Genomic DNA, 57,671 nt, shown 5'->3' with positions numbered 1-57,671 from the left:
TTTAAAGCAATAACTGTTGAAAAGATTGCTGAAAAAGCTGGAGTTAGCAAAGCTACTATTTATAAATGGTGGCCAAATAAAGCTGCCGTTGTTATAGATAGTTTCTTAAATGCCACTAGTGAAAAGCTTCCAATACCTAATACAGGGTCAACTATTGATGATATGTTCATTCAAGTTAATAATTTTGTAGAATTTTTAATGAGTAGAAAGGGAAATGTAATTGCTGAAATAATAGCGGAAGGACAATATGATCCAAACTTAGCTGATATATATCGTAAAGCGTATTTTAAGCCTCGCCGAAATATTTCAACACAAATTTTAGAACGTGGAATTTCAAGAGGAGAATTAAGAAAAGACCTGAATATAGATCTAAGTATTGATTTAATTTGGGGACCTGTATTCTATAGATTATTGATAACTGGAGAAGTACTTGACGAAATTTTTGTAAGAAACTTGATAAACTATGTATTTGAAGGAATCAAACCAAATTTTGAGAAAAGCTAATAGTCGAAAAAGTTTATATAAATAGCTTCTAGTTTAATTTCAATAAAATATTTTGAACACGCCATACAATGAAGCTGGTATGAGAGAAGCCTAAACTTTCTGCTTACAAGAAGAACAAAAACAATGAGCACCATTGTTATACAGATATTGTTTCAAAATGCGCAGCTCCGACCTTTTTCCACAGAAAAAGGGTTCGGAGCTGCGCCTGCTTTCAATAGAGGAAAGCGACGAATAATGGTGCTTAGTAGTAAGTGTTTACCCTTATTAGAGATGGAGTAGCTCTGCTCACGCCACCTTTCTTAAGTTAGAAATCTGCCTTTTCGAGTAATCTTTGTTCGCTCCCGTTCTCCAAATAGTAGGCTTGAATAGCTGTTTCAATCGCTAAACGATTAGCAGGATTCATAAAATCTTTTCCTAATAAGGATTCTATTTTTTCGATTCGGTGATAAAGTGTTTGACGGACAATAAATAGTCGATCGGCAGACTCTTTTTTTGAACCGCTGCACTCCAAATAAACAGCAAGCGTTTTAAGTAATTGACTGTCATTTTTTGCATCGTAAGCAAGGAGTTTTCCAAGGTAATTGTCAATATAATTCTTTAACTCTCCAGATTTTTGAAGAGGGAGCAGCAAGCGGTAAATACCGATTTCTTCAAAAAAATGATTCTTTATTAAGTTGTTTTTCTTTAAGGATAGTACACTCAGTGCTTCCTCATATCCTTTTTTTACAGATGAAATATCCCTTGAAATCGAACTTATCCCGAAATAAGGGTGAGCAGGGAAATAGGCAGAGTCGATGAATAAAAAGGTATTAGCAAGCTGCTCCCATTTATTTTGTTCTGTTTCTGTAGTGAAAATAGGTGGTGTAAACACAATTGCGATAATTTCATGTGGTCTCACAGAAATAATTGGATGAAAGCCTTTTTGTTGAAATAAGGAACGAAGCATCATCGATATTTGTACTTTTGACTCATTCCAGAGTGAACGATTTAAATCCGCGATGCTGTCTATCGCCCAGCAGATGATTCGGTAACCTGTTTGCGGATAGTGTATCGGGAATAGAGAACGAATTTGGTTATTGTTAATGGACTTATCAGACAGCAGCGTTCGAATAAATTCTTCTTCCACATTCTGTTTTCTTTCCTCCATTGTCCGATAGCGAAGTAAAATTTGGGAGATCGCTATCGCTGCTCGATCTAAAACAAGCAAATAAAAATCATTATAGAAAAATTCGTTTATTTCAAGAAAAATATATCCCCATATTTGCTCAAATACTCGTACAGGCACTGTAACAAAGGAGTGGTGCTGTAAAGAAACAAATCGTTTATCTCCTATATTAAAGTTTTCTTCTTGTAAATAGGAATGAATGATGCATTCCGTCTGCTTTTGATTGGATGGATAATAATATGACTCACTATCATGACATAAAAAGAATGCAGGGTGTTGAAAATAGTGATGTAGTTCTTGTAAGATTTTCAACATGCCGTTCGGTTGTAGGGAAAGCTTATTAAAATGATTGGATAAGCGGTCAAGATCAGTTATCCGCTGATGATGCTGATTGATGATGACTGTATGAAGATCTTGTGTAATTTCTACAAATTTAACCGTCTCTTCAAAAATAATAATCGGATAATTTCTTTCGTCCGCCAATTCAAGTACATTTTTTGGAATGCTTGTAATACAAGATCCCATTTCTATACAAAGGCATGCGGTGTCAAGATCTATCAATTTTGAAACATATTCTAGCTGAATTTGTGCATCCAATTGGAGGTTGATGCCTGTTGTTAAAATAAGTTCTCCGCCATTAACAAATCTCTCCATATCCTTTACTTCTAAAATATGAGACCACTTTATCTTTCTCTTTAATCCATTTTTTCCAGCCAATAATTTGGCTTTGTCAAACGTCTTTCTTTTTAACACATCTGAAACAGTTAATTCAAGCTCTTTCATCTAGACATCCTCCTAAATGTAAATCCGTCCGCTTAAACATTTTACACTATGTAAAATGAAAATTATTTAAATTATCTGTAAATTAAATAGTATCCTAGTATATATTCATACGTCAATAAAGGCGTATTTTCACTATTGGAAGGAGATGGTATGAATTGGATGATGTTAAGACGTTATCATTAGTAGAAAAAGATCAAAAAAACATTTGGCATCATATATCTCCGTTCGTAGAAGAAAAGCCAGCGATGATCGCTGTCAAAGGAGAAGGAGCCTGGTTGACGGATTATGATGGCAACCGGTATTTAGACGCTATGTCTGGTTTATGGTGTGTAAATGTAGGGTATGGAAGAGAAGAGTTGGCAAAAGCTGCTTATGAACAAATGAAAGAATTATGCTATATGCCAATGACGCAAAGTCATGTTCCTGCCATTGAACTTGCTGAAAAAATTAATGACTGGCTAGAAGGCGAGTATATGATTTTTTATTCCAACAGCGGATCAGACGCAAATGAAGTGGCTTTTAAAATAATCCGTCAATACCATCAGCAAAACGGTGAACCAAACCGTTATAAGTTTATTTCTCGACATCGTGCCTACCATGGCAATTCCATGGGAGCTTTATCGGCAACCGGACAGGCACTTCGAAAATATAAATACGAACCGCTTGCAAGCGGGTTTCTCCATATAGCACCGCCAGATCCATATCGGTGTCCAACAAATCTCACAAGTGAAGAGTTAAGTATAATGCGTGCAGAGGAACTAGAGCAGAAAATTATTTGGGAACAAAAAGAAACAATTGCCGGTGTAATTATGGAACCGCTGATTACTGGAGGAGGCGTATTAATCCCCGATCCTGTTTATTTACAGAAAGTACAAGAGATATGCAATAAGTATGGAATTTTATTAATTATTGACGAAGTGATATGCGGATTTGGCCGGACAGGGAAAAAATTTGGTCATCAGCATTTTAATGTGAAGCCAGATATTATTACGATGGCAAAAGGGTTAACGAGTGCCTATCTTCCATTATCTGTTACTGCTGTCAAAAAAGAAATTTTCGAAAAATTTAAAGGGAATGAAGAGAATTTGCATTTCCGCCATATTAACACTTTCGGTGGGAATCCTTCTGCCTGCGCCGTTGCTTTAAAAAATCTCGACATATTAGAACGTGAAAATTTAGTAGAACGAGCTGCTTCCAGCGGAGCATATTTATTAAAAGAATTAACACCGCTAGCAGCAAGCCATCCGAATGTTGGCGATGTCCGCGGGTTAGGCATGATCATTGGAATTGAATTAGTCGAGGATAAAGCAACAAAAAAACCTGTTCCTGCGGATTTTATGGGGACAATCGTACAGGCATGTAAAGATGAAGGGTTAATTATCGGTAAAAATGGAGACACGGTAGATGGTTTTGCAAATGTATTAACATTAAGTCCACCTTTATCCTGCACCGGCGATGATTTAAAGTTTATTATTTCTGTGCTGAGAAAAGTACTTGCGGAAAACCAATATATTATTTAGGGCAAATCATTCAAGTTTATTTGCCCTCCTTTTAATTAGGGTATCTAGAAAAAAACATTATTAGAATAATCAGAAAAATAAAATTATTTGTTTACTAACTAGAAATTTCCATATATAATAGACTTATTATTTTTTTAGGCTGTTTTCTCAAAGTTTGTTGTTTCTTACGCAAAAAAATGGGAGAAGAAGTACTTAGCAGATTGAATACACGTAGACTCCTGTGGGAATGCGAGAAAGACGAGACCCCACAGGAGCGTATGCGACGAGGAGGCTCGACGCTCGCCCACGGAAAGCGAAGTGTATTCAGGCTGCGAGTTTAAAAGCAATATTCTATACGAAAACAGCCTTTTTAAAAATTTCATCTAACATACAAAATGTGATTGTTTTCTTGCATTTTTGTCCTTCTTTATCGTGTTTACTTTTACGCACCTCATTTTTACATTACAAAACATACTACTTCTTAATTTTTGTTTAATTATTGTTATCAAGCCAGGCATAGATAACCGCAATATATATGGTAAACATTTTAAACATCTAAAAAAATTTAACCTCATAAGCAAATTATCAAACTCATAAAATAGCAAAATGCATTCATTCTATTTTGAATTTACAGGAAAACTTGCTTGTTATCTAAAAATAGAAGGAGGTTTTTTATGCGTTCAACAAACTTTTCACAGATAGTAAAAGAGAATTTAGCTAAAAATTTCGAGGAAGTAGAGCGTGGATTAACGAATCAGGAAGCATTGGAAGAAGCGAATCGATGTCTTTATTGTTACGATGCTCCTTGCATTACAGCTTGTCCAACTAGTATTAATATTCCATCTTTTATTAAAAAAATTGCTTCAGGCAACATGAAAGGATCTGCCAAAACGATTATGGATTCCAATCCGATGGGGGCGAGCTGTGCACGAGTATGTCCTACGGAAGAATTATGTGAAGGGGCATGTGTACTCAATCACTCTACTAAACCAATTATGATTGGCAATCTGCAGCGTTATGCAACAGATTGGGCGATCCAAAATGATCAGACTTTCTTTGAGGCGAATAAAAGCAATGGCAAAAAGGTTGCAATTGTTGGAGGGGGTCCGGCTGGATTATCAGCTGCAAGAGAACTTGGACGTTTAGGTTATGAAGTGACGATATTTGAAGCAGAAGAAAAGGCAGGAGGATTAAATACGTATGGCATTGTTTCTTTTCGATTGCCAAAGGAGATTTCTTATTGGGAAGTAGAGCAAGTAATGAAACTAAATGTCGACATTCGTACTAATACAAGAGTAGGCAAGGATATCTCTGTCGAGGAGATTTTGAGAAACTATGATTCTATCTTGCTGGCAATTGGCATGTCCCATGTTCCTGATTTAGGAATAGATGGGGAAGATTTAGAAGGGGTTTACGATGCCATTCAATTTGTAAAAGAAACAAAAACAAACCCAATTACAGATGAATTAGTCGGGAAAAAAGTAGCTGTAATTGGTGCCGGAAATACAGCGATTGATGCAGCAACTTGCTCGGTCCGCCTTGGGGCAGAAAATGTGAAAATTTTATATAGACGGAGTATAGAAGAAATGACGGCTTATGATTTTGAATATGAATTCGCAAAACAAGATGGCGTAGAATTTAGGTGGCTGACTGCACCGAAACAGATTATTGGTGATGAAAACGGTCAAGTTAAGGGAATAGAATGCATCAAAATGGTACTAAGTGAACGCGGAGAGGATGGACGCAGCCGGCCGGTTCCGATAGAAGGGTCTGAATTTATGCTTGAGGTAGACCATGTTATAAAAGCGATCGGTCAATCCCGCTATGCAGAGCTTCTCGAGCAATTTCATCTGGAACATGACAAAGGGATAGTCAAGATTAATCCGGACACTTATCAGACATCCAATAACAAAGTATTTGCATGTGGGGACGTTATTTTCGGAAATGGGCAAGGCGAAGCGATGGTTGTATCCGCTGCACAACAAGGAAAAGAAAGTGCATATGCTATTCACCAAGTGTTTTTTGCTGCAAGGGTAGAAACCGCATAAAATGAAACCTGATTCAGTCGGGAGATTACTGCCCGTTAATACGGGATAATAACTCAAAATTAGGAGGCTGATTTATGGCAGATTTACGCATTAATTTAGCAGGTATAAAATCACCCAACCCTTTTTGGCTGGCATCTGCTCCTCCAACCAACACAGGTTATCAAGTGCAGCGTGCCTTTGAGGCAGGCTGGGGAGGAGCGGTATGGAAAACATTAGGTGACCCAATATTGAATGTTTCTTCGAGATTTGCAGCTGTTAGTTTTAATGGTCAAAAAGTAGCCGGCTTTAACAATATCGAATTAATTACAGATCGTCCATTGGATGTGAATTTAAAAGAAATTTACGAAACGAAAAAACGATTTCCTGATCATGCAATTATTGCTTCCTTAATGGTCGAACCAAAGCAGGAGAAATGGCATGAAATTGTGAAAAAAGTCGAGGATGTTGGCGTTGATGGGCTGGAGTTGAACTTTGGCTGTCCACATGGCATGGCGGAAAGAGGGATGGGATCTGCTTCTGGGCAAGTGCCAGAATTAGTAGAAAAGCAGACTTATTGGGTAAAGGAAGTGGCAAAGACCCCCGTTATTGTCAAACTGACACCTAATATAACAGACATTACAGCAACAGCAGAAGCGGCCGTAAATGGCGGTGCAGATGCAGTCAGCATGATTAATACAATCAACAGCTTGGCTGGCGTTGATATTGATACATGGCAAACCATTCCTCATGTAGCAGGAAAAGGGGCGCATGGTGGATATTGTGGGCCAGCGGTAAAACCAATTGCCTTACATATGGTTGGTGAGTGTGCGAGGAATCCACGAATTAATGTGCCGATATCGGGAATTGGAGGAATCTCTTCATGGCGGGATGCGGTTGAATTTTTATTAATGGGGGCAACAGGGGTGCAAGTTTGTACGGCGGCAATGCACCATGGCTTCCGCATCGTAGAAGATATGATCGAGGGGTTAAGCAATTATTTGGATGAAAAAGGACTTTCTTCTGTTATGGATTTAGTTGGAAAGTCTGTTCCGAATTATTCAGACTGGGGAGACCTTGATCTAAATTATCAAATCGTGGCAAAAATTAATAACGATGTATGCATCAATTGCAATAAATGCCATATTGGCTGTGAAGATACGTCCCACCAATGTATTGATATGTTAAAAGATTCTGATGGAAACAGTTATTTACAAGTAAGAGAAGAAGATTGTGTCGGCTGTAATTTATGTTCGATTGTTTGTCCTGTAGATGGAGCCATTGATATGATTCATATTCCGAATGAGCTTCCGCCGATGACTTGGAATGAACGGCAAGCAGCGCTCGGTGCTTTTACAAAAACGTAGAGTATGGTGAATAAGTAAACTCGTATCTTAAGAAAGAAACAAGAAATAATGAAAAATAATCCACCGAATAACTAGAAGAAACTGAATGTCTATTTTAGATGGGATGGAGAGGATTTATATGAAAAAGATCATAAAAAATGGAATAATTGTAACCGCAGCTGATACGTATTGTGCGGATATATGCATTGAAAATGGAATTATTACACAAATTGGCGAAGATTTGCATGCGGTAGATGCGGAAATGATTAATGCAAAAGGTTGTTACGTATTCCCAGGCGGAATTGATCCACATACCCATTTAGATATGCCATTTGGCGGTACAGTGACGAAAGATGATTTTGAAACAGGTACGAAGGCAGCTGCTTTTGGCGGAACAACGACCATTATTGATTTTTGTTTAACTTCTAAAGGGAAACCATTAAAAAGCGCAATCGAAACTTGGCACAGCAAATCGAAACAAAAGGCGGTCATTGATTATAGCTTTCACTTGCAGATTGTAGAAGCAAATGAAGAGGTGCTAAATGAGCTGCCAGACATCATTGAAGAAGAAGGAATAACATCTTTAAAAGTATTTATGGCGTATAAAAATCATTTTCAAGCAGATGATGAAACACTTTTCCGCACTTTAGTTGCTGCCAAGGAGTTAGGGGCACTTGTAATGGTACATGCAGAAAATGGAGATGTAATTGATTATTTAGTGAAGAAGGCACTAAAAGAAGGAAAGACAGATCCGATTTACCATGCTTTAACAAGACCTGCTGAAGTGGAAGGGGAAGCAACAGGAAGAGCAGCTGTTTTAACAGGGTTAGCAAAATCTCAGCTTTATGTCGTGCATGTATCTTGTTCTGCAGCTGCCAAAAAAATCGAAGAAGCAAGAAGCAATGGCATCGATATATGGGGAGAAACATGTCCGCAATATTTAGTATTAGACCAAACTTATTTAGAGAAACCTGATTTTGAAGGAGCGAAGTATGTATGGTCTCCTCCATTACGCGAAAAATGGAATCAGGAAGTGCTGTGGAATTCCTTAAAAACAGGGCAACTGCAAACATTAGGATCGGATCAATGTTCTTTTGACTTTAAAGGGCAAAAGGAATTAGGAAAAGGAGACTTCTCGAAAATTCCGAATGGTGGTCCCATTATCGAGGATAGGGTAAGTATTTTATTTTCTGAAGGTGTGAAAAAAGGAAGAATTTCGCTTAATCAGTTTGTAGATATTATGTCTACGAGGGCCGCGAAACTATTCGGACTTTACCCGAAAAAAGGAACGATTGCCATTGGAGCAGACGCAGATCTTGTTATTTTCGATCCGGAAATCGAACGAACGATTTCTGCAGAATCACATCATATGGCCGTAGACTATAATCCGTTTGAAGGCATGCAAATTACGGGTGAGCCTGTGTCTGTCTTATCTAGAGGAGAGTTTGTCATTCGAGATAAACAATTTGTAGGGAAACCGGGCGCTGGACAATTTATTAAACGGGCAAAATACGGTGAAACTCAAGAGCCAAAGGAAAGCAAAACATTAACGATATAATAGAAACTTCTTTGTCAAGGTTGTTCAAAAAGTCCGGGAAGGGAGAGGCAGCATGTCAGAATATCAGCAGTTCTTGCAAGAGCGTGATCAAATAGACTTTTTGCTCCAACAAGGCTACCGAATTAAAAGTGTTGTAGAAAATTTAAATGGTACAGTCGTAGAATTTGAAAACAATAAGGTAGCTGAGGAAGAAAGCAGAATAGAAACGTTGTATCTAGGCACAGCAAATGCAAGGAAATATTTTTCTGCAAAATTAATCAAACAAGAAGGGGTCACCACTTGTGAGAAAAGGGGACGGAGGTACACTCCTTGAAATGTAATGATAGAAAAAAGCTGCTTCGAAGGGAGAGTTCTATATGGAGGGACAAAAACTGTTAATTAATGGAGAGAGATTAAAAGAGTCACTCGAGAAGTTTGCTGATTTTGGACGTACTAAAAATAATGGAGTCACACGACTGTCATTATCGGAAGAAGATGTGAATGTCCGGGGATTTTTTCGTGCTTGCTGCGAAGAATTAGGGATGTCCGTCAAAGTAGATGATATGGGAAATATGTATGCTACATTGGCAGGCAAGGAAGATAAATCTCCGATTGTCATGGGTTCTCATCTTGATACGGTAAAAAAAGGGGGAAGATTTGACGGGGTATTAGGTGTTGCTGCTGGCTTAGAGGTCGTTCGAACCATCGTGGAAAATAAACTGACTCTTCCCTTTCCGATAACGGTTGTTAATTTTACTAACGAAGAAGGAGCCAGATTTGAACCTTCTATGATGGCATCAGGGGTTCTCTCTAGTAAATTTGATAAGAAAACAATGCTCGAAAAAAAGGATGTCGAAGGAATCACCTTTGAAGAAGCATTAAAAAGCAGTGGATATGCAGGGGAGGAAGCATCTCGATTAAAAGAAGCAACCGCCTTTTTGGAAATGCATATAGAACAAGGACCGATTCTTGAACGAGAATCTTTGGCGATAGGAATTGTAGAATGCGTGGTCGGAATGGTTTGTTATGAAATCGAAATTACTGGTGAGTCTGATCATGCAGGTACAACTCCAATGGACATGAGAAAAGATGCTCTCTTTGCTGCAAACAATGTCATTGCCGAATTACGCAAAAAGCTTGGTGCTCTTGATCAAGAGTTAGTATATACAATGGGAAGAATGAACATAACCCCAAATATTCATACGGTTATTCCAAATAAAGTTGTTTTTACAATTGAAGCAAGACATAAAGACCCAGAGGTTATGAAGCAAGTAGAGGACATCATTCTAAACCTTGCCGCGTTTTCTGAGCTGGAAGGCTGTACGTTAAAAACAGAAAAGTTATGGGATCGCACTACTGTTTGGTTCGATGAACATATCCTAAATATAATGGAGAAATCCGTATCATCATTAGGCTACTCCTATAAAAAAATGGCTAGTGGGGCAGGACATGACGCTCAGTTTATCGCAAGTTTATTCCCAAGTGCGATGATTTTTGTGCCTAGCATAAATGGCAAAAGTCATTGTGAAGAAGAATTAACAACATGGGAAGATTGTGAAAAAGGGGTTAACGTTTTATTAGAAACGGTACTGGAACTCCAAAAAGAATAAAATAGAAAAAATGAATATAAGGAAATCCCTCATGTAAAGCAGTTGTTAGCATTAACTGTTTTACATGAGGGATTTTTTTGTTATAGAAAAGAATCGGCTTCACTTTCGTTTCCTAAATTTTTAACAAATAGCCAAAATCAGTGCATAAGACTAACTAGTAATTGCAAAAACTATCCATAACTTATAAAAAACTGGAAAGGAGATGATTGGATTGTTTCGTAAATCTCCAAAAAATAGGCAGGTTAAAATTCCTAATGAAATAAAGAATATCGAGATTCTTTCTATGAACCTAGATGAGAATGTAAAGGAGCTGCAGTCGATATTTGAAACGAGTTTTGATATTGTGTTTCATTCGTTTGTTTTGGCCAACGATATAAAAGCGATTGTCATTTATATAGAGGGATTAGTGAATACAGAATTATTGGAACAACATGTTTTAACTCCCTTATTAACAAAAATAGCAGAACAACAAGAAACTTTAGAGGATAGCATTGAAGATACATTGCAGGTTGCGAAAAAGAAAGAAATAAAAACAATAAAAGCTTGTGTGGAAAATATTTTGATAGGAAATCCGGTTTTATTAATTCATACACTAAATAAAGGCTATTCATTAGGTTTAACACGCTGGGAACAGCGCTCCATCGAAGAACCTCAAAGTGAAAGTTTGGTAAGAGGTCCAAGAGAGGGGTTTATCGAGTCTTTGGGGGTAAACCTTTCACTTATTCGTCGTAAAGTAAAAAGTCCATTGTTAAAAACAGAATCCATGACAATAGGGAAATACACAAGTACAAATATTGCGATTGCTTATATAAAAGGAATTGCGGAAGAAGGGCTTTTAGAAGAAGTGAAAAGCAGGCTGAATCAGATTGAAATAGATAGTGTACTAGAGAGTGGATATATAGAGGAATTAATTGAGGATAATTCTTATTCACCGTTTCCACAAATTCTTAACACAGAACGTCCTGATGTAGTCGCCGCGCATCTGTTAGAAGGAAGAGTAGCAATTTTGGTTGATGGAACTCCTTTTGTACTAATTGCTCCAATTAGTTTTTTCAGTTTATTGCAATCGTCAGAGGATTACTATCAGCGCTTTTTTATTAGCTCCGTTATCAGGATATTGAGGTTTACCTTTATGATGATATCTTTGTTGCTTCCATCACTTTATATTGCAGTTGTTACGTATCATCAGGAAATGATTCCAACCAATTTATTAATAAGCATTGCAGCAGCGAGAGAGTCTGTGCCATTTCCGGCATTTATCGAAGCGTTTCTTATGGAGATAACATTTGAAGCATTAAGAGAAGCAGGGGTTCGCTTGCCAAAACAAATAGGGTCTGCCGTTAGTATTGTTGGCGCCCTTGTTATTGGTCAAGCTGCCGTTCAAGCTGGATTAGTATCTGCTCCAATGGTAATTGTAGTTGCCCTAACAGGTATTGCATCGTTTATGATTCCCTATTATTCACAAGGAATATCATTGCGGTTGCTTCGTTTTCCTATGATGATCCTTGCTAGCACATTAGGATTGCTCGGCATTATGCTAGGTATTATTGCAATTATTATCCATTTATGTGCTTTACGCTCATTCGGTGTTCCTTATCTTACGCCAATTGCGCCATTAAAAGGAAAAGAATTAAAAGACTCTTTTATTCGGGCTCCATGGTGGAAAATGAATACACGTCCTCATTTAACAGGACATTATAATAAATATCGCCAGAATGGCGGACAAAAGCCAGGACCACAAAGGAAGTAACAACGGAAATGCAACGTGATAGGAAAGGATCACTTAAATGAATATTCATGTACTTAATAAACTGATAAAAACGATTATGCTGCTGTTTATTATCGCTAATTGTTTTATTCTAACAGGCTGCTGGGACAGAAGAGAAGTATTTGATATGGCAGTGGTACTTGGTACTGCTATTGATAAAACAGACGAAAACGAAGTTGAGGTTACTGTGCAAATATTAGTGCCAAAAGGTGTTGGCAGTCAAGCAGGAATTCAATTAGGTGGTGGCAAGGTTGTTGTCGTACGATCAGATAAAGGGAAGAATATAGCCGATGCTACCTCTAATTTAGAGATGAAATTGCCAAGAAACATTTTTTGGGGACATTGCAAAATGTTTATCTTTGGAGAAAGTTTGGTAAAAGAAAACGGGATTAGGAAAGAGCTTGACTTTATTTTACGACATCCACAGCCTAGGGAACGAGCATATGTCTATATAGCAGAAGACAATGCGAAAAAATTTTTAGAAAAGCAGCCTTATATAGAATTATACGTTGGTGAAGGCATGCGCAAAATGATTGAAAAGAAAATTGTCGTAAAAAAGTCAGTAAAAGATGTACAGGAATTGCTTACAAGCGATGCGAAATCCGTCGTCCTTCCATATATGAAACAGATAAAATCTGGGGAAAAGGGTAAAGAAAATCTTATTGCCACTTATGATGCAGCCGTATTCAAAAAAGATAAAATGGTCGGACTGCTAAATAATAATGAAATGAGAGGAGTTTTATTGATTCGCAATGAGTCAAAAATAAACAGTATCACCGTTCCTTTAAAAGGTCAAAACTATGTGTCTGCTCGAGTCGTTAATGTGGGTACAAAATTAGATCCTATTATTAAAAAGAGCGAATGGAAAATGAATATCAATGTAACTATTACATGTGCAGTATCTCAAAATGGAACAAACTTGGATATGATGAACCCTAAAATAGTGAAACAAGCAGAAAAAGAAATAGGAAAAGTAACAAAATCGAGAATAGAAGATGCTCTTCAAGCTGTACAAAAAGATTTACAGGTTGATGTGCTTGGGTTTGCGGATAGTTTTCATCAAAAATATCCAAAAGAATGGCGAAAGGTAGAAAAGAACTGGGATGAGTTTTTACCTGAAATAAAAGTTAAGACGAAAGTAAGTACAAATGTTCTTCGTTCTGGATTAACGACGTTGCCAACTGGATTAGAAAGAGATGAGGTAGAAAAATGAAGTGGATGTCTGTGATAGGGATCATCTGTGTACTGGCGATTATGATAGCGTATGAATGGCCGCGAATAAACAAAACAGAAAAAAAAGAAAAGTGGGCATTTTTGGTATTAACAATGTCTAGTGGAATACTAGCTATCGTTTTGCTGTTTTTTCCAACATTACCCGGTCCTTCTCAATGGGTCCATACTATGTTTAAACCTCTAAGTAAAATACTTAAATAACACTGCATTATTTCATTAAATTATGTGTTATTAAACAATAGATGCAAAAAGCTTATAAAAATTATTACAGTCTAATAGGAGTATTAAAAAAATGAGGTTATAAGAATGAATAAAAAAATAAAAATTTCGGCATTTCAAATGATGTATTTGCTTACTATGACTATATTGTCAACTGCTATTCTTTCTATACCATCGGTTACTGCTAAAACTGCAGGGCGCGATATGTGGATTTCTCCATTTTTCGCAAGTATTAGTGGGTTATTTACGACTTTTATTATATATAGACTTCATAAAAAGTTTCCTGATGAGACTATTTTTCAGTACAGTAAACATATTGTTGGAACTTTTTTATCTAAATGCATAGGTTTTATTCTTTTGCTGTATCTATTATTAGTGACAAGCATCATTGTAAGAGAATATGCTGACTTCATTATGATATCTTTTTTGCACTTAACCCCATTAGTTGTAGTAGTAGGGAGCATGATTATCCTTTGTGCCTTTTCTGTACGATCCGGATTAGAAGTGATTGCAAGAGCAGCCCAAGTATTTTTTCCAATCTATATAATTCCTTTATTAATGCTGCTGCTGCTCATATATGATTTCAAATTAGGTAATATGTTTCCTGTTTTAGAACATGGATTGAAAGCCCCATTAAAAGGAGCCCTGCAGCCATCCCTTTGGTTTAATCAAATTTTTCTTATGGCAATACTGCTTCCATATTTAACAGATAAGCAAAAAGGAAACAAAATGGGATATATAACGATCCTTTTTAATTTAATTTGTATGGTTTTTCTTAATTTTGTTTGTTTATTTGTTTTTGGCGAAGATGTGAATGTGTATAATTATCCAGTTTTTACAGCTTTTCGCTACATTTATATCCCACCTTTTTTTGAACGGTTTGAGTCAGTAGTTATTGTAGTTTGGGTATTAGGTCTATTTATCAAGGTTTCCTTGTTTTATCAATTACTCGTACTAGGAACGGCACAATGGATAGGGATTAAAAATGAAAAGCCCCTTGTTTTTCCCTTTGGATTTTTTATTATTGTGATAGCCATTTGGTTAAGTCCAAATGTGGCTATTTTAACAACCTTTATTGAAGAAACAGTGCCTGTACTTGAAATTCTTTTATATGTCTGTATTCCAGTTTGTTTGTTAGTAATAGCAATGATTCGAGGGAAAAGCAGCAGAAATTAACAGGATGACTACTGAGTTTATTTTGAGTCATCCTGTTATTTCAAAAATAGAAAGAATAAAATTTTTCAAATTAGATGAGTGTCTAGCTCCGGCGCCTGCGCTTTTCTTATCTATAATGCTTGAAATTTATATTTTCCCTCGCCAATAATAAGCGTTTTTTCTTGTAGACTGTTATTTTCGGTTTTAAAAACCAAATCGGTAAATTGGTTGTCAGGACCTTTTTGAAAGGTAAAGGTTTTATCTCCTATAGAAAGGGAGGCTATTGTTTCGGTTGTAGACTTGAGCGATAATCCAAATAAGCTTTGCCAGTGTTTTGCTGCTTCTACCGGGTTGTTTACAGTAAAGACTGCTTCGGCGATGAATGTTTTTCCTGCTGGATGTGATTGGATTACCTTCGTGTTTACTAAGTTTTGATAGCGCTCGTCGTCGGTTCCTTTCCATTGAATCACAAATGGATAAACAAGCCCTTGAAAGCTGCCGGCAATCGTTAACATCTTCCATTCAATTAATTGGCCTTGATTATCTAGACGTTTACCAGCCATGATTGGCGAAATATTTAGTCCAGCAGCTTCTAAGTTTGCGGCAACCGCTTCAATATTATCTGTTCGTAAAGCAACACGACTAAGGGCTTCATGATCTGGTAAAGTCGCAATGGAATCTCTTACCACATCATTTGGATCTGTTATTGTTTCGGCTAGTTCACGGTCTTCGATTCCTAAAAATTCTATATATGTTAAATCAAAATAACTAAGGGCGTTAAACGTTCCCCATTGTTTATGTGATCCGCCTTTAAAAGCAATCAAGCCATTTTTTTGAAAAATTTCAATTGGATAGTCTAAGTCGTTTACATAGTGGACAACATGATCCCACAGTATTTTTGCCATCATTATTCATCTCCTAATTCCGTTGTTCTTTGTACTGCTTTTAGTACGCTTCGCTGTAAACCTGCTGCAAAATCACTGTTATTCAGTTCATACAATGCATGGATGCCGACGCCGGCTGGAGAGTTGTTGATATCTAGTAATTGTCGTGGATGCAATTGTGTTTTCTGCAGCATTGCAACAGCACCTGCTGTATTTTCTAATGCGATTTTCCATGCTTGTTCTCTTGGCAGACCAGCTAAAACTCCCGCATCAGCTAATGATTCAATAAAATAGTAGACATAGTTTGGTCCTGCAACCCCGTATCCAGTAAAAATATCAATCAGTGATTCATCAATATACTCAACCTTCCCGAATCCAGTTAAAAAGGAAGCTGCTTGTTCTTTCGTTGCATATTTATTTAGTGCGACACCGCTGTAGCCTAAACCTGTATCTGTTAATGTATTTGGAATCACGCGGATAATAGAACGGTTTTCGCCAAGGTAGGAAGTAAGTTTCTTAATTGTCACGCCTGCAACAATAGAAATGATGACTGCGTCTGATGAGGATTCTTCTTTAATGTTCTGACAAATAGTTTCTAAATCATCTTGAGGACGAACGGCAATGACAATTAAATCTGCTGAAGCTAGTTTTTCTATTGGCGAGGAGGTTGTGACAATCTGATATTTTTTTTGAAGAAGTTCGCAGCGAGAATCATTTACATCAAAAACACTAATTTGATCGTTTATGTATACATTATTGGTTAATAAGGCGCGAATAATAGCTTCTGCCATTTGACCTCCGCCGATAAAATGAATCGTACTCATACATCACCATTCCTTTTTTATTTAATGTATAATACTGTCCGACAATCCCTTGTTTTGCTTCAGTTTAGACGATAATTTGTTAAACAAGGGATGTCGAATCAGCTTAAAATGCTTTAATTGAAATTTTGTTTGCAAATTGAGATTATTTCCAAGAATCTAATAAGATAAATCCATCATATTTTCCTTCTGATTTAATGTATGATTTAAATGCATCTGATTCATATGCTGCTTTTAAGTCTTTTGCCCATTTTGTATTTTTGTCTGCATCATTGATAGATACAATGATGCGGTGTTGCTTAGGTGTGTTTTCTATTTTTAGAGCATCCGTAATCTTTTGACCAGCATTGGCAATATAGTTGCCGTTTACCACTCCAAAATCAACATCTTGAAGAGAAATTAAAATTTGTGCAGGATCTAATACTTTAAAATCGATTTTATATTTATCTGGAGTTACACTTTTTAAGTTAAAATCAGTTGTACCAGCATCTTTTGCTATTTTCACCCAGCCAAGTTCCTCTAAAATGCGGACAGCACGTTCTTGGTTTACAGGGTCATTAGGAAGAGCAACCGTTGATCCATCTTTCACTTCATCAAGAGATGTATGTTTTTTCGAGTATAATCCTTGAGGTGCACTTGGAACAAATGTAATTCCACTCATATTAGTAGCTAGTTCTTTGTTGATTCCTTCCATGTAAGCAGTACTTTGGAAGATGCTTGCATCAATGGATCCTTCTTTCATCGCCGGATTTACTTGCATGTTTTGACTGAATGTTTTTACGGTTACTTTATACCCTTTGTCTTCTAAAATAGGTATAATCCCTTTACGGAATTGCTCTTCATAGGTGCCGACACCAAAGCCAACCGTGATTTCTTTTTTATCTTCGCCAGCTTTTTTGTCATTACCACAAGCTCCTAAAACAAAGATAAGTCCAATTAGTACGAAAAATAAGATTTTTTTCATTGTTTTGTCTCCTTTTCTAATATAATCAAGATTGTTATTTGAAGTTAGATAACTGTCTAGCTGCAGCGCCTAACCCTTGTGAAAAATAACCCTTTGTCTCTAAAAGTAAAGAGCACTTTTTGAGCCAAATGAACATTTTTCTTCAGGGTTGATCAAGGCACTTCCGCTTTTCCAAAATAGAATCGTGAAATGCATGTAATGCGTCATCTTTTACAGTGAGAGGAATAGCACAATTTGGTGCAAGAATAAAAGGTTCATTTTCCATTTGTTTCAATGCTTTTTCTGCAGAATTTGTGATGTTTTTAACATTAGCTTCTATAAATAGATGATGATCGACACCTCCAACCTTTGTTGTTTTTAAGTCTGCATCTAAGCCAGGATTGCCTTCCGCTTTTGTATCCCAGCTGATACCTTCAATCGAATAATCATTAAATCTTTCTGGCTGAGCGTATGTTCCACAAGTATGGAGAATTCTTTTCCCGCTTTTTGCAGCATCCAATACAATCGAATCATATGGGCGGGAAAATTCGTTAAAGCTTGCTTCATCAAAAATTTCAGGGTTTGCTGTTCCGGTAACAGCATAAAATAGTCCATCTATTCCAACCTTGTATAATTCTTGAACATAATCAGCAATAGTCAAAGAGATAGAGTGTAAAGCATGATGAACAGCTGCTCGATTTTCGATGAATAAGCTTTCTAAACTCACAGGGTTTTTAATTCCAAAAACTGTTTCATATACATAAGCAGATCTTCCTGCTATAAAAAGCAAAACAGTTAAAGGAGAAAAAATGGTTTGCACAAGTGGAGTATCGGGCAAGCCTTGGCGAATCGCTTTAGCTGCTTGTAATTGTTCCACTAACGGTGCGGAAGCGAGCACTTTTTTTGTTTCGATATTCCATACGTCCGCTGCATTAGGAATAGCGGTAGTCAACTGCTTCGGAAAAACGGTTTGATATGTTTGAAAATCATATGAATTTCCCCAGATTTCTGCTAAATAAGTGGCTCTCGGATTAATTTTTACCCAATCCCAATCATATTTTTTCGTAAAATGAATCGTTGTTTCTGCTAAATCTTCTGCATTTTGCTCTTTATCGATAAAATGACGCCATGCACTTACAATCGGACGATCAGCTTTTTCGCCTGATAGTAAAGCATCAAATCTTTCCTTTTTCGTCCATAAGCCCATTTTTTACCTCCTTTTTAATTTGTCTTCAAAAGAGGGAAAGGTGGTTTCCTTCTTCAGGCTATAGACAATCGCTTGCAATTATTGTCTACACGCTGAAGAAGGAAAATTTCCCTCTTTTAAAAGATTAATAAAGTATAAAAATTTTGAAGTTAGATGGCTGTTCAGCTCAAGGGCAGACCAAGGCGCTTGAGCTTTTCTTAGTTTCGTCTTGCTTTTCGGGCTAGATAGTTTCCTAGTGATTGCATTCCTTGTACAAAAATAATAAGGACAATAACGGTAGCTATCATTACAATTGTATCAAAGCGCTGATATCCGTATGAGATGGCTAAATCTCCGACACCGCCTCCTCCAACTGTACCAGCCATTGCGGTCGCTCCAATTAATCCGACAGTAGCTGTTGTTAACGATAAAATCAATGATCCAAACGCTTCCGGCAATAGAAAATGCCAAATTACTTGAAACGGAGTCGCTCCCATTGACTCTGCAGCTTCTAAAATGCCTGGGTCCACCTCTAATAAAGAGTTTTCTACTAATCTCCCAATATATGGGGCGATATAAATGATAAGAGGTACAATTGCTGCTGCTGTCCCAATGGATGTTTGGACAATAAATCGAGTAAAAGGGATAATAGCCACTAATAAAATAATGAATGGAAGAGAGCGGACAATGTTGATGATTGGATTTAATAGACCATATAAAACCTTATTTTCCAATACACCGCCACTTCTTGTAACGACCAATAATATACCAAGTGGAATACCGATTAAACTTCCGATTAACAAGGAGAACCCTACCATATAAAGTGTATCGATAATTGCCTGGATAAATTGATCTGCTGTAATGGTTGTACTAATCATAGTTGATCTACCTCCTCTATGATGATGCCTTTTGATTTTAAGTAAGTAAGAGCATCCGATATAGCGGAAGTCTCCCCAGTGAACTGAATAATCATATATCCTAATGTTGTACCTTGAATTTCTGTCATGTTCGCGAAAAGGATATTTAGCTTTAGCTTGTATTCATGAATCAGTTTATAAATAACTGGTTCTGATGCACATTCTCCAACGAACTCCAATTTGTAGCGGCTGCCGGAACTTCCTTTTGCTTTTTCTTGAACCGTGCTTGGAATATTTGTATTAATAACGGTCTTCACAAAGTTTTGAGTTGTAGGATGCTGCGGTTTGCCGAACACTTCTAAAACCGATCCTTGTTCAATAATTTTTCCTTGCTCCATAACAGCAACTTTATTGCATATTTCCTGAATAACGGCCATTTCATGCGTAATAATCATTATAGTAATGTTATATTCTGCATTTATTCTTTTTAATAACTGCAGAATAGACTGGGTTGTTTGTGGATCTAGTGCTGATGTTGCTTCATCACATAATAATATGGAAGGATTGGAAGCAAGGGCTCTTGCAATGCCAACCCGCTGTTTTTGGCCGCCGGATAATTCATTTGGATAACTATTTGCTTTATCGCTTAAGCCGACAAATTCTAATAATTCTGTTACCCTCTTTATTATTTCTTGTTTGTTTTTTCTTTGAAGCACTAGCGGAATGGCTACATTATCAAATACATTTTTTGATTCTAATAAATTAAAGTGTTGAAAAATCATACCTATTTGTTTTTTTGTGACGCGAAGCTCTTTTTCGCTATAACTGGAGAGGGCTACCCCGTTCACAAAAACATCGCCTTTTGTTGGCTTTTCTAAATAGTTAACTAAACGAATTAAGGTGCTTTTTCCTGCACCACTATATCCAATTACACCGAAAATATCTCCCTTTTCAACTTTTAAACTAATTCCTTTTAACGCATCATTAGAGATGCCTTTTCGGTTATACGTTTTATAAATATTTTTTAACTCAATCATTGGCATTTCTTTTCCCCCTGCTTTGTATAGTCGTATTATAGTGGGCTGATGAAGGTAATGAAAATGGGTCAGCAAATTTTAATTCCTATTAATCATATAGGTATTGAAATACCTTTCTATTCGACAAAGGTGAATAGGTAAAAAGAACTATTTGTGTGTATTTTTGTGAATCAGTTGTTTTTGAATCGTTTGTTCCGTGTCATCAATACTATCTATTGAGATTGATTGCTTCATCTGATATGTTGAACTTTATGTTATCTTCTGGTGGGATGGAGATAAGTTTTAGATGCAGGATATTGAACTAATGTTTTGGAGTGCCTACAAAAAAATATAAGCTAGTCTTAAAAGTTGTGGCTGTTTTCAGAAATCTCTATTTATTTCAAATGAAACGATTCTGGTTTATTGAGCTTTCACTTCTTCCAACCTTTCTATTCTTTCTATTGCAGTAGCTAGGCTGCTTAAAATATGATCTTTCATCGCATTTTCTGCTGCTTCTGGATTTTTTTCGATAATTTTCTGCAAGATTAAGCTATGTTCCTCTGCTGCTTTTGCATCCCAATCTCCATGGGCAGAAACAAGCCGGCAATAACGAAGAGAATGATCTCTAAGGATATTTAGTATTTTTTCAAATGTGGTCAGTTTACTGATTTTCCCTAAATAATCATGAAATTCAAATCCGTAGGAGACAAACTCCTGATTGGAGTGCTGCTGGAAAGAAGTTTTTAATTTTTCTAGTAATTTGGTTAAATTTACAATATCTTGTTCGGTTGCAAGTAATGCTGCACTTTTCGTAATGGCCCCTTCTAACATGCTTCGTATTAAAAAAATCTCTTTCATTTCTTTCTTATTAATGGAAGCAACCTTTAGACGTCCATTCGGCTGTCGTACAAGGAAATCTGCCAATTCCAACCGTTGAATTGCTTCTCGCAATGGAGTTCTGCTGATTTCCAATATCGAAGCTAATTGTTCTTCCCGAACAATCTCATCCGGTTTTAATATACCATCAATAATTTTTTGCTTTAACACCGAATAAGCATGGTCTTTTGTTAGTAGACGATTATTTATATTGTTCATATTTACCTCCTAAACATGAATTAGAATTTCTGTATAATTGTATACAATTCTTTTAAAAAAAGAATTTTCTGATTCTTTATATAATTGGATTATAATAACTTGAATTATGACAGTCAATATGATTTTTACTATGTTCTAAGCTTCAAAAGTAATAATCGGACAAAATATTACAGCTTTTCCTTAAAGAATATACAATAGGGCCAATGTAATGAAAGAAACAAATGTAACACAAAATCTGATTGTAATATTGATAGATTCTATTAATATTTTTGCTTGTTGTTTTATTTATAGTGCCATGTGTATTTATTGTAGGCTGTTTACTATAAGTTTGTTGTTTTTGAATAATAATAAACATGGCTGAAGCACTTAGCATCCTGAATACACGTAGACTCCTGCTTAGAAAAGCGAGAAAGACGAGACCCCACAGGAGCATAGCGACGGCACTGAAAAAGTGTTTTATTAGATATAATTATAGGTGAAACACTTAAATTTACTAGGGTAAAAATGGTATAGAGAGTTTGAAAACGACCATCATTTTGGTTAGGAGAGGCGTCCGTACGACTCCTGCGGGATTAGCGAGACAGGCGAGACCCTGCAGGAGCGTAGCGACGAAGCGGCTCGGCGCTCGCCCCGCGGAAAGCGTGTGGTAAGCCTCGGAAAACCGAACGAAAACCTCTACGTTGCTTGGATTGTCGCTACCTATATTTTATAGCATTCACTTTTTCAGTGGCCTCAGCATAGCGACGAGGAGGCTCGGCACTCGTCCGCGGAAAGCTAAGTGTATTCAGGCTGCGGGTTAAATAACAACAATCTATACGAAAAGAGCCTTAATGTAATAATAGGTAAGTAAAAAAATATGAAAGGGTTAACAAAAATACGATATGTAATTTAAAATGATAATTATTTTACAAAACGTAAATAATCATTAATTGTTATTTACCAATCGAAAAATATTATGTCAGATAATCTGACATAAACTCTTCTTTTTTAACCTATACGTGTTACTATTATCTTAACTTTCAGAAAAAGGAGACTATTACATGAAAAAAACGCATCCTGCACTCGTTATCTTTTTATTCTTTTTAGGCTGGGTATTTATGTATGCAGACCGAAATATTCTATCGCCTGTAATGGGAAGTATTGGGGAGGAGTGGAACTTAGAAAAATCCCAATTAGGATTAATGGCAACCGTCTTCTTTGCGGCATATGCACTCATGCAAATTCCAACAGGCTTTTTAGCAGATAAATTTGGACGAGTGAAAGTACTTGTTATCGGCTTTATTGTTTTTGGGGTTGGTACTTATTTAAGTGGTGCTTCTACTACTTTTGGAATCTTCTTAATGATGAGAGCATTAACTGGATTAGGAGAAGGAACTTACTACGGATCACAATACGGAATTTCTTCTACTATTACACCGAAAAAATATCGTGGACTTGTATCAGCTATTATTAACAGTGGAATGGCATTTGGTATTTCTTTAGGATTTATGGCATCTAGTTATTTTACGTATGAATTAAACAAAGGCTGGCAGTTCCCGTTTTATGTATTTGCAATACCTACTATTATTGTGGGGATATTAATTGCTATCTTTGTTCGTGATAATTCACATAAGCAACAAAAGGAAACAGCATCTGTTCAAGAAAAAGTAGAAATGAAGAAAATATTCACAAAGAATCATATTTTTGTTTATGTGTTAATCTTTTGTTCTTTATATGGATTCTTTGGAATGTTAACTTGGCTTCCATACTATTTACAAACTGCACGAGGCATTGAAGCATCACAAACTGGTATTATATCCTCTTTAGTACCATGGGCTTCCATTCCAGGAGCAATTCTTTTCGGATTTTTATCGGATCGAATTAAAAGTAAAAAACCGCTTATTATTGGGTTGGCTTTAGCTGGAGCAATTTGTCAATTTGCTATTCCATATACAGAAAACTTTAACTTTTTAATCGTTGGATTATGTTTATATGGTCTTCTTGGAAAATTAGCGCTTGATCCTGTTTTAATTTCTTATATGGCAGATATTACACCAACATCTATGTATTCAAGAGTGTACGGATTCTTTAATTTCAGCGGTATGCTTTCATCGATTTTTGCTCCATATATTACTGGATACTTTGCTGATAAAACAGGCAGCCTTGAATTTGGATTTTATTTAGCAGGTGGACTATTAATTATTGGTGCTGTATTATTTTTGTTTACAAGCAATAAAAATAAGGAAGAAAAAACTATTGGCGTGTTAAATAAGGAGGAAACAGTGGTTTGAATAAAGTAATAGTCGGAACAAAATCGATGGTTGTCAGCCCCCATTATTTAGCCTCCCAGGCAGGAGAGCGTATTTTAGCGGAGGGTGGAAATGCATTTGATACGGCTGTAGCAGTAAGTGCTTGTTTAGCAGTTGTTTACCCACATATGACAGGACTTGGAGGAGATTCCTTTTGGTTGACTTACCAAACGGGAGAAGGCAAAGTACGTTCCTATAATGGCAGTGGCAGAACTGGTGCCAACATTACGAGAAAAACGTATGAAGGAAAAGAGTCCATTCCATTTCGAGGGATAGAAAGTGTTATTACTGTTCCAGGTATGGTAGACAGCTGGGATGCAATCATAAAAGAATATGGAAGCAAATCTCTTGCAGAAGTTCTGCAGCCAGCTATTGAATATGCAGAAAAAGGGTTTCCGCTTTCCAATGATCAGCATGAAAATACAGTTAAAAATGTAGACCTATTACAGGCTAATAATGAAACGGCAGCTGTCTTTTTGACGGATGGAAAAATTCCTAACAAATTCTCCAAATTTGTGCAAAAAGATTTAGCAAATACATTAACTCAATTAGCAGCAAAGGGCAGAGATGATTTTTACAAAGGAGATTTGGCAAAACGGATTATTTCCAGTCTTCAAGCAAAAGGCGGCTTGTTAACAGAAGCAGATTTTGCTGCACATAAAGGGGAGTGGAGCAAGCCGCTATCCAGTACATATCGTGATTATACGATGTATCAAGTGCCGCCAAATTCTCAAGGCTTTGTCGGTTTAATGATCTTAAATATATTGGAGAATTTTGATTTTTCATCAATCCCTTATGGTTCTTATGAGTATTATCATCTTCTAGTGGAGGCAGTGAAAAGAAGCTTTCAAGATAGAAACGAGTATTTAACAGATCCTAAATTTAAAGATATTCCATTAGAACGATTGTTAAGTAAAGCCTATGCAAAAGAAATGGCAGATTCTATTTCATTTGACAGTACGAATGATTTTAAGACTCGTCCTGTTGGGAGCGATACGGCTCATGCGGCAGTTGTTGATAAAGATGGTAATGCTGTTTCGTTTATTCAAAGCTTATATTTTGAATTCGGCTCTGGAATTGTTGCTGGGGATACAGGAATTACGATGCAAAATAGAGGGTCGTTCTTTTCCCTAGATCCAAATCATGTGAATACATTAGAGCCACAAAAACGAACTTTTCATACGCTGATGCCGGCAATGGCATTTAAAGACAATAAACCATATGTGTTATACGGAACACAAGGTGGAGAAGGACAGCCGCAAACACAGACATTGATGATCACAAGAATGCTCGATTACGGATTCGATCCTCAAGAATCGATAAGTGAACCGAGGTTTGTTTGGGGAAGGACATGGGGAGTAAAAACAGAAGAATTAAAAATCGAAGGCCGAGTTTCAGATGAGGTGGTGGAAAAACTTCAGGATGCAGGTCATTATGTTAAGGTAGTAGAAGGTTTTGATGGCATAATGGGCCACGCAAGTGCCATTTTAATTGATGAACAAGGCTACTTATACGGCGGTGTAGATCCTAGAAGTGATGGAGCAGCCGTTGGCAGGTAAATAAAAAAACAGTTAAATTATTAAACAGATAGGCAAATTCTTTAAAACAGCATGCTGTTGATAAAAAAGCTCTCTCTTTAAACGCTCGACTGCCGTATATTCGGCAGTCATTTTTTGTGTGAATTATTTTCTGATCAGCCCAAAAACTAAACTCAAGCTACCTTAGGAAAACTATTGCAACAGAGCTTATCCATATTGTTAAGGAAGGAACAACTACTTAAGTTATATTATAATAAAGGGTAGAAGATATTTAGCGGCAATGAAAACGGAGGAACGATATGAAACCTAAAATCAAGGATGTGGCAAAACTGGCAGGTGTATCGCCAACAACCGTTTCGCGCGTCCTGAACAACAGAGGCTATATTGGAGAAAAAACAAAAAAAAATGTGTATAAAGCGATGAAGGAGCTAAATTACTATCCAAATGAACTTGCCAGGTCGTTATTTAATAAAAGAACAAATGTTATTGGCCTCATTATCCCAACAACAGTAAATCCTTTTTTTGGGGAGCTTACCTTTGAGATTGAAAATGTGTGTGCTTCGATCGATTATAAAGTGCTGATTTGCAATAGTTTAAATGATATAGAAAAAGAAGAGAAATATTTAGAGATGCTTATGCGTAATCAGGTAGACGGAATCATAGTCGGAACACACAACCAGGGGATTGTCGATTATCAAAAACAGCATTTAGCAGTAGTAGCCATTGACCGGACATTGGCTGAAAATATACCGATTGTCAGCTCCGATAATTATGAAGGAGGAAAGCTGGCATCTGAACTGCTTGTATCAAAGGGCTGCAGCAGAATTATTCATATTAATGGGCCAGTAGATTTTGCAACACCTGCCATGCTTAGAAGAAAGGCCTATGAAGACGTTATGTTGGCAAATGGGAGAGAACCGATTACTTATGAAATACAAGAAACCTTTAATCCACAAAGCCAATCTAATGTAATGAAAAAAATCTTGGCGGAAATACCAGATGTAGATGGAGTATTTGCCAGCAATGATATTTTTGCTGCATCTTTTATAAGGGAGGCAAAAGCACGAGGAAAAAAAATCCCTCAAGATTTAAAAGTGATAGGGTATGATGGGACAGAAACAGCGCAAAGTTTATTTCCAGACTTAACAACTATTCAACAACCTATTAGACTTCTTGCAGAATCAGCTATAGAAATATTATTAAAGCAGATGGACGGAGAATTCAACGACACCCCACAGCAGATAAATCATCCAGTAAAGCTTCTTTTAGGAGAAACAACTTAAATGAAAAAAAGCTGAGATAGGTAATGCAGATTTTTAGATGAGCAGTAAAATGCAATTCTTGATAATGGAGTTGCATTTTTTTATGAAAGGCTCTGTTAAACTTGCCTGTTTCCGCTTCAGGCATTCGCTTTCCGTGGGCGGTCTGGAAGCCTCCTCGGCGCTCGCCCCGCGGGAAAGCGTGTGGTAAGCCACGGAAAACCGAACGAAAACCTCTGTATGATACAAGCAATTGTATTTTTTCTGGGGAAAAAGAACTGATTTTAAAAATGTGCAACCGGTTGACATAAAAAGGATTGACTTATGAAACCGGTTGACATAAAATAATGTTGAAAGTGCTTTCATTTTAGGTTGGAAGGTTTTTAATCTAAAAAAAAGGAGCAATAAATATGAAAAGTTCAAAAGGTCTCTACTGGAAACTTAGTGCGTATTTCTTCTTTTTCTTTTTTACCTGGTCATCGAGCTATTCCTTATTCTCCATTTGGTTGGGGCAGGAAATAAACTTAAATGGAGCAGAAACTGGCATTATCTTTTCTGTAAACGCTATCTTTGCCTTGTGCATGCAACCGCTTTACGGGTATATTTCGGATAAAATCGGTTTAAAAAAACATATATTATCTAGCATAAGCATTTTACTAGTATTCGTTGGTCCATTTTATATTTATGTATATGGACCATTATTGCAATATAATGTAACACTTGGCGCCATCGTTGGAGGGCTGTATCTTGGAATGTCCTTTTTGGCTGGTATTGGTGCCATCGAATCTTATATAGAAAAAATTAGTCGCAAGTACGATTTTGAATATGGAAAATCAAGAATGTGGGGATCATTAGGATGGGCGGCAGCAACATTTTTTGCTGGTCAGTTATTTAATATCAATCCAGACATTAACTTTTGGGTGGCTTCCCTATCGGCTATTATTTTAGTAGCTATTATTCTATCAGTTAAGGTGGAAATGACAGAACAGGAAATTTTGAAAGCGGATTCTGTAGGGTTGAAGGATGTAGGAAATCTTTTCCTTTTAAAAGATTTTTGGTTTTTAATGTTATATGTAATTGGGGTGACCTGTGTTTATAGTGTCTATGATCAGCAGTTCCCTATCTACTATTCTTCTTTATTTCCATCAGAAGCACTAGGAAACCAAGTGTTTGGATATTTAAATTCTTTTCAAGTATTTTTGGAAGCTGGCATGATGTTCCTTGCTCCATATGTTGTGAATAAAGTAGGGGCAAAAAACAGCTTAATTCTTGCAGGTATGCTGATGGCATTCCGTATTATTGGCTCAGGAATTGTAATTGGCCCAATCGGCATTTCAACCATGAAATTAATTCATGCCTTGGAGCTGCCTATTATGTTGATTGCCATTTTTAAATATTTAGCTGCAAATTTTGATACGCGCCTGTCATCTGTGCTTTATCTCGTAGGCTTCCAGTTTGCTTCTCAGGTAGGAGCTTCCATTCTTTCGCCAATTGCTGGGGGGCTTTACGATAGTATTGGTTTCCGTCATACTTATTTAGTAATGGGGATACTAGTGTTTATTTTTACAACTATATCCATGTTTACGTTATTAAATGAAAGAAAAAATACAAAGAATGCTCTTCGTAAAGAAGCAGTCATAAAAACCATTTAGAAGGAGAATAGCCATATGCTGAAGACGAATAGATTAAAGAAAGCGGAAGAATCTTTAAAAGAAACGATGAAGAAAATGAACAATCAATACAGATTAGGCTATCATATTATGGCGCCTGCAAATTGGATTAATGATCCTAATGGATTAGTGCAGTTTAATGGAGAATATCATGTGTTTTATCAGCATCATCCATATGATGAAAATTGGGGCCCAATGCATTGGGGACATGTTAAGTCAAAGGATCTTGTTCATTGGGAGCATTTGCCGATTGCTTTAGCTCCAGGAGATACATGCGATAAAGATGGCTGCTTTTCAGGAAGTGCAGTGGATAACGATGGGGAATTGACGCTTATTTATACGGGGCATCATTATGTAGATAAGGAAAAGGATGTTTTTTTTCAAAATCAAAATATTGCTGTGAGCAAAGACGGTGTGACTTTTGAAAAGGTTGGAGAAAATCCTGTGATAGCTGAACCGCCTGAAGACAGCTCTCATCATTTCCGTGATCCAAAAGTATGGAAGCATAATGGCGAATGGTATATGATTCTTGGAAATGCTACAAAAGAAGAGGTTGGAAGGGTCATTTTATATAAATCTCCTGATCTGCGAAAATGGGAATATATCGGGGTGCTTGCCCAAAGTGACGGCACCCTTGGGTATATGTGGGAATGTCCGGATTTCTTTGAATTAGATGGTAAGTATGTTTTGCTTTTCTCTCCGCAAGGGATGGAAGCAGAAGAAAATCGCTATCAAAACCTTTTCCAGACTGGTTCTTTAATTGGAGATTATAACTATGAAACGAATGAGTTTGTATACGGTGAATTTACTGAACTAGATCATGGGCATGACTTCTATGCGGTTCAAACATTATTAGACGATAAAGGGCGCCGCATTGCGATTGGTTGGATGGATATGTGGGAATCGGATATGCCTACGAAAAAAGATGGTTGGGCTGGTGCTCTTACACTTCCGAGGGTTTTAACGTTAAGCAAAGAAGGAATCCTTTTGATGAATCCTGTAGAAGAGCTAGTTCAATTGCGTGAGACCGCATATCCTGTATTACAAAACAAATCAGTAGTAGACAGCTGTTTTTATGAAGCAAAAGAAGTATTATTGGAAGTGAAGGCTGTCTTTGATTTAAAGAGCACAGAAGCGGAGGCTATTGAAGTAAATCTTATTGGGAGCGGTAGTGAAGTTTTAACCATTCAATATCATAAAACGACACAAAAGCTTACACTGGATTGTTCTAATTATGGAAAAGAAAAAGATGGCGTAAGAAGCACAAAATTAGCATCCTCAGAAGAGCTTTCCTTACGAATATTTATAGATCGATCATCCATTGAGATATTTGTTAACGATGGAGAAGCGACGATGACAAGCCGAATCTATCCGAAAGAAGAAAGAACGGGAATAGAAATAGTCTCGGAAAATGGAGTGGTTAATGTAAAAGAGTTAGCTGCTTGGAAATTAAAAGATACCTGGAAATAATGCTATCATATTGGAAAAGAGGTATGTCCTTCATTAATAAAATTCTTTATATAGAAGTATCATTTTGATCTATATATTAGAGTTTGAATGGAAGGATAGCCTTCTTTTTTATGTGTAGAATATGTAATATTGTTCTTTATAATGAATAATATTAACGATAGGGACAGAAGTTTTTAAAAATAATGGCTCTGTTAAACGATCATGTTGTTTATAGGAAGGGAATCTGCGAGACTCCTGCGGAAAGGGAGTGGATTCCTGACCTTTTGAAAATCAACAATGGAATTTAACAGAGTCTAATAATAACTAATTTTTGTATATTAAGAACGACTGAAGATAATTATTCGCCTGATTCCAAGCGATGGTTTTTTTAGGAAAAATCGTTCTTTTTAAAGAACGATAAAGTGTAAAAAATAGCTATGGATAAACAGTCGCCAAAAATTAAGAGGAAGATGGTGGATTACTTGTCAGTTATCGTAGAACAAGATAAAGGGAGTATTTCGTTTTTTAGTATACCTGGTGTAAAAAAATCGTATATGAAACCGAGAATTATCGCACTGATTCCTGCCCATAATGAAGAGAAATCTATTCGAGATTGTTTAGCTGGCCTCCATGATCAATTGCTCCCTAAAGAAGTAGAATTGGATGTATATGTTGTTGCAGACAATTGTACGGATCGAACAGAAGAAAAAGCAATTGCTGCTGGTGAAGAGTTTAACTTAAATTTAAAGGTAATTGTAACAGAAAATAATAAGCTTCGAAAAGTTGGAGCATTAAATGCTGGATGGAAGCTGCTTTATGGAGATGTACTCGATTTATATAATAAGCAGTTAACCGAACATCAGGAGTTATATAAACAAAGTATTAAAGCCATTTTAGGGATGGATGCAGACAGCAGGCTTGCCCCAAATTGTTTGAAAAATTTATGGGAAGGCTTAATGAGTGCCCGTAATATTGGCGGAGTAATGGCAAAATATACAATGCGTATGCCAAAAAAGAAAAGCCTTCTGTCTAAAAATGATGTGTATTATGAAGAAAAAATAGCGAGTGGCGAATATGGCGGTCCTATTACAAGGTGGTGGACGCATCAGCAAAAACAAGATATGGCCAGCTGGCTCCTTGATCTTCAATATCATGGAGGAAGCACCTATGTACTTGGCGGTCAGGCGACTCTTTTTAGACCAGAGGCATTGCAGGAGGTAGTGAATCATAATAAATTAGATGGCCCATGGCAGAACGATAGTGATGTAGAAGATATGCTTTTAACATGGCAGCTCCAAAAATCCGGTTGGAAAACGTTAATTAGTCCTGAAGGGCGATGCTTTGTAGATGCGATGAGATCGTATCATACCTTCCGAGAGCAGCGTAATAAATGGAGTTCAGAAACTGTAGATTTGCTCACCAATAAAGATTTAAGTGTACAAACAAGGCATAAAGGGAAAATATGGCGAAACCAAATGAAGCTGTTTTCTGATTTAGTAATACGTGTTATGTTTCTAACCCTTTTGTCTGTAGCCCTTGCAACTGATCAGTATTATTGGTCATGGATTTGGTTAATACCAGTTGGTCTTGCATCGGTATTAAACATGATGCTAGCCATTAAAACACCGATGCACAGAACCGTTGATGTTATTTTTGCCTTTTTGCTTATCAGTCCCGAATTGTATTTATGGGTGAACTTAATGACATTCAGCCAAGTTTGGCTAGGCAAACTTTCAGCAAATAAAAAAGACGGCTGGGCCAACCAATATGCAGCAGAATCAGGGAAAACAAGAAGTAAATTAACACAAGGGATCTTTTTTGCTATTATCCTCAGCTTAGGGGCAGTTTATGCTTGTGTTGAGTATAGAGATTTTTTGACTAGTCCTGCAGTGCAAGAAGCAATTAAACCTTATTTGATGGGCGGTTGGATCACGTTGACCTACTTAACGATTATTAAATCGTTAATGATGGTTTATCAAATTTGGACATTGCGCGGGAGACATGCTGCGTAGAAGAGATTTTTTTACATTAAATATTCTTAATTGCTTTTGACATGAAACCATTCCCATAAAATAAACTCAAGAAGAACACTAGTTGGCGTAACATAAATGAGGCTGAATAAAAAAATGGCGTTACAACTAGTGTTTTAGTTCTTGGATATAGTGGTTTCAAATTAAATATTATTCATAATTAAAAACTCCTTGCTTATGTAGTGAGGAGTTTTTAGTTTGGGATCCCGCTAGCAAATTCGATTTACTAATGGGACTTCTCTAAAATAAAATTTTGATCTAAAAAGAACAAAATATGTTTGAAGAAATCATTTTTTCACCATCAAAAGGAATACGGATTAAAATGGAGGGATAATTGGTACTTTACTGAACAGTATACAATTGAGGATGGAATTAGAGTAGCAAAAACACTTCTAGAACAGTCGAAATCGTCCCACAGCTATGGTTGTAGGAAGTGATTATGTAGCCGCCGGAATCATCTACGAAGCTAAGAATCAAGGAATACGGATACCTGAAGATTTGGCAGTTATAGGACTTTGATAATCAGCCAATATCGAAAGTAGTGGAGCTTACAACGATACATCAACCCATTAAAGAGTTGGGTGAGACAGCAGCAAATTTATTATATAATTTAATTAATAATAAAGATGTTCCAACCATTAATAAATTGGAATTAGAGTTTATTAAAAGGAAGTCAACATAAAAAAGGCCACATTCGAAATGTGGTCTTTTTATACTTAAGCTAGAACCAGTTCTGGTACAGGAGCTTTAAAATGTGTTCTTTTTTTAGTTTCATCTATAAAACTGAATGGCTTTATAGATAGATTTTCAAGTGTATGTAAGTAATTACAAGCTTGTAATGGAACAAATGAGGTCATATTCCATACATCCTTTTCATTAAAACCGATAGCGCGAATATTATGCATTAGTCGATCAATTGTGTAAGAACCCGCGGCTACATATCCTTTCCCTTGAATTATTACCTTCAATTTTTTGTAATGACTGTCTACACATAGAATCTGTGTCAATACGATCTGTCAAGGCAATAATGCTTCTAGATCCAACGAGCTCCTTTCGAATGTTTCTTTGATTTAGGTTTGGTTTTGTAGTAATTCAGTTTAACCAAATTAACCCTACGAAATTATGAGTAAGGGGCTAGTTTCGTTTATGATCACTATAATTAAGGTGTGTTAAAGTTAATTACTAATTTTGATACTTTGTTAATTGGAGCGGAAGGCGTGAGACTCCTGAGGGAAAAGCGAGTCAAAGCGACGAGAGGGCTCCCGGACCGCACGCGGAAAGCGAATGCCTCTTGCTGCAATCAACAGGCAAGTTTAACAGAGACACCCATGCTAATAAAATTCGCACCATAGGAGATGAAAATAAGTAGTGTTCATTCAGCGTGGAGATATAAGGAGTTAGAGCTAAGAATGATATTGGTTTGGAGAAGCGTTCACTCGACTCCTGCGGGATTAGCGAGAAAGGCGAGACCCCGCAGAAGCAAAGTGACGAGGAGGCTCGGCGCTCGCCCCGCGGAAAGCGAGCGATAAGCTTCGGAAAACCCCTTTTAACAGAGCTTATTTTCAGGGTAGCCTTAATTAAAAAACTTTCACAATTCCAAGCAAACCAAATAGGATGATCAAGCTCCCAGACAGTTTGTTAACCAATCCTAAATGAGGCATCATTTTTTCTCGAGACAAGTTAACAGCAAAGCTTAATAGGATCCACCAGCATGCAGAACCGATAAAGACTCCTACAACTAATAAGATAGCAAGAGAAATAGTTCCCTGTGATGACGTTGCACCAAATCCTGAGAAAATAGCAATAAACGAAAGAATCGTCATGGGATTCGTTAAAGTGAGGAGGAATACGGAAAAATACGCATTTAGGATAGTTTTTCTTTCCACTGTTGAATGGAGAGAAGCAGCTTTCGTCCTAGCTGTTTTAGCTCCAAGATATAAAAGGAAGCATCCTCCAACCAGTTGAAACCAAAATTGATAGCCTACTAAAAAATGCGTAATAATCGTCAAACCAAACGCTGCGATCAAGCCATACATGCCGTCAGCTGTTGCTGCCCCAAGTCCGGAAATAAATCCATATAAACGCCCCTGTGTCAATGTTCTTTGAATGCAAAGTGCACCAATTGGACCTACAGGTGCTGCGATTGATACTCCTAAAATTATTCCTTTCAGCAAATAAACAATAGCCATCTTCTCACTCCATTTGAAATGTATGTTTTTGTAAAGGGAGTTTAGTCGTTTCCTTTAATGTGTCCATCACAATCGTTGTTTTTGTTCGGAAAACACCTTCCACACTTTTAAGGTCATGACTTATTACTCGATCTAAATCTTTTGTATTTCTACATCGCACCTTTAATAAATAATCATCTTCACCGGCAATATGATGACATTCCTGCACTTCTGCCAACTGTTGAACAACGGATAAAAAAGCATCTCGAAATTTCGGGTGTTCCAGTGAAACGGCTACAAATGCCGTACACTCACATCCAACTGCCTCTGCATCCACTACTGCTTGATACTGTTTAATTACTCTTTGTTCTACTAAACGATTGACACGTTCTGCTGCAGCTGGAGCTGACAAACCAACTTCGGAAGCTAAGTCCGCCCATTTTATTCTTCCATTCTCTATCAACAGGTTGATGATTTTTAAATCGTATGCATCCATTGGTAATCACCTTTTTTTATTAAGTTATTTTAATAATATCCTAATTTTACTAGGTTATCTAATGTTTTTTATTAAAAAAAGATAAAGGGCATGGTTGTGGGGGAATATGCAAAATTAAGAGATTTGACCTGTCAAGTTTATAGCTTGTTTCATAAGATATACTACAAAGTTTCTAAATGAATATTCATCATGATTTATGAAACTTTAGAAAAATAAGGACGGTAAAGACAGGTGGAGCACAAAGACCATAAAAAGAAGGATGAAAAAAAGAATATAAAAAAGTATTAGAATTGACAAGTACAATAAAAATTATTTTCAAGAAAAAGAAAGAAGTAAAAAAGGATCACGATTGAAAAACTAACTCAGAGGATATTCTGTACAAGTTTGAAACTACAACTGCAGCATAAACTGCTTCAGCATCAAATTAAATCTATCAAGACTAAGAACACCTTATTCCATAATAGGGTGTTTCTTTGTGGTTGCTAATTAATATTTCTTCCCCAAACTTGTGACGAAATAGTTAAAAATAGATAGAATATTCAAAAATATAAAGATAAGATTCTATTATACGCAGAAACAAATATGCTATTCTTATAGTTGGGTAATGATATAGGAAGGGAAGGGTATATTACGATGAAAATAGGCTGGATAGGACTTGGAAATATGGGAATACCGATTGCTTCTAATCTAATAAAAGCTGGATTCAACGTGAAAATTTATAATCGTACTGCAGCTAAAGGGGAAGAGCTTGTGAAGCAAGGAGCGGTGCAAGCAGAAAATCTTCAGGAATTAGTGGAAACAAGTGATGTTATTTTTACCATGGTTTCGGATGATGCGGCAGTGAAAAGTTTGTACTTTGATCAAAATCTTTTTGGATTGGCGGACGCGGGCAAAATTTTTATTGATATGAGCACTGTGTCTCCAAAAACATCAAAGGAACTGTATAATGCCGCAAAAAAATCAGCTGTTTCGTTTTTAGATGCACCTGTTTCAGGAAGTGTGCAGCCAGCAAAGGACGGTACGTTAATCGTATTAGTTGGTGGAGAGGAAGCAACTTACCAACAAGTGAAGCCATTGTTTGAGCCGATGAGTAAAATGTCCCTTTACTTAGGGGATTCTGGTTCTGGCAGCAACGCTAAACTAGCGATTAACTTATTATTAGGCATTACCGTACAAGGCATCGCAGAATCTGTGTTATTTGCACAAAATCAAGGCATTAATACAGAAGATATGCTGACCATTATCTCCGAAAGTGCAGTCGGAACGGCTATTTCTAAAATGAAAACACCAAGCATTTTACATAATGACTTTCCTGCTGCTTTTGCCTTAAAGCATATGGCTAAAGATTTACGACTTGCTAGTGAAACAGATGAATTATTGCCAATTGGTACGTCTGCAAATGAAACATATCAACAGGCGCTCGCAAATAATTTAGGTGATGAAGATGTGATGGCGGTTATTGAACAATTGCGGAAAAAGTGAACTAGTGTGTAAAAGTTTGACTGGTTTACTTTAGTGGTGCAAACAAGAGATATTGTTTAATAGAGAGGTTCTCAAAGACAAAACAACAGTAAAAAACGAAATTTTGTCCTAATAGAGAGGTTCTCAAAGACAAAAAAACAGTAGAAATCGATATTTTGTCTAAAAGAGAGGTTCTCAAAGACAAAACGGCAGTAAAAAACGAAATTTTGTCTAAAAGAGAGGTTCTCAAAGACAAAACGGCAGTAAAAAACGAAATTTTGTCTAAAAGAGAGGTTCTCAAAGACAAAACAACAGTAAAAATCGAAATTTTGTCCTAATAGAGAGGTTCTCAAAGACAAAAAAACAGTAGAAATCGATATTTTGTCTAAAAGAGAGGTTCTCAAAGACAAAACGGCAGTAAAAAACGAAATTTTGTCTAATAGAGAGGTTCTCAAAGACAAAACGGCAGTAAAAAACGAAATATTGTCTAAAAGAGAGGTTCTCAAAGACAAAACAACAGTAAAAAACGAAATATTGTCTAAAAGAGAGGTTCTCAAAGACAAAACAACAGTAAAAAACGAAATATTGTCTAAAAGAGAGGTTCTCAAAGACAAAAAAACAGTAGAAATCGATATTTTGTCTAATAGAATCCCGGAGTAGGACAAATCCTCATGCGAATTTTCCTGTGAATAGTATAATTTCAAAACTTGCGATTAAAGGTACTTTACTTTCTGTTTTCACCAAACAAGTAAACCCAAAACCTCACTGGTTCCGACATCATAAACCATAACGAAAAAGGCCATCCGTTCTACACGGATGGTCAATATACAAGGTAGGTCATTATTTTAAAATGCTCCTGAACCACCGCCGCCTCCACCGCCACCGCCTGTGAAGGAACTAGAGCTGCCATAGCTTCCATGCATTGTTTTTTCCACCGACTTGTTTGCATCATAAAAATTGGTGGAAGCAAGGGTGCCAAAATAATAGAATGTCAGAATATCAAATGCCTGATATTCTGATGTTTGATACGATAGATTCATGTTTGGAAAGGGGATAGATTTCGCTAAAGCTTCATTTTTTCGAGTAATATTTTTATTGTTTATACCAAGCCCGTAAATATATATTCGCATGCGTTCATCGTCTGAAAGCTTTTCCCACTCATTTTTTGTGATAGTAGGAAAATTATTTAGCAATGATTTCCATTGATGCAGAATTTCAAAGCCTTCATAAGTTTTTGGTCGATAAAGCAGGGCGAATAAAAGAGAAGCTACGATTAACACGGTGCTTGCAAATAATAAACCGAACAACTGATACGCTGGGAAAAAATATAAACATGGCAGTAATAGAACGGTTTGGATAGCAAAATACCAATTTACGCGTGCATTTTTTTCATATAAAGCATATTCTTTTAATTCCTCTTTCACTGCTTGATTCCATTTTACTTGGAAATCATGATATTTTTGATGATTTTTCTTTTTATTTATATAGATCTTTAAATCGTCAAAGCGAAATTCGCCTCTATTTCCAACTGTATAAAATAAAAAATCAATTAATAATCTTTCGTGTTTTTTCCTATCATTCTGCTGTTGTAATACTCGGAAGGAGTCTTCATTTCTCTTTTCAATGATGCCCTTTCTTAATAAGTCTAATAATGCTGCACCCATTGCTTCTGCTGGCAATTGACGTTGGTTTGTATAAAAAATAGTGGCAGGAAGACTCATTATTTGTTTTGGAACGGTAAAATAAGCAGGGATATTCCGTAATACTGCATTCTTTTTATTTCGTCCTTTGAAAAAAAGAATATACATCGATCCAAAAAGTATAACAGATAAACTAAGAAGGGCTATCGTTCCAACAGAAGTTACCTTCTCCTGTTTTTCTGCATAATTTGCTGCTTCTGTTATCATCTTATTTTTTTCCGAAAGAATCTTTTCCTTCATCGGCTGGTTCTGAATATTTTGTGCTGCTGAAAACAAACTTTTATCATATGCTACACGAATATCTCCATTTACTTCAGCAGGAACTTCCCCTAGTTGAAATAACACAGATCCATTAGGTATTACTTTTTCAGTGCCAAACGATTCATCATATCCAAACGCAATAACATCCTTCGTAGGTGCAGGAGGATGGATGGTGATAGAAAGATTGTTGTATGTCGATTCATTTCTGTTATCAAAAAATGGCCAGTAAAACTGGGCGACATCTGGATAAACATCTACTCCGTTTTTAATCGTATAAAAAAGATTTACCACAATGGATTCATCCGAACCTTTACGATAAATGCGATATAAATTATCTTCTTTCTCTACTTTTAACGGTTTTCCGTTTTCTTTTGCCTCAAAATTTGTAATAGAAGTCCCTTTTTTGGGGAAAATTTCTCTCGTTATGCCATTAAATTCTCCATCGAAAGAATAGGTTTGTATTTCTTACACTTGTACATTTCCGTCTTTTTGTAAATTTGCTTCAATTTTAAGAGAGCTAATAGAATATTCCACGGCCATAGCGGTCTTTGGGAAAAGGAAATAAATCATAAGTAGTGTAATCGGTACGAAGATGAATTTTTTCATTTGTTAACACCTCCTGTACATTTTATACGAAAAGATGCAGGAAAAAGTTTCAAATATATCCAAATTGCTGCCATCCATTTATATACAGCATGATTTGATAAAACCCTTATTCAATCACTGTTATTACTGTATTTGTAGTGTAATTCATTTGTTTTGACTAGCTCTTAGCATGTTGCTACTATGAAACCGAGGTGAACAAAAATGGAGACGACTTTTCAAGCTGTAGTTGTAGATAAAAAAGAAGATGATTTTTCTGTAAAGGTAAAAGATATAAGCTTAAATGATTTATCGAATGGAGAGGTTGTCATCAAAGTCTATCATTCTGGCATCAACTATAAGGATGGACTTGCTGCTACTCCAAATGGAAAAATAGTAAGGTCTTATCCCCATATTCCTGGCATTGATTTGGCAGGAGTTGTTGTTTCTTCTGAAGATGAACGATATAAAGAAGGAGATAAAGTGATTGCAACAAGTTATGATATCGGCGTTTCTCATTCTGGGGGCTATAGTGAATATGCCCGGGTTCCGGCTGATTGGATTGTGCCGCTTCCAGATGGACTTTCTTTAAAAGAAGCGATGACTATTGGTACAGCAGGTTTTACAGCTGCTCTTTCAGTTCAACGATTAGAGGATAATGGATTAACTCCTGATAATGGAAAAGTTCTTGTAACAGGTGCTACTGGGGGGGTTGGCAGTTTTGGAGTAGCTATGCTATCGAATCTAGGGTTTAATGTAGTAGCAAGCTCAGGGAAAAATGAAGAAGAGTATTTAACAAAGCTTGGGGCAAAGGAAGTTATCTCCAGAGAAGATGTGTATAACGGAACGATAAAAGCACTTGATAAGCAGCTTTGGGCAGGCGCCATTGATCCTGTTGGCGGTGAATCTTTAGCTGCTATTATCAGTAAAATAAAATACAAAGGATCTGTTGCTGTTAGTGGATTAACTGGTGGCGGAGAGGTTCCTACAAGTGTATTTCCGTTTATTCTTCGTGGAGTTAACTTACTTGGTATTGACTCCGTGTATTGTCCAACGGGAGAACGCATTAACATATGGGATCGATTGGCGACAGATTTAAAACCTAAAAATTTATCCGACTTTGTCTACCAAGAAGTAACACTAAGTGAATTGCCAGAAACACTGCCGGCTATTTTAGCAGGCAAAGTAAAAGGGAGAACGATTGTGAATATATAAAGATTCCTTATGATATACATGCGAAAGGACACTAACCCTCATATACTAGTGTCCTTTTATCTTAATTATTCTATTTTAAATTTCTTTATTAGTGATTGTAGTTCTTCTGATAAAGAAGCAAGCATGTTTGCAGAAGCAGTGATTTCTTCCATCGATGCTAATTGTTCTTCTGCAGAGGCTGCTATTTCTTGTGTCGAGGAAGTGCTTTTCCTAGAAATGGCTGCAATTTGGTCGAAACCGTCAGATACTTGCTGCGAACCGACTGACATCTGTTCTACCGTCGCGTTCATATCGTCAAGGTAATGAGCAATTTTCTCGGTTGAATGGAAAAGTACTTGGAAACCTTCCTCTGTTTGTTTCGTAATATCAATACCTGATTGTACTTCTTTAGTCATTTGTCCAAATGTCTCAATGCTAACGTTTATTTCTTGAACGATTAAATGGATTAATGTCCCAATTTCTTTGGCGGAATTAGAAGACTGTTCTGATAATTTACGGACTTCTTCTGCTACAATTGCAAACCCTTTTCCTGATTCACCTGCTCTTGCTGCTTCAATCGCTGCATTTAATGCTAATAAATTTGTTTGATCAGCAATAGCATTCATCGTTTCTAGTATTTTCGTAATCTCAGATGATTTCTTCCCTAATTCCTTTACAACGGTTTCTGCACTTTTTACGGAAGATTCAATGGAATTCATTTGTGTTACAGTTTGTTGTACAAGTGTTCCGCCTTTTTCTGCAATTTTTGTAGAATGAACGGCTTCCTGTGTAATATTGGATGTCGTCGCAGCAACATTTTGTAAGCCAGTATTCATTTCTTGTATTTGTGATACATTTCTTTCGACTTCTTCGGACTGTGTTTCTTGTCCATTAGCATATGCTTCTATTGCTTGTGTAATATGTTCAGTTGCCTTACTCGTTTGCGCTGCACTCGCAGTCAGCTCTTCTGAAGATGCAGCTACATTATCAACAGAAGCAGTTATTGTCGTTATTAATGTACGCAGGGAAGCAGACATTTCATTAAAACTCTCGCCAAGCTGTCCAATTTCATCTTTCCTGCGTATTGTGATTTCTTCCGTTAAATCTCCCTCGCTAATTACTTTAGAAGAATCTACAAGCTTTCGCAATGGACGTGTGATGGAAATAATAATAAAGTAAACAATTACACCGCTTATCAGTATAGAAAATAGTAAAATCAATGCTGTTCGATTAAAGACGTCTGCAGCAGCATCTTCTACTTCTGTTAGATTCATCGTCCCGGCAATCTTCCAACCAGTTAGCTTATTCGTGTTAAAGAAAAGTTTTTTATCTACTCCCTGATATTGATAAGACAAATCGCCAACCCCATCTTTATCTGCAAACATCTTGGCAATCAAAGGGTGATTAGAAAAAGTACCTAATTTTTCGATAGGATGTGCAATAAATATTTTATTGGGATCCATTATATAAGCGTATCCTTCTTTCCCGATTTTAATTTGTTTTGTCATTTTTATAAGTTCATCTAGGTTAATATTTATGCCAACAACCCCTGATTTATCTTCCAGTTGCTGTGCAATTGTTATCACTAAGTTTCCAGTTGAAGTAGCAGTATACGGTGAAGTAATTACTAGGTTTCCATTACTGCTGGTTGCTTGTTTATACCAGTCTCTTTGTCTAGGATCATAATTTTTATCCATTTCTCTTGCTGGCGCATTAATAAACTGCCCTGTTGCACTTCCAATATAAATCGTTTCAATATCTTTATGTAAGTTGGAATATTGGTTTAGTACACGATTTGTCAGCTCAACTTTTTCTTGGGTAAAATTAGTTTTATTTAATGCTTTTGCCATATAATCCATATCTGTCTTTCTTTCATCTACTTCCCGTGAAATCAATTGATCAAGTACATCTACATTACTTTTAGCGCTATTTAAAATAGTACTTTCTAAACTGCTTTTTGCTGATTGATAGGCGCTATAACCAACAATTAAACTAGGAATAACTAATACTAATAAAAATGAAATAATTAATTTTTTTGAGATGGATGGTTTTATTATCCAATTTTTGGTTTTACGCATAAAGAATACCTCCCCGGTGACAGCTAAGTTTCTTTATAATATCGACAGAATATTTAAAAACTTTAGGTCGATAATACTATTATCATTGTGCTAATTAAATTTAATGCTCTTTTTGTATAGATTGTTGTTATTTAACCCGCAGCCTGAATACACTTCGCTCCTGTGGGGTCTCGTCTTTCTCGCATTCCCACAGGAGTCTACGTGTATTCAGTCTGCTGAATACTTCTTCTCCCCATTTTTTCACGTGAAAAACAAAAAACTTTGAGAAAACAGCCAAGCCGTAAATCATACAAATGTTGAGTTAATGGCGGATACGAAGTAAATAATTACAGATAATAGGAAGGATTAGCTCCCATATAAGGAAAAATCAAAGAGAAGAGGTAATAGTGTGCAAACAACTGGGAATCTTGAAAAAGCTGCTTTAATTATTGTAGATGTTCAAAATGATTTTTGTCATAAAGAAGGCAGTTTAGCTAAACAGGGATTGGATGTCAGCATGGTGGATAAGATGCTCCCCTCTTTAAAAAAGCTCATTATTGAATTAAAAGATTTGCATGTCCCAATTATCTATGTTCAAACCATTCATGAAGATTGTACAGATTCAGTTACTTGGAAAAAACGATTGAAAGATAAAAGTCAGGCAGATGTATGCAGAAAAGATACATGGGGAGCAGGTTTTTATGAGATTGCTCCTGATCAAAAAGATATCGTAGTAGTAAAACATCGATATAGTGCGTTTATTCATACACGATTAGATTCTGTGCTCCGTTCAATGAAAATTGAAACATTATTGATGGCTGGCGTCAGTACAAATGTATGTGTGGAATCGACTGCTCGGGATGGGTTTATGCTTGATTACGATATTATTTTTTTATCCGATTGTACGGCAGCTTTTTCAAAAGAAGCTCATGATATGACGTTGCAAAATATCGATCAATTTTTTGGAATGGTAGCGAGTTCGGAGGATGTAATCATCCATGCAAAACAAAATAATTAACTTTACATTTGGGAATATTTTGTACTTATTAAGAATATGCCTATAAGATGATGTTCAAAAAGGCACCAAATGATAAGCGGCGAATCTCTTCGTTGGCTTGCTTTTCCGCTACTCACGTATTTACAGGGGATCTTCAACTAAAAACGCTCACGTCCTGTTAGCAACGTTGAAGTCACCACATCCTGTGGAAGTCCGCTGTGTTGCTCAAAGCTACGCCGCCTCGACCTTCTTGCTTCTAATTTGTTACCTTTTTGAATACGCACTATAAGTATGGAGTAAAAACGAGGGGAAGTATCCCCTCTGTTAAAAAGGTGATGATCATGAAAAAAGGAGATCTTTCCAACTTTATATCCGCACACAGGATGGGCCAAGCAGAAGAAAATAAATCTCATTCTATCTTCTTGCTTCTATCTGTTTGTGCAGGAGCCTTTCTCTCTCATTTTTCTGCTGGATTTGTGAATATTGCACTTACCGATATTTCCATTTATTATTCTTCTTCTTTTTCATTGACACAATGGATTGTGAATGGATACTTACTCTCTATCATGCTTTTTTTGCCTTTTATGGGGAAATTGGCTGATCGATACGGGAAAAAGAGAATACATAATGTTGGATATCTTGTGTTTGCCGTTGGTGCAAGTGCTTCTGCCCTTTCTCCTTCGATTTCGGTACTTATTTTATGCCGAATCATACAAGGCATCGGTGCTTCTATGCTGCAAGCTGTAAATATGGCGATTGTTACCGATTCCTATCCGGACAAACATCGGGGAAAAGCGTTGGGGATTATTAGTACGTCTGTTGGCATCGGTGCATTATTAGGTCCGTCTGTCGGTGGTTTTATCATTAATGCTTTTACTTGGCAAATGCTTTTCTGGACAATTGTTCCTATCAGTGTGATTGCTTTTTTGGTGGCACAGCGTTTTATTCCGACAGATCGAAAGCAGCAAACATCCTCCTTTGATTATTTAGGAAGTGTATTATTTGGTATAAGCATTGTTTCTTTTGTTATTGTGTTAAACAGCATTGGGGAAGGGATCGTTTATTCATACTTGATCTTTATTTTTATCCTCAGTATAGGTAGTTTTTTCGGTTTTATTTATTGGAGTAAACGGGTGGAGCATCCGTTTATTCATCCGCGGATTTTTTCTTCTGGCATGGTGCGGGCAGGAGGAATTATTTTAATCATCAGCTATTGTGCTACTTTTGCTTCAATGGTCATATTACCATTTTATTTAAGGGGAATACTTGGCTATTCTGCTGATCAATCAGGCTTGTTATTAATGTGTTATCCGCTATTGTTAGCTTTATTTGGACCGGTTAGCGGTTCCTTATCAGATCGGTATGGAAGCATAAAAGTTGTGTTGGTTGGATTAAGTCTTTTATGTGCAAGTATGATAGGTTTAAGTTTATTATCTGAAACAACAACCTTGCCAACGCTCATTTTTCTTTTCAGTTTACTTGGTTTTTCAATGGGAATCTTAACCTCTCCTAATTATAGTATCATGATGTTTTATGTTCCAATCCAGTTCTTAGGGATGATGAGCAGTACGATTGCTCTATTAAGAAACATTGGAATGGTGCTTGGTACTGCTATTAGTATTACATTTATGAATAGCTGGTTGAATGTATCTATGGAAGAATGGATGAGCAGTCCGCATCATGCAGGCTTTGAACAAGTAATGTCCGGCTTTCATTATTTGTTTTTGTTATTGTGTGGATTAACGTTGCTAGTTGTTTTGTATTTTATCCGAAGCATTTGGAAAGCAGCTTCCATCGAAAAGGAAAGAAATTAGCAAAGGCTGTTTTCTAAAAGTTTGTTGTTTTTGAAAAAAATAATAAACATGGCTGAAGCACTGAGCAGCCTGAATACACGTAGACTCCTGCGGGAAAAGCGAGAAAGACGAGACTTAAGCAGAGCATGGCGACGAGGAGGCTCGGCACTCGTCCGCGGAAAGCGAAGTGTATTCAGGCTGTGGGTTAAATAACAACAATCTATACGAAAAGAGCGTTAGCAAAAAAGCAGTGCTCTAAAAAATTTAGGGCACTGCTTCTAAAGCTCTATCTTGAGTCATGAGAACAATTTTCTATAAAGCTGATCAAGGAGATTACACTTTTCTTATAATTTAAATCTTCCCACCAGTCCGGTAAGTTCTTCTGCCATTCTTGCCAGTTCTTCAGCTGAAGCAGTAATTTCCTGCATAGAAGCTAATTGTTCCTCTGTTGATGCAGCTACATCATCTGTATCAGCTGCATTTTGTTTGGAAAGAGTTACAATTTCATTCGCTATAGAATCTACTTCTTTTACACTTTTTGTAATATCGGAAAGCGTTTCAGTTACTTGTTCAATTTTAGGCGTAACATTTTTTGTGCTGTTTAAAATTTCAGAAAAAGTTTGTGCGGTTTCTTTTGAAATTTCTACCCCATTTTGGACCGTACTCATTGCCTCATGAAGAACGGTTACAGACTCTTGTGTTTCTTTTTGAATCGCTAGAATTAATTCCGCAATGCTTTTAGCGGATGTTTGGGATTGTTCGGCTAATTTGCGGACTTCATCTGCAACGATGGAAAATCCTTTGCCATGCTCCCCGGCTCTAGCAGCTTCAATCGCTGCATTTAATGCTAATAAATTTGTTTGCTCTGCAATGCTGCTAATAATGGTTAATATATTCCCTATTTCTTTTGACCGTTCAGAAAGAGAGGTGATCACTGTATTGATGCGAGTGACAGAATCTTGGATAAATTCCATTTGGGATAAATTGTTTTGAACAGAAACGGTTCCTTCTTCTGCTTTATGTGTAGCTGTTTGTGATAGTTCAGATACAAATTTCGTATCCTGTGAAATTTTTAAAATATTTTCTAAAATATATGCAACGTTTTGAGTATTCGTTTGAATGCTGGAAGTAGTAAATTCATTTCCGCTTGCAATTTGCTGTATGGACGATGCAATTGTTTCGGAAGCTTTGCTTGATTGTTCTGCACTTGCATTTAATTGTTCAGCAGATGCAGCAACATGATCTGAGTTTGCAGAAATATTTTGAATCATATCTGTAAGATTATGTTTCATTTGATTAAACGATTCATTTAATTCAAACAGTTCGTCTTTTGATTTTATCGTAATTTCTTCAATATTTAAGTTTCCTTCTGCTACTTTTTTTGTCGCATCTTTTAGTTTATTTAACGTATTTGATAAGAATAAAGAATAAGTTAAACCGATAATAATAGCTAATGCCGTAGCTGATACGCTAAAAATAATCATATACGTGATGCGAGTTTGAGAATCCTTTTTCGTCTTAGTTAATACAGGGTTTAATCTCTCGTCTTTTAACCAAGTTTTAAAAGATTCTATTTGATCTGTTAAATTATTGGAAAGTGCATCCATTTGTTTTAAGTCGTTTTGAAGGTCTCCTTCTTTGTTCGCTGCTCTATCCATACTGGAATTTGCTATTTCGACATATTGATCATTTACCCTCTCTATTTCTGCCAATCGATCTCTTGTTTCCTGGATGGTAGCCAGCTTTTTTCCTTTTTCTACTAATGATTGAATGGTGGCACTTGCTTCATTTAATTGATTTTTATCTTCCGAATTGTGATTCAGCATATATCCTTGATAATAACTTGTCTGCAAGGCGATATTTGTATGAATTTGTTCCGTTATAGAACGCGTTTCTATGACGGTGTTAATAACATAATTATATGCTTCATCCGTTTTCTTAGCATTCGTATAAGAATTAAAGGCAGCTATACCAAAAAGCAGGGAAATCAATAAGAAGCTCCCAATTAATTTTTGTTTAATACTTAAATTCATCTAATTCCTCTTCTCCTTAAATAGTGTATTCTTCAAGATAATTATATAATCTTTACATTATTTATCGACCGTGCTGATGACAATTTAAGGTTATATATATATTTAGATTGATAAAAAAATAAAAAAACGGAATAAAATTATTTTGTTATAGTAATGGAGAGGTTTATTTGTAGATGGTATACGTGCTGCCGAAATTTCGAAACACGCGTATTCTTTTAGCTGATTATGCGACATATAATAAAACTAGGCGAGTAGTTTAATCAAGTAGAAATATGAAACATATATTAAGGAAAAGGGGAGTTTAGGATGACAAATTCAGATGTAGTTCTTTTGCATTTTAAAAAAGGCTAGATTCTGAGTAAACAAGTTAATAAGGATGTTTTCGTATAGAATGTTGTTTTTAAACTCGCAGCCTGAATACACTTCGCTTTCCGTGGGCGAGCGACAAGCCTCCTCGTCGCATACGCTCCTGTGGGGTCTCGTCTTTCTCGCATTCCCACAGGAGTCTACGTGTATTCAGTCTGCTGAGCACTGCTTCTCCCATTTTTCATATGAAAATCAACAAACTTTGAGAAAACAGCCTTTAATAAAGACCTTAAAGCTATCGCTTATATACTTGTAAGGTTCGTTGTATTCTCTATGTGTTATTTCAAATAAGAGCGGCGTTCAAGTAGCGATATGGGACAAGTAGGACATTATCTAGTAGTAGAATGGTTTGCTCCGCTCGCGCCTCTTTTATTGTGGGAGTCCGCAATTGCTTATTCACTTTTACATAAGGGAATGTGAGGGGAACTCATGATCGTTTCTATAAAAGGGAAACGTATAGGGTAATTGATAAAAACGCTTTACTTATATACAAATTTTAGGTAATGTTAACGTAGATTAAATATTATACAAAAGGTGGGCATCAGGGAATATGGTTTATAAAGATATTGTTGAAAAATGGACTGGTTTTTCAGAATTAGAACCTAAATTAAAAGCAAAATTAGTAGAGTTGCAACAATCTGAAAAATTATTGGAAGATAGTTTTTATAAACATTTAGAATTTGGCACTGGTGGAATGCGTGGTGAATTGGGGCCTGGAATTAATCGAATGAATATTTATACTATTCGCAAAGCCGCCGAAGGGCTTGGTAAGTATATTGTAGAACAAGGAGAAGAAGCGATGAATCGCGGGGTTGCGATTGCATACGATTCTCGTCATCAGTCACCTGAATTTGCATTAGAAGTAGCTAAAGTGGTTGGGAAACTTGGGGTAAAATCATACTTATTTGAAGAATTGCGCCCAACACCTTTATTATCCTTTGCTGTCCGCTATTTAAACACGTTTGCAGGAGTAGTGATTACAGCAAGCCACAATCCTCCTGAATACAACGGCTTCAAAGCATATGGAGAAGATGGTGGTCAACTTCCTCCAGAAGCGGCCGATACGATAATTAAGTATGTAAATGCCGTAGAAAATGAATTAACGATTGAAGTGTTAGAAGAGAAAGAACTGCTTGAAAAAGGCTTATTAACTTATATTGGTGCAGATGTAGATGCAGCCTATGTGGAAAAGGTAAAAACGATTCAATTAAATGGCGCTTTAGCAGAAGTAAAAGATTTGAAAATTGTCTTTACTCCATTACATGGAACAGCAAATAAACCGGTTCGTGATGGATTAAAAGCATTTGGCTTTGAAAATGTAACCGTTGTTAAAGAACAAGAGCTGCCTGATGCTAATTTTTCAACCGTAAAATCACCAAATCCAGAAGAGCATGCAGCATTTGAAATTGCCATTCAATATGGAAAAGAAATTGATGCAGATATTCTTCTTGGAACAGATCCCGATGCAGATCGCCTTGGAGTGGCAGTAAAGGATTTAAATGGTGAATACACTGTGTTAACAGGAAACCAGTTAGGTGCATTAATGCTTGAATATTTATTATTGGAAAAACAAGCAAAAGGCAAGCTCCCAGAAAACGGTGTGGTCATCAAAACAATCGTTACATCTGAAATTGGCAGAACGATTGCAAAAGCATACGGCATACCAACAATCGATACATTAACAGGCTTTAAATTTATTGGTGAAAAAATAAAAGAATTTGAACAAACAGGAGAGCATACTTTCCTTTTCGGCTATGAAGAAAGCTACGGATATTTGATTGGTGATTTTGTTCGTGATAAGGATGCTGTTCAGTCTGCCATTTTTGCTGCAGAAGTGGCCGCTTACTATAAATCAAAAGGGCTGACTTTATATGAAGGCTTATTAGAAATATTTAAAAAATACGGATTCTATCAAGAAGGTTTAGAATCTCTTACTCTTAAAGGAAAAGACGGTGCAGAACAGATTGCCTACATTATGGATACATTCCGCAAGCAGCCAATCGAAAATGTAAGTGGATTAAAAGTAGTTTCAGTTGAAGACTATTTAACAAGCAAAAAACTAGTAGGTTTAACCGAATCAGTAATCAATCTACCAAAATCAAATGTTATTAAATACCATTTAGAAGATGGATCTTGGTTCTGCCTACGTCCATCAGGTACAGAACCAAAAGCGAAATTCTATTTCAGTGTTACAAGCTCTTCATTAAAAGAAAGCACTGCAAAATTAACAGCCCTTAAAGAAGGCGTAATGAAGAGTGTAAAAGCGGTAGTGGATAGTTATAACAAATAAAATGTAAGATGAGAAAAAAAGATTCCTTGTATAAGGGAATCTTTTTTTCATTTTCTGTGAAAAATTATGCTGTTTCTAAAAAAATAAAAAAATGAATGATTTTGTCAGTATAGGACGAAAAATGGGCAAATGAATTAATAATCACTTAGCGAAAATTAAGAATTCAGCTTGTTAGCAATCTGAAAACTTATTTTTCGCTATTTTTCATAAAAAGAACTTTTTAGTATGATAAAAACACCCGAAAAGAAAGGAGGCATATATGATTAATCAAGTCACATTGGTAGGTAGATTAACCAGAGACCCAGAACTAAGGGTGACGCAGGAAGGAACATCTGTTACAAATGTAACGGTTGCTGTTGGCCGCAATTTTCGCAATCAGGCTGGAGAATATGAAACAGATTTTGTTCAATGTATTTTTTGGAAAAAAACAGCGGAAAATACCGTTCATTATTGCAGGAAAGGCTCATTAATCGGAATCATGGGCAGAATTCAAACACGCAATTATGAAAACCAGGAAGGTAAAAGAATATACGTAACCGAAGTAATTGCGGAATATGTAAAATTTTTAGATCCGAAAAAAACGGAACAGATGATTCCTTAAAAAGGGGAGGATGCGGGTGAATATTGCACCGAATATTAATGATTTGCTCGTGACACTTATTGCGATGCAAGGAAAAAATAATAAAAAAATCGCACAATATGAAACAAGAATAGCTCAATTAGAGCATATCATTCAATCTGAAATTTTGCCGCGCTTATCTGCTCAGACATCCACATAACGATAATCTTCTATATTAATGAAATCCTAAATATTTTATCCATCCTGTTTAAAAAATCTTTTTAAACAAAAATTCCTCTTAAAATAAAATCAATCAAGTCCTCCTATACTCCTTCTTTTTTGCAGCGTAATTAATTTACGCTGTTTTTCTTTTTATATAGGCTCTGTTAAATTTCAGTGTTGATTTATCATGGTCAGGAAATTCACTCGCTTTCCGCGGACGAACTTGCAAGCCTCCTTGCTCGTACCTCACTGCGGTTTCTTTCCATCCCGTTTTTCCGCAGGAGTCTCGCAAATTTCCTTCCAAAATCAACATGATCGCTAAAGAACTACATACCTCCAGTTAAAGAACCATGTACAAGAAATACTTGAGTACCTTTACATAATCTGGTTTTCAGTTAAAATAAGATAGTCATCCTATTTATAATTAGATTAATTACAAGTAAACTATTTTTTATATAATAGAATAGATTCTGTTAAACCATTTATGTAGATTGTAAGGGGGAGTTTCAGGGTGAATTTTTATGCCCAAGTAATACGAGGATTAAAAGCCATCAAGAGTTTTTCTTATGAGCTTGAGAAAACAGAAAAAATAGCAAGTTTAACAAAAAACATTGTTCTTCTTTTTATCGTAACAACTGTACTGTATGGATTAAGCAGTTTTTTCGGTATAGGAAATGAGGTTGTTTCTCGGGAATTAACACAATACAGTGCTAGTGATTTTGAATTAAACAAATTATTATTTGCAATTGGACAAATTAGTTGGGCATGGGTATTTCTTTCTATTCATCTATTTTTAGTACCGTTATATTTTTATGCCTTTACAGATATAGACTATCAAAAGCTACTATATATTCAGTTTATAGCAGTCTTTGTGCTGCTTTTGGAGAAATTACTGTTGCTACCCTTGCAGCTGTATTTTGGTTTGACACCATTATCCTCCATCTTTTCATTAGGGATTATTGCACAAGCTATTACAACCAAAAAAATAGTCTATTATTTTTGTACGGAAATTACCATATTTAAATTATGGATGATGTATATTCAATATAAATATTTAACTGCTCTTTCAGGGAAAAACCGATCATTTATCCTATTGCTTGTCGTTGTTATCTATGTGTTTTTTCTTCTGATAGCGGCATTAACACAATACTGGAAGTTAGAAGAATTAATATAATATAGAGAGGAGGAAAAAAATGAACTGGAAAAAAAGTGCGCTATTCATCGTCATTATCTTATTTATTGGTGCCAATATTACCTTGCTGCTTAAAACGAAACATCCATTTGATCACAGTACATATGTACATGCATGGACTAAAGCTGCGGAAAGAGATTTAGTGCAAAGATTAGGAAAAGAAGGAATAAGTTTACCGCTAGAAAAACAAACTGTTTATTTGGATAAAAGTAAAGGTGACTTCAGTGGATTTTTAGTGAAAAACGGAGAATTTGTCGAATCTAATACACCACTGCTTGCCTATAAGAATAATACGGCAAAAAATTCGACAGACGAGTTGGCGTTGGAGATTCAGCAATTAGAAAAGGAACGGAGCAGTCTGCAAGTACAAGTGGGAGAGCTGTCCCGTTTACTCTCTAGTTTATCCTCTTCTCCTCCAAACTTAGATGAAAATAATGAGAACGAAAATAATGAAAATGACAATAATGAAAATAATAACAATAATAATGAGCATATTGCGACTTCCGTTCAACAGCAAATTTTAGACAAACAACAAGAGCAGGCAAAGGTTGCCGCAGTGATTGAAAAAAAGCAAGCTTTGCTGCAAATGCATCGAGCAGGATTAGCTAATTCACTGGAACGAAGCACGATTTCTGGCTATATTGCTGAAGTGAAAGAAGATTTAGCTAATCCTATTATAACTGTCGTTTCGAAGGATCAGAAGGTAGAAGGTTTGCTTAAGGAAGCGGAACGAACAAAAATCAAAGAAGGAATGGAAGTACTTGTAAAAGATAGTAGCGGGAAAGAGTATACAGGTGCGGTTGATTATGTTTCAGCACTACCAAAGGATCATGCATCTATTAAAAAAGAAAGTCTGTATCCTTTTACTATTAAATTAAATGAACAGCCAAAAGAAATGGTAAGTGGAACACATGTCAATGTGCAGATAATTACAAAAAAAGTACTAAATGCCATCTCTATTCCGAAAAAGAGTGTTTTATCTAAAAAGGGTAGTGACAAAATTTATGTCATCGAAAATGGTTTTTTAGCAAAAAAAGGAGTGCAAACAGGGTTGCAAGTTGACGGTTATCAGCAAATAACCATGGGAGTAAAAAAAGGTGACATCGTCATTATTCCATCGGTAAATAAAAAGATAAGCAACCATCCTTATATAACGCCAATCAAAGTAAAAGAGTGGCGCAATTTAACGATAGAAAATCGAAGAAAAAAAGAGTTGCTTCGCTATGTTTTAAAAGGTTTTTTATAAAAAAGTAGACAGATACTTTTTGTTTCGGTTATGCGATAAAAAGACAGTACGACATTCACTTAAGAATGGAGGTGCTGTCTTTTTGCTACCTTGAAAATAGGGTTCCGCAGGTGGAATACACTTCGCTCGCCCCGTGGAAAGCGAGCGGTAAGCCTCGGAGAACAGAACGGAAACCCTTACTTCCTAATCAGTTACTTATTTTCCTGTTTTTTGAAACTTAGGTTGATGACATTGGTTGCGGGCCTTCTTTTAAAATCAACAATAAAAATGAACAGAGACTTAAAAAATGAAAAATATGTACCAAGAGAGAAACCAAAAATAATGAATTCGCTTTCTTTTCTAGGGGATAAAAAAACTGACCACAAATGCTTGACTCAAACTGGTTCCGTTGGTGAATTGTATCGAGCTCGGTTTTTTTATATAATGTAAGATACACAGAAATAGGAGAGTTAATTGAATGATGGAAAAAAGATGGATGGGAAATATTCTCGTAAATGTAGTAAATACAAATGATGCCATTTATTATATTGATAAACGTTTAAGTGAAAAAAAATCTACTGATTTATATTTTTTAAATGACCATTGCTATAATCTTGCGCAGGAAGATAGTCATTATCGTGATGTAATAAATAATGGCGATCTTTTATTAAATGATGGAATTGGTATTGAGGTTGGTGCTAAGCTATTTGGTTTTCGATTTAAAGAGAATCTAAATGGCACCGATTTTATTCCAGCATTGTTTCAGCATTTAAATAGTAGTCACAGTCAGAAATACCGTATATTTCTTTTAGGTGCGAAACAAGGGATTGCAAAAGATGCGCTTAAGAGGCTGCAGCAACAGTATAAACAACTAGAGTTTGTAGGGGAGCACCATGGCTATTATGATCCCAACCATTCAGGAGCTGTTATTGATGACATTAATAATAAAAAAACGGATATATTATTAGTTGGCTTCGGAATGCCTCTTCAAGAAAAGTGGATTGCAGAAAATCGTTCGAAATTAAATTGTACCCTTATCCTTGCTGTCGGTGCTTTTATTGATTTTTCATCTGGAAATGTAAAACGGGCCCCTGAAATGTTTAGAAAGCTTCGGCTAGAATGGCTGTACCGGATGGTAAAGGAACCAAAAAGATTATGGAAAAGAAATCTTGTTGGTCATGCTGCGTTTTTTTATTATGTATTAAAACAAAAATACAAGAAAAAAACTGTTCCCGATAAAATGGGTTCTTAATGTAAAACGTATAATAATAAGGTGTTGCAGCATTTGTTGTAGCATCTTTTTTGTTATATTGATAAGTATCATGCCGGTTCTTGTTTAAACGAATCACTATAGAATCAGTTGGAATATAATAATTTGGTAAGAAAAGTTTTAAATGCCATGTATTCCTATGATAAAATACAGATATTGGGGGAATGAAACGATCGTAAATTATACGATTCGTTTTTGATAGTTTGATTGTAATGATATACATACTAGATTGATAGCAAAGGAGCAGGTTTATGATATTAGTAGTAGGAGGCGCTGGCTATATTGGCAGCCATTTAGTAAAAGAATTAGTAGAGAAAGAAGAAGTTGTTGTTTTAGATAATTTAACAACAGGTCATGAGGAAGCGGTTGATTCACGTGCTGTATTTATAAAAGGTGATTTAGGAAAAGAGGAAGATTTAGAACCTATTTTTTCTAACTATCCGATTAAAGCTGTGATGCACTTTGCTGCCTATAGCTTAGTAGGGGAGTCTGTTCAAGATCCATATAAATATTATGAAAACAATGTTGCCAATACATTAACTTTATTGAAAGTGATGTTAAAGCATAAAGTGAAAAACTTTATTTTTTCTTCTACTGCAGCTACATACGGCATACCGGAAGAGGATATCATTTTGGAAAACTCTGCAACATTACCAATTAATCCATATGGAAAATCGAAATTAATGGTAGAACAAATTTTAGCAGATTTTCATCAAGCCTACGGATTGAACTATGTTGTATTACGTTATTTTAATGCAGCAGGTGCTCATGCATCAGGTGAAATTGGCGAAAATCATGATCCAGAAACGCATTTAATTCCGATTATCTTACAGCATTTATTAGGTAAAAGAGACTCCATTTCTGTGTTTGGAACAGATTATCCAACAGAAGACGGCACTTGTATCCGTGATTATATTCATGTAACCGATCTTGCGGAAGCACATATTAAAGCATTGGAAGCACTTTTAGATGGTCGCAAGGAAGCAGAAACATATAATTTAGGAAATGGAGTAGGCTACTCTGTAAAAGAAGTGATTGAAACATGTGAAAAAGTAACGGAACAAAAAGCAAAGGTTGTTTTTGCAGAAAGACGTGCTGGAGATCCTGCAAGACTTGTTGCTTCTTCTGATAAAATTTATAAAGAATTAGGATGGAAGGCTGAATGTGATTTAGAAATGATTATTGGAAGTGCGTGGAATTGGCATAAGGGAAGTTAGGCTGGCGGCAAACGCTCGCTTTCGTCGTTGCTCGTCTTGTTCGGATGCCTATTACCCTAAAACGGTAACTCTGCACTTTACAAATTTCGCCTTAGAAAGCCAAGTGTTTTTGAAGAGCCTATACTTGTGGCTTCGAGAGTAGTAATTAGTCTTGAAGCTATAACGTTTTTTGAAGGAAGGTGCTAACATGATGAAGATAAAGAGGATTCACCATATTGCCATAATTTGCAGCGACTATGAAAAATCAAAATATTTTTATGTGGATATACTAGGATTTACTCCTCAATTAGAAGTTTTTCGGGCAGAAAGAGAATCCTATAAACTAGATCTAAAAGTAAATGATGTATATCAAATTGAATTGTTTTCTTTTCCTAACCCAAAAGAAAGACCTAGTTATCCTGAAGCAACAGGCTTACGTCATATTGCCTTTGAAGTAGAAGATATTAATGAAACAATAGGTTATTTAGCAGACCATTGCATTGAGGTGGAAGAAGTAAGAACCGATCCTTATACAAATAAAAAATATACCTTTTTTGCTGATCCAGATGGACTGCCAATTGAAATTTATGAGATGTGAAAAAAATCGTGAAGTATAGAATGATTTATAGTATTTAAATAACATTCGTTGCGATAATCAGAAGAAACAGAAAATTCCAACAAAACACGACATGATATTTTCCGGGAAATGTCGGGGAATGTTTCTAATTAGCAAATGATAATGACTCATCAACAAAAGCTCGATTTATAATGAGCCATCAATGTGGAATGGAAGCAAGTTTCCTTTTGGAGGAACGTAAGAAATACAAATCTCTAAACAAGAAAAAATCCTTTACACTCACATTTGTAGTGAAAATGTGAGTGTAAAGGATTTTTTCTAATGGCTGTTTTCTAAAAGTTTGTTGTTTTTTATAATACATTTGGAAAAGCGTTTCTTAGCAGCCTGCATACACGTAGACTCCTGTGGGAATGCGAGAAAGACGAGACCCCACGGAGCGTATGCGACGAGGAGGCTCGACGCTCGCCCACGGAAAGCGGAGTGTATTCAGGCTGCGAGTTTAAAAGCAACAATCTATACGAAAACAGCTTTCTAAAAGGTTAAGAAAGAATAAATTTATTGAAGCCTGAAGTGTGTCTAGCTTTTATTATTTTATTTCTAACTGTTCTTTCATTTCCTTTTGAACTTTTGTTTTTTCTTCATCAGGAACGATTAAATACCATATATTATTTATCTTTTGACCTGAACCTGTAATGGTTTCTTGATTTATGTTATTTGCAGCCGCTTTATAATGTTGTTGAATTTCTACCATTTCATCAAAAGTAAGATTGGTTTTAATATTTTTACTTAATGCATCAAAAATATCACCAAAATTAGTAAGGGAATTTAAGCTTGCTCCTTCTTTTATCACCGCTTGAATGATTTCTCGTTGTCTTAATTGACGTCCATAATCACCACGTGGGTCATCATAACGCATACGAGAAAACTTTAAGGCTTTGTCGCCATCTAATGTAATAGATCCTTTTGGAAAGTGAATCCCTTCATACGTAAAGTCTAAATCGTTCTGAACTGTCACTCCATCAACAGCATTTACGATATCTTTAAATCCTTCCATATTGATTTGCATATAGTAGTCAATTGGGATATCAAGAAAGTTTTCAACTGTATCCATCGACATAGCGACACCGCCAAATGCGTAGGCATGGTTGATTTTATCGCTTGTACCATGGCCAATGATTTCCGTTCTTGTGTCACGAGGAATACTTAGCATTTTAACAGAATTATTATTAGGGTTAACGGCAAGTACGATCATCGTATCGGAGCGGCCGTTGTCTCCGTCCCGTTCATCCACTCCAAGCATTAAAATGGAAAAAGGCTCTTTTTTATTTAATTGAATGTCTTCTACTCGTTTGCTTGCTGTTCTTTCAACAGGCTGATGCATTGTACCAACAGCATCTGTTAAAGATTTATAGATAGAAAATATATAAGCACCAATAGCAATAATAATTAACAGGAATAGACTGAGTAGTATTCGTAGCCATATTCTTTTTTTCTTTTTTGGCTTAGTGGAAACCATTCGATAAAATCCTCCATATCTTTACATAATTTGATAGACTATAATAAAGAATAGCAAAAAAATAGCATATTGCATAGTTTTGATGAGAAAATAGAATATTTCCTATAAAAGGAAGTTTCATAGAAAAATAAGTATAAAATTTTTAAACTTAGACGAGTGTCTAGCTCCGGCGCCTAGCCCTTGTGAAAAATAACCCTTTGCCCCTAAAAGTAAAAAGCACTTTTCGAGTAAAATGAACATTTTTCTTCAGGGCTGAGCAAGGCGCCTGCGCATTTCTTATTTAGAAGGAGAATATGATGAAAAAAACGGTATTTTTGTGGTTGCCTATTATAATGATTATTACGATAATTTTTGGATTTTCTTCAGAGCCTTATAAAGATCAAGATATTACACCATGGCTGCAAGCGTTAGAGGAAAACGAGTTTTTTAACTCGTTATTATCACCGGTAGCTTTTACGTATGCCGAAAAAGAAATCAGTGTGCAAGCTTTAGGTGTGGCACATGTTATCGAATTTTTTATCATAGTTGAGCGAGAAGACTCCTTCCTCAAGGAACGAAGAGAGTAGGTGGGAGATGAATCGCCTTCTTTTTTTAGTTTAAAAGAAGATATAACTGGAACACTAGTTCTTGTATTGGC

Annotated in this window: 49 protein-coding genes (1 of these 49 running past the window's edge); 33 read left to right on the top strand and 16 right to left on the bottom strand. The window is 36.2% G+C overall.

The window, feature by feature from the left end; translation table 11 throughout:
- Positions 1-504 carry the 3' portion of a TetR/AcrR family transcriptional regulator gene (locus ACTXGU_RS12860; RefSeq protein WP_443481924.1) on the top strand. 87 nt of this gene lie to the left of the window's left edge, so the window shows 504 of its 591 coding nt (coding positions 88-591); its start codon lies off the left edge, out of view; its stop codon occupies positions 502-504.
- Positions 505-808: 304 nt separating this feature from the next.
- On the opposite strand, the gene ACTXGU_RS12855 is transcribed toward ACTXGU_RS12860, so the two are convergent.
- Complete coding sequence (locus ACTXGU_RS12855) at positions 809-2,452, bottom strand: PucR family transcriptional regulator (RefSeq protein WP_443481923.1); 1,644 nt, start codon at positions 2,450-2,452, stop codon at positions 809-811.
- A 155-nt stretch (positions 2,453-2,607) separates the two neighbouring features.
- Between ACTXGU_RS12855 and ACTXGU_RS12850 the strand changes: the two genes are divergently transcribed.
- The 10 genes from ACTXGU_RS12850 (at position 2,608) to ACTXGU_RS12805 (ending at position 14,864) form a co-directional block, all read left to right on the top strand.
- Positions 2,608-3,972 carry an aspartate aminotransferase family protein gene (locus ACTXGU_RS12850; protein ID WP_443481922.1) on the top strand — a complete coding sequence of 455 codons (1,365 nt, stop codon included), beginning with the start codon at positions 2,608-2,610 and terminating at the stop codon, positions 3,970-3,972.
- A 653-nt stretch (positions 3,973-4,625) separates the two neighbouring features.
- Positions 4,626-5,999, top strand: coding sequence for an NAD(P)-dependent oxidoreductase (locus ACTXGU_RS12845; protein ID WP_443481921.1), 1,374 nt, complete (start codon positions 4,626-4,628; stop codon positions 5,997-5,999).
- Between the two features lie 74 nt (positions 6,000-6,073).
- Entirely contained in the window at positions 6,074-7,342 is a 1,269-nt protein-coding gene (preA, locus tag ACTXGU_RS12840) for an NAD-dependent dihydropyrimidine dehydrogenase subunit PreA (RefSeq protein WP_443481920.1), read from the top strand.
- A gap of 118 nt (positions 7,343-7,460) precedes the next feature.
- Positions 7,461-8,879 (top strand): dihydropyrimidinase, encoded by a 1,419-nt coding sequence (gene hydA / locus ACTXGU_RS12835; protein ID WP_443481919.1) that lies wholly within the window; start codon positions 7,461-7,463, stop codon positions 8,877-8,879.
- 52 nt (positions 8,880-8,931) lie between these two features.
- A complete protein-coding gene (locus tag ACTXGU_RS12830) occupies positions 8,932-9,192 on the top strand; it encodes a hypothetical protein (RefSeq protein ID WP_443481918.1) in 261 nt (86 codons plus the stop codon).
- Between the two features lie 43 nt (positions 9,193-9,235).
- Positions 9,236-10,468: a Zn-dependent hydrolase gene (locus tag ACTXGU_RS12825; RefSeq protein ID WP_443481917.1), complete on the top strand. Its 1,233-nt coding sequence runs from the start codon at positions 9,236-9,238 to the stop codon at positions 10,466-10,468.
- 202 nt (positions 10,469-10,670) lie between these two features.
- Positions 10,671-12,218, top strand: coding sequence for a spore germination protein (locus ACTXGU_RS12820; protein WP_443481916.1), 1,548 nt, complete (start codon positions 10,671-10,673; stop codon positions 12,216-12,218).
- A gap of 37 nt (positions 12,219-12,255) precedes the next feature.
- The gene (locus ACTXGU_RS12815; protein ID WP_443481915.1) at positions 12,256-13,449 is read left to right on the top strand and encodes a Ger(x)C family spore germination protein; all 1,194 of its coding nucleotides are present in this window, start codon (positions 12,256-12,258) and stop codon (positions 13,447-13,449) included.
- Positions 13,446-13,670: a hypothetical protein gene (locus tag ACTXGU_RS12810; protein WP_443481914.1), complete on the top strand. Its 225-nt coding sequence runs from the start codon at positions 13,446-13,448 to the stop codon at positions 13,668-13,670. The genes ACTXGU_RS12815 and ACTXGU_RS12810 overlap by 4 nt, the downstream gene beginning before the upstream one ends.
- A 105-nt stretch (positions 13,671-13,775) precedes the next feature.
- A complete protein-coding gene (locus tag ACTXGU_RS12805) occupies positions 13,776-14,864 on the top strand; it encodes a GerAB/ArcD/ProY family transporter (RefSeq protein WP_443481913.1) in 1,089 nt (362 codons plus the stop codon).
- A 110-nt stretch (positions 14,865-14,974) separates the two neighbouring features.
- Here ACTXGU_RS12805 and ACTXGU_RS12800 read toward each other — a convergent pair whose 3' ends face one another.
- The 7 genes from ACTXGU_RS12800 to ACTXGU_RS12770 form a co-directional block, all read right to left on the bottom strand.
- The gene (locus tag ACTXGU_RS12800; protein WP_443481912.1) at positions 14,975-15,751 is read right to left on the bottom strand and encodes a VOC family protein; all 777 of its coding nucleotides are present in this window, start codon (positions 15,749-15,751) and stop codon (positions 14,975-14,977) included.
- A complete protein-coding gene (gene proC / locus ACTXGU_RS12795) occupies positions 15,751-16,551 on the bottom strand; it encodes a pyrroline-5-carboxylate reductase (protein ID WP_443481911.1) in 801 nt (266 codons plus the stop codon). The genes ACTXGU_RS12800 and proC overlap by 1 nt, the downstream gene beginning before the upstream one ends.
- A gap of 142 nt (positions 16,552-16,693) precedes the next feature.
- Entirely contained in the window at positions 16,694-17,512 is an 819-nt protein-coding gene (locus ACTXGU_RS12790) for a MetQ/NlpA family ABC transporter substrate-binding protein (RefSeq protein ID WP_443481910.1), read from the bottom strand.
- A 142-nt stretch (positions 17,513-17,654) separates the two neighbouring features.
- Positions 17,655-18,698: a uroporphyrinogen decarboxylase family protein gene (locus tag ACTXGU_RS12785; RefSeq protein WP_443481909.1), complete on the bottom strand. Its 1,044-nt coding sequence runs from the start codon at positions 18,696-18,698 to the stop codon at positions 17,655-17,657.
- Between the two features lie 197 nt (positions 18,699-18,895).
- Complete coding sequence (locus ACTXGU_RS12780) at positions 18,896-19,555, bottom strand: methionine ABC transporter permease (RefSeq protein ID WP_443481908.1); 660 nt, start codon at positions 19,553-19,555, stop codon at positions 18,896-18,898.
- A complete protein-coding gene (locus ACTXGU_RS12775; protein WP_443482010.1) occupies positions 19,552-20,571 on the bottom strand; it encodes a methionine ABC transporter ATP-binding protein in 1,020 nt (339 codons plus the stop codon). Before ACTXGU_RS12775 ends, ACTXGU_RS12780 begins: the two co-directional genes overlap by 4 nt.
- A gap of 399 nt (positions 20,572-20,970) precedes the next feature.
- A complete protein-coding gene (locus ACTXGU_RS12770; protein ID WP_443481907.1) occupies positions 20,971-21,645 on the bottom strand; it encodes a GntR family transcriptional regulator in 675 nt (224 codons plus the stop codon).
- A gap of 1,040 nt (positions 21,646-22,685) precedes the next feature.
- Between ACTXGU_RS12770 and ACTXGU_RS12765 the strand changes: the two genes are divergently transcribed.
- The 8 genes from ACTXGU_RS12765 (at position 22,686) to ACTXGU_RS12730 (ending at position 32,561) form a co-directional block, all read left to right on the top strand.
- Positions 22,686-23,915: an MFS transporter gene (locus ACTXGU_RS12765; protein WP_443481906.1), complete on the top strand. Its 1,230-nt coding sequence runs from the start codon at positions 22,686-22,688 to the stop codon at positions 23,913-23,915.
- Positions 23,912-25,492: a gamma-glutamyltransferase gene (gene ggt, locus ACTXGU_RS12760; RefSeq protein ID WP_443481905.1), complete on the top strand. Its 1,581-nt coding sequence runs from the start codon at positions 23,912-23,914 to the stop codon at positions 25,490-25,492. The genes ACTXGU_RS12765 and ggt overlap by 4 nt, the downstream gene beginning before the upstream one ends.
- A gap of 278 nt (positions 25,493-25,770) precedes the next feature.
- Entirely contained in the window at positions 25,771-26,754 is a 984-nt protein-coding gene (locus tag ACTXGU_RS12755; RefSeq protein WP_443481904.1) for a LacI family DNA-binding transcriptional regulator, read from the top strand.
- 386 nt (positions 26,755-27,140) lie between these two features.
- Positions 27,141-28,382, top strand: a complete 1,242-nt coding sequence (locus ACTXGU_RS12750) for an MFS transporter (RefSeq protein WP_443481903.1) — start codon at positions 27,141-27,143, stop codon at positions 28,380-28,382.
- Positions 28,383-28,397: 15 nt separating this feature from the next.
- A complete protein-coding gene (locus ACTXGU_RS12745; protein WP_443481902.1) occupies positions 28,398-29,870 on the top strand; it encodes a glycoside hydrolase family 32 protein in 1,473 nt (490 codons plus the stop codon).
- A 533-nt stretch (positions 29,871-30,403) separates the two neighbouring features.
- The gene (locus tag ACTXGU_RS12740; protein ID WP_443482009.1) at positions 30,404-31,861 is read left to right on the top strand and encodes a glycosyltransferase family 2 protein; all 1,458 of its coding nucleotides are present in this window, start codon (positions 30,404-30,406) and stop codon (positions 31,859-31,861) included.
- Positions 31,862-32,299: 438 nt separating this feature from the next.
- A complete protein-coding gene (locus ACTXGU_RS12735) occupies positions 32,300-32,398 on the top strand; it encodes a substrate-binding domain-containing protein (protein WP_443481901.1) in 99 nt (32 codons plus the stop codon).
- A gap of 22 nt (positions 32,399-32,420) precedes the next feature.
- Positions 32,421-32,561 (top strand): substrate-binding domain-containing protein, encoded by a 141-nt coding sequence (locus tag ACTXGU_RS12730; protein WP_443481900.1) that lies wholly within the window; start codon positions 32,421-32,423, stop codon positions 32,559-32,561.
- A 34-nt stretch (positions 32,562-32,595) separates the two neighbouring features.
- On the opposite strand, the gene ACTXGU_RS12725 is transcribed toward ACTXGU_RS12730, so the two are convergent.
- From ACTXGU_RS12725 to ACTXGU_RS12715, 3 genes are all read right to left on the bottom strand, one after another.
- Entirely contained in the window at positions 32,596-32,886 is a 291-nt protein-coding gene (locus ACTXGU_RS12725) for a hypothetical protein (RefSeq protein WP_443481899.1), read from the bottom strand.
- Between the two features lie 570 nt (positions 32,887-33,456).
- Entirely contained in the window at positions 33,457-34,068 is a 612-nt protein-coding gene (locus tag ACTXGU_RS12720; RefSeq protein WP_443481898.1) for a LysE family translocator, read from the bottom strand.
- Between the two features lie 4 nt (positions 34,069-34,072).
- The gene (locus tag ACTXGU_RS12715; protein WP_443481897.1) at positions 34,073-34,543 is read right to left on the bottom strand and encodes an Lrp/AsnC family transcriptional regulator; all 471 of its coding nucleotides are present in this window, start codon (positions 34,541-34,543) and stop codon (positions 34,073-34,075) included.
- 633 nt (positions 34,544-35,176) lie between these two features.
- Between ACTXGU_RS12715 and ACTXGU_RS12710 the strand changes: the two genes are divergently transcribed.
- On the top strand, positions 35,177-36,025 hold the full coding sequence (locus tag ACTXGU_RS12710; RefSeq protein WP_443481896.1) for an NAD(P)-dependent oxidoreductase: 849 nt from the start codon (positions 35,177-35,179) through the stop codon (positions 36,023-36,025).
- Between the two features lie 360 nt (positions 36,026-36,385).
- Positions 36,386-36,664 (top strand): hypothetical protein, encoded by a 279-nt coding sequence (locus ACTXGU_RS12705; RefSeq protein ID WP_443481895.1) that lies wholly within the window; start codon positions 36,386-36,388, stop codon positions 36,662-36,664.
- Positions 36,665-36,849: 185 nt separating this feature from the next.
- Here the strand turns inward: ACTXGU_RS12705 and ACTXGU_RS12700 are convergent, their stop codons facing one another.
- Together ACTXGU_RS12700 and ACTXGU_RS12695 are read right to left on the bottom strand one after the other, a co-directional pair.
- Positions 36,850-38,427, bottom strand: coding sequence for a DUF2207 domain-containing protein (locus ACTXGU_RS12700; RefSeq protein WP_443482008.1), 1,578 nt, complete (start codon positions 38,425-38,427; stop codon positions 36,850-36,852).
- 3 nt (positions 38,428-38,430) lie between these two features.
- Entirely contained in the window at positions 38,431-38,571 is a 141-nt protein-coding gene (locus tag ACTXGU_RS12695) for a hypothetical protein (RefSeq protein ID WP_443481894.1), read from the bottom strand.
- A gap of 201 nt (positions 38,572-38,772) precedes the next feature.
- Between ACTXGU_RS12695 and ACTXGU_RS12690 the strand changes: the two genes are divergently transcribed.
- Positions 38,773-39,762: an NADPH:quinone oxidoreductase family protein gene (locus ACTXGU_RS12690; RefSeq protein WP_443481893.1), complete on the top strand. Its 990-nt coding sequence runs from the start codon at positions 38,773-38,775 to the stop codon at positions 39,760-39,762.
- 65 nt (positions 39,763-39,827) lie between these two features.
- On the opposite strand, the gene ACTXGU_RS12685 is transcribed toward ACTXGU_RS12690, so the two are convergent.
- Positions 39,828-41,819, bottom strand: a complete 1,992-nt coding sequence (locus tag ACTXGU_RS12685) for a methyl-accepting chemotaxis protein (RefSeq protein ID WP_443481892.1) — start codon at positions 41,817-41,819, stop codon at positions 39,828-39,830.
- A 388-nt stretch (positions 41,820-42,207) separates the two neighbouring features.
- Here ACTXGU_RS12685 and ACTXGU_RS12680 point away from each other — a divergent pair, with 388 nt between their 5' ends.
- Both ACTXGU_RS12680 and ACTXGU_RS12675 read left to right on the top strand, forming a co-directional pair.
- A complete protein-coding gene (locus ACTXGU_RS12680) occupies positions 42,208-42,816 on the top strand; it encodes a cysteine hydrolase family protein (RefSeq protein ID WP_443481891.1) in 609 nt (202 codons plus the stop codon).
- Between the two features lie 320 nt (positions 42,817-43,136).
- On the top strand, positions 43,137-44,609 hold the full coding sequence (locus ACTXGU_RS12675; RefSeq protein ID WP_443481890.1) for an MFS transporter: 1,473 nt from the start codon (positions 43,137-43,139) through the stop codon (positions 44,607-44,609).
- Positions 44,610-44,932: 323 nt separating this feature from the next.
- Here the strand turns inward: ACTXGU_RS12675 and ACTXGU_RS12670 are convergent, their stop codons facing one another.
- Positions 44,933-46,621: a methyl-accepting chemotaxis protein gene (locus tag ACTXGU_RS12670; protein ID WP_443481889.1), complete on the bottom strand. Its 1,689-nt coding sequence runs from the start codon at positions 46,619-46,621 to the stop codon at positions 44,933-44,935.
- 916 nt (positions 46,622-47,537) lie between these two features.
- On the opposite strand from ACTXGU_RS12670, the gene ACTXGU_RS12665 reads away from it, so the two are divergent.
- The 8 genes from ACTXGU_RS12665 (at position 47,538) to gloA2 (ending at position 55,539) form a co-directional block, all read left to right on the top strand.
- Positions 47,538-49,277 carry a phospho-sugar mutase gene (locus ACTXGU_RS12665; protein ID WP_443481888.1) on the top strand — a complete coding sequence of 580 codons (1,740 nt, stop codon included), beginning with the start codon at positions 47,538-47,540 and terminating at the stop codon, positions 49,275-49,277.
- A 259-nt stretch (positions 49,278-49,536) separates the two neighbouring features.
- Positions 49,537-49,878: a single-stranded DNA-binding protein gene (gene ssb, locus ACTXGU_RS12660; RefSeq protein WP_443481887.1), complete on the top strand. Its 342-nt coding sequence runs from the start codon at positions 49,537-49,539 to the stop codon at positions 49,876-49,878.
- Positions 49,879-49,894: 16 nt separating this feature from the next.
- The gene (locus ACTXGU_RS12655) at positions 49,895-50,056 is read left to right on the top strand and encodes a hypothetical protein (protein WP_443481886.1); all 162 of its coding nucleotides are present in this window, start codon (positions 49,895-49,897) and stop codon (positions 50,054-50,056) included.
- 513 nt (positions 50,057-50,569) lie between these two features.
- Positions 50,570-51,232, top strand: coding sequence for a hypothetical protein (locus ACTXGU_RS12650; protein ID WP_443481885.1), 663 nt, complete (start codon positions 50,570-50,572; stop codon positions 51,230-51,232).
- Positions 51,233-51,251: 19 nt separating this feature from the next.
- Positions 51,252-52,496 carry an efflux RND transporter periplasmic adaptor subunit gene (locus ACTXGU_RS12645; protein ID WP_443481884.1) on the top strand — a complete coding sequence of 415 codons (1,245 nt, stop codon included), beginning with the start codon at positions 51,252-51,254 and terminating at the stop codon, positions 52,494-52,496.
- Between the two features lie 457 nt (positions 52,497-52,953).
- A complete protein-coding gene (locus ACTXGU_RS12640) occupies positions 52,954-53,727 on the top strand; it encodes a WecB/TagA/CpsF family glycosyltransferase (RefSeq protein ID WP_443481883.1) in 774 nt (257 codons plus the stop codon).
- Positions 53,728-53,996: 269 nt separating this feature from the next.
- Positions 53,997-54,962, top strand: a complete 966-nt coding sequence (gene galE / locus ACTXGU_RS12635; protein ID WP_443481882.1) for a UDP-glucose 4-epimerase GalE — start codon at positions 53,997-53,999, stop codon at positions 54,960-54,962.
- Positions 54,963-55,152: 190 nt separating this feature from the next.
- Positions 55,153-55,539 carry an SMU1112c/YaeR family gloxylase I-like metalloprotein gene (gene gloA2, locus ACTXGU_RS12630; protein ID WP_443482007.1) on the top strand — a complete coding sequence of 129 codons (387 nt, stop codon included), beginning with the start codon at positions 55,153-55,155 and terminating at the stop codon, positions 55,537-55,539.
- A gap of 565 nt (positions 55,540-56,104) precedes the next feature.
- On the opposite strand, the gene tagU is transcribed toward gloA2, so the two are convergent.
- Complete coding sequence (gene tagU, locus ACTXGU_RS12625) at positions 56,105-57,034, bottom strand: polyisoprenyl-teichoic acid--peptidoglycan teichoic acid transferase TagU (protein ID WP_443481881.1); 930 nt, start codon at positions 57,032-57,034, stop codon at positions 56,105-56,107.
- 293 nt (positions 57,035-57,327) lie between these two features.
- On the opposite strand from tagU, the gene ACTXGU_RS12620 reads away from it, so the two are divergent.
- The gene (locus tag ACTXGU_RS12620; protein ID WP_443481880.1) at positions 57,328-57,600 is read left to right on the top strand and encodes a hypothetical protein; all 273 of its coding nucleotides are present in this window, start codon (positions 57,328-57,330) and stop codon (positions 57,598-57,600) included.
- Positions 57,601-57,671 lie beyond the last annotated feature (71 nt).

The sequence above is a fragment of the Niallia sp. 01092 genome, from assembly GCF_052318935.1.
In the GTDB taxonomy this organism is placed as follows: Bacteria; Bacillota; Bacilli; order Bacillales; family Cytobacillaceae; genus Niallia.
Note: the sequence above shows the minus strand (reverse complement) of the source record. Positions and strands in the feature narration are given on the sequence as shown.

Excerpts from the sequence above, each read along its gene's own strand:
- ACTXGU_RS12830 (WP_443481918.1), top strand. The coding sequence starts at position 8,932 with ATGTCAGAATATCAGCAGTTCTTGCAAGAGCGTGATCAAATAGACTTT.
- ACTXGU_RS12750 (WP_443481903.1), top strand. The coding sequence starts at position 27,141 with ATGAAAAGTTCAAAAGGTCTCTACTGGAAACTTAGTGCGTATTTCTTC.
- ACTXGU_RS12740 (WP_443482009.1), top strand. The coding sequence starts at position 30,404 with ATGAAACCGAGAATTATCGCACTGATTCCTGCCCATAATGAAGAGAAA.
- ACTXGU_RS12720 (WP_443481898.1), bottom strand. The coding sequence starts at position 34,068 with ATGGCTATTGTTTATTTGCTGAAAGGAATAATTTTAGGAGTATCAATC.
- ssb (WP_443481887.1), top strand. The coding sequence starts at position 49,537 with ATGATTAATCAAGTCACATTGGTAGGTAGATTAACCAGAGACCCAGAA.
- ACTXGU_RS12770 (WP_443481907.1), bottom strand. The coding sequence starts at position 21,645 with ATGAACAATATAAATAATCGTCTACTAACAAAAGACCATGCTTATTCG.
- ACTXGU_RS12675 (WP_443481890.1), top strand. The coding sequence starts at position 43,137 with ATGAAAAAAGGAGATCTTTCCAACTTTATATCCGCACACAGGATGGGC.
- preA (WP_443481920.1), top strand. The coding sequence starts at position 6,074 with ATGGCAGATTTACGCATTAATTTAGCAGGTATAAAATCACCCAACCCT.
- ACTXGU_RS12780 (WP_443481908.1), bottom strand. The coding sequence starts at position 19,555 with ATGATTAGTACAACCATTACAGCAGATCAATTTATCCAGGCAATTATC.
- ACTXGU_RS12640 (WP_443481883.1), top strand. The coding sequence starts at position 52,954 with ATGATGGAAAAAAGATGGATGGGAAATATTCTCGTAAATGTAGTAAAT.
- ACTXGU_RS12710 (WP_443481896.1), top strand. The coding sequence starts at position 35,177 with ATGAAAATAGGCTGGATAGGACTTGGAAATATGGGAATACCGATTGCT.
- proC (WP_443481911.1), bottom strand. The coding sequence starts at position 16,551 with ATGAGTACGATTCATTTTATCGGCGGAGGTCAAATGGCAGAAGCTATT.
- ACTXGU_RS12685 (WP_443481892.1), bottom strand. The coding sequence starts at position 41,819 with ATGCGTAAAACCAAAAATTGGATAATAAAACCATCCATCTCAAAAAAA.
- ACTXGU_RS12745 (WP_443481902.1), top strand. The coding sequence starts at position 28,398 with ATGCTGAAGACGAATAGATTAAAGAAAGCGGAAGAATCTTTAAAAGAA.
- ACTXGU_RS12690 (WP_443481893.1), top strand. The coding sequence starts at position 38,773 with ATGGAGACGACTTTTCAAGCTGTAGTTGTAGATAAAAAAGAAGATGAT.
- ACTXGU_RS12735 (WP_443481901.1), top strand. The coding sequence starts at position 32,300 with ATGGTTGTAGGAAGTGATTATGTAGCCGCCGGAATCATCTACGAAGCT.
- galE (WP_443481882.1), top strand. The coding sequence starts at position 53,997 with ATGATATTAGTAGTAGGAGGCGCTGGCTATATTGGCAGCCATTTAGTA.
- gloA2 (WP_443482007.1), top strand. The coding sequence starts at position 55,153 with ATGAAGATAAAGAGGATTCACCATATTGCCATAATTTGCAGCGACTAT.
- ACTXGU_RS12810 (WP_443481914.1), top strand. The coding sequence starts at position 13,446 with ATGAAGTGGATGTCTGTGATAGGGATCATCTGTGTACTGGCGATTATG.
- ACTXGU_RS12820 (WP_443481916.1), top strand. The coding sequence starts at position 10,671 with ATGATTGGATTGTTTCGTAAATCTCCAAAAAATAGGCAGGTTAAAATT.
- ACTXGU_RS12845 (WP_443481921.1), top strand. The coding sequence starts at position 4,626 with ATGCGTTCAACAAACTTTTCACAGATAGTAAAAGAGAATTTAGCTAAA.
- ACTXGU_RS12755 (WP_443481904.1), top strand. The coding sequence starts at position 25,771 with ATGAAACCTAAAATCAAGGATGTGGCAAAACTGGCAGGTGTATCGCCA.
- ACTXGU_RS12695 (WP_443481894.1), bottom strand. The coding sequence starts at position 38,571 with ATGAAAAAATTCATCTTCGTACCGATTACACTACTTATGATTTATTTC.
- ACTXGU_RS12790 (WP_443481910.1), bottom strand. The coding sequence starts at position 17,512 with ATGAAAAAAATCTTATTTTTCGTACTAATTGGACTTATCTTTGTTTTA.
- ACTXGU_RS12785 (WP_443481909.1), bottom strand. The coding sequence starts at position 18,698 with ATGGGCTTATGGACGAAAAAGGAAAGATTTGATGCTTTACTATCAGGC.
- ACTXGU_RS12815 (WP_443481915.1), top strand. The coding sequence starts at position 12,256 with ATGAATATTCATGTACTTAATAAACTGATAAAAACGATTATGCTGCTG.
- hydA (WP_443481919.1), top strand. The coding sequence starts at position 7,461 with ATGAAAAAGATCATAAAAAATGGAATAATTGTAACCGCAGCTGATACG.
- ACTXGU_RS12855 (WP_443481923.1), bottom strand. The coding sequence starts at position 2,452 with ATGAAAGAGCTTGAATTAACTGTTTCAGATGTGTTAAAAAGAAAGACG.
- ACTXGU_RS12765 (WP_443481906.1), top strand. The coding sequence starts at position 22,686 with ATGAAAAAAACGCATCCTGCACTCGTTATCTTTTTATTCTTTTTAGGC.
- ACTXGU_RS12805 (WP_443481913.1), top strand. The coding sequence starts at position 13,776 with ATGAATAAAAAAATAAAAATTTCGGCATTTCAAATGATGTATTTGCTT.
- ACTXGU_RS12670 (WP_443481889.1), bottom strand. The coding sequence starts at position 46,621 with ATGAATTTAAGTATTAAACAAAAATTAATTGGGAGCTTCTTATTGATT.
- tagU (WP_443481881.1), bottom strand. The coding sequence starts at position 57,034 with ATGGTTTCCACTAAGCCAAAAAAGAAAAAAAGAATATGGCTACGAATA.
- ACTXGU_RS12800 (WP_443481912.1), bottom strand. The coding sequence starts at position 15,751 with ATGATGGCAAAAATACTGTGGGATCATGTTGTCCACTATGTAAACGAC.
- ACTXGU_RS12665 (WP_443481888.1), top strand. The coding sequence starts at position 47,538 with ATGGTTTATAAAGATATTGTTGAAAAATGGACTGGTTTTTCAGAATTA.
- ACTXGU_RS12825 (WP_443481917.1), top strand. The coding sequence starts at position 9,236 with ATGGAGGGACAAAAACTGTTAATTAATGGAGAGAGATTAAAAGAGTCA.
- ACTXGU_RS12620 (WP_443481880.1), top strand. The coding sequence starts at position 57,328 with ATGATGAAAAAAACGGTATTTTTGTGGTTGCCTATTATAATGATTATT.
- ACTXGU_RS12645 (WP_443481884.1), top strand. The coding sequence starts at position 51,252 with ATGAACTGGAAAAAAAGTGCGCTATTCATCGTCATTATCTTATTTATT.
- ACTXGU_RS12775 (WP_443482010.1), bottom strand. The coding sequence starts at position 20,571 with ATGATTGAGTTAAAAAATATTTATAAAACGTATAACCGAAAAGGCATC.
- ACTXGU_RS12715 (WP_443481897.1), bottom strand. The coding sequence starts at position 34,543 with ATGGATGCATACGATTTAAAAATCATCAACCTGTTGATAGAGAATGGA.